Here is a 54,151-nt window from a genome sequence, read left to right on the forward strand (position 1 = left end):
AGCAGGTTGCGATTGCTGAGTTTGTTGTGTTTGCTGTTGAGCTGCTGGTTGTTGAACCTGTTGAGCTCTCTGTGAACAAGCTACTAAGAGACTAAGACTTGCTAGAGAAGCAAGAGAAAGTGTGAATGTTTTTAATTTCATGATGAACTTCCTTTCTTCTACCAATTTAGAGCAATTTTCTTCTAACTGGCAGTTCCCCTAGTATAACAAGTTCAAAAAAGGAGGTCAATTTATCTGCTCATGCTCCTGTAGGTGACTCCGTACTTCTGAGATAAAATAGAGAGACCCTGTAATGAACAACAAGTCCTTGGTATCGGCTCTTTCTTCAAAACTGCTAATAAATTCTCTGTAAGAAGGAATTACATGGTAGCCGGTCACATCTGTCTCGTCCAAGGACCCTTGATAGTCAAAACCAGTCACCTTGAGTTCCACCTGAGGTAAATTTTCAGTCAGATAAGCCAACATCCCTTGATAATCCTTACGTTTCAAGGCTCCAAATAGGATTTGAGGACGATAGCCTTCCTGCTCTTTTTCTTTGATAAACTCAACCAAGCGAGTCAAGGCAGGGAGGTTATGAGCACCATCCAAGTAAATCTGTGGGCGAATACGCTCCAAACGCCCAGCCCAATGAGTCTGTTTCAAGGCCTCTCTTACAGCCTGCTCATCAACAACTTCCTTTCCCTCTCTCATAAAGAGAAGAAATGCTTGCAATGCCAAGGCTGCATTCTCCTGCTGATAGGCTCCTTCTAAACCTATTTTCAATTGTGAAAGAGTACCCAAAGAACTTGAAAAATCACCCTTTAGCATTGAAAAATTTTGACCTGCCTGATAAAGGTCAACAGCTAAAGATTCAGCTTTTTTCTGACAAACAAGCCTAGCTTCTGAAGACAACTTAGCAATCACTGCCTTTTTACCAGCCTTGAAAATACCAGCTTTCTGCTCTGCGATTGCTTTTAGACTATCGCCCAAAGTCTCCTGATGGTCAAGTCCGATGGAGGTGATGACAGCAAGCTCTCCAGTTACCACATTGGTCGTGTCAAGTAAGCCGCCAATTCCCACTTCTAATAAAACCAAATCCACCTCTTGCTCCCTAAAATAAAGAAAAGCAATCAAGGTCAGCAATTCAAAAAAAGACAACTGGTCATGGGTTTGCAGAAGCGTCTTTTCCATCTCCTTGACCTGCTCAGCTAAACGGATAAAGTCTGCATCAGCTATTGATTCCCCATTAATGCAGATTCGGTCATTGATGGAGACAATATGAGGGGAGGTAAAAGTCGCAACTTTTTTGCCATGTCCCATGAATAACTCTCTCATAAAAGCAATGGTAGAGCCTTTCCCATTAGTCCCTGTTACATGGATAATAGGATAAGACTTCTCGGGATTTCCTAACAAATCCACCGCTTGCTGCATTCGGCCTAAACCTGATCGAAAATTCAAACCAATCCGACTATGGAGCCATTCTTCTACTTCAAACATACACATCTCCTTGACAAAAGTCCAATTAATTACCTAGTAAAATTCCGTAGATAACAAAAAATGAGGTCAGGATTTTCGTCCCAACCTCTTACCTGGTTAGCTAATAACTAGCTACTATAAATTTTAACATGGGGTAAAAACATCCACAGGACATTCCAACTCTTCTAATTTCTAGGAGTTGGGCTAATACAGTCTCCCAGACTGCCTGCTCTTTCTTTTTTCTAAAAGCAGGGCTAAAAACGTCCCCCGGACTTACCAGCTCTCTTTTGTTTCAAGGAGCTGGGGTAAAAATATCCCCCGGATATTTTTACTCCTCCATAAAACTATTGAAGACTTCTTCAATCATGTTCCATTCGTCTTCTGAGTCTTCTGGGATTGGTTGCAATTCGCCTTCTGTTCCATCTTCGTTTTCGATGAATGAGTAAGCTTGGATTTCAACTTGTCCGTCTTCGTCTTCTTCTGCGTTAACTGGTACTAGAAGAACATAGTTTTTACCAAATTCTTCTTTTCCGTCAATGGTCAAAAGGATTTCAAACAAGGTTTCGTTTCCTTGCTCATCTACTAGTGTGATTAGTTCACGTTCTTCGTGTTCGTGGTTATGATCGTGTGACATAGCCTCTCCTTATATTAAAATTTTCTATCTAAATAATTTTGTAAAATCAGCTGAGCTGCTAACTTATCAATGACTTTCTTGCGCTTATTTCGACTGATATCTGCTTGTTCAATCAACATGCGCTCTGCAGCAACTGTTGTCAAGCGTTCATCTTGATAGTCTACTGGTAAACCAAAAAGCTCTTCTAGCTTTGCTCCGTATGCTTGACTAGCTTCCACGCGCGGTCCGCTTGTATTATTCATGTTTTTAGGTAAGCCCACTACAAATCGTTCCACCTTGTAAGCATCAACCAACTCCTTAACGCGGTCAAAACCAAATTGGCCTTGCTCCTCATTGATTTGGATGATTTCAAGTCCTTGGGCTGTAAAACCGAGTGGATCGCTAATAGCCACCCCTACCGTTTTTGAACCGACGTCCAATCCCATAATTCTCATAGGTTATAGATCGACTCCTTGTCCTTTAAGGTAGTAGCGGACCAATTCCTCAACGATTTCATCACGCTCATATTTACGGATTTGATTTCGTGCATTATTATAACGAGGAACGTAGGCAGGGTCTCCACTCAATACGTAACCAACGATTTGGTTAATTGGGTTGTAGCCCTTATCGTTCAACGAAGCATAGACATCAGTCAAAGTTTCGCTAATTTCTTTTTTATTGGAATCGTCCAATTTAAAACGTACTGTCTCTTCAGTAAATCCCATTCTAACACCCTCTTTCCTTAGAATAGTACCATTATAGCATAATTCCTTACCTTCTACAATTCAGGCAGTCTATTTATTTGGATTTTCTACTGTTCTGTCGCGCCATTTGCCAATCTGTCTGAAATATATTTGCTTGGTTCATTCTTCAAGAGATTTTCCAAACCAATATTCTTCAGATACTCAGTCTGAGAAGCCTTCTTGACATCCAGAACTTGAAAATCATAACTGGTCGTTGTTTGAAGTTCTGTTGCACTTAATAATTTGGTTTCAAGCTTAAAGCCTGCCAATTTACGAGCTTCTATGATGGATTCATCTTTCTCTTCCGCCTCGAGAAGAGCTTTTTGAGTTTCTTCCACTCCATGTTGGTCAATATAAGTCTTCAATTCATCAGAGACTGGACGCTTTTGTTGAATCGTTAAGCTCAAAAAAGTCTTATCCTTGTATGTAATGGTTTGTGTTTGCTGGCTACCATCACCTGACTTGGGCAAGACCAAAGTCTTGGTTACAACTGTATTCTTCTCGGCATTTTCAATAACTGGCAATGCTGACTGAAGCGTATCCTTTTCTGTTTTTGTAGCTGTTGCAGTTTCTTTTTTCTGCCCACAACCAGCCAGGACAAAAAGGAAAGCTAGACTAACAAGAACAATTTTTTTCATTTCTCTCTTCTTTCTTTTTCAGATTAAAACAGAACAAGACTGAGAATTGCTCCCAGCCTTGATGTTTATAGAGCTGCACGCAAACGTGCTTCTGCATTTTCTACATTACGGACAGAGCGTGGTAGGAAGGCACGAATATCGTCTTCCTTATAGCCAACTTGTAGGCGTTTTTCATCCACAAGGATTGGGCTCTTTAAAATTCTCGGCGTTTCCATAATCAGATTGAGGACTTCGTTGACACTCAAATCTTCAATATCCACTCCAAGGGCTTTGGCATAGCGATTTTTAGATGAAACGATGCTGGCTATTCCATTATCTGTTTTGGTTAGAATATCCAGTAATTCTTCTCTCGTAATTCCTTCTTTACCAAGGTTTTGTTCTTTATAACTTAACTGGTGGGCATTGAGCCAGGTTTTTGCTTTTTTACAGCTAGTACAACTTGAGACTGTATAAATTTTAATCATGTACCTACCCCTTTCGCTACATGTTACTATCAGTTTAGTCTATTATACCATAAAAAACATCCGACTTGCGACCTATTTTTAAATTTTTTTGACTTTTTTCGTCATTTTCGTACTTTTTTCTTGACAAATAACTAAATGACTATCAACTCTTTTGGAGCAAGGGTCAATAATTCACAACCTGTCTCTGTAATCAAGATATCATCCTCGATACGAACGCCATATTTGCCTTCGATATAGATACCTGGTTCATCGGTCAAGGCCATACCTGCCTTAATAGTTTCTGTAGAAGTCTGGCTAAAATAGGGTTCCTCATGTATATCCAGTCCAATACCGTGTCCGATACCGTGGGTAAAGTAGTCTCCATAACCTGCCTCAATGATAATATCACGAGGGATTTTGTCAAAGTCACGGAAGCCTAAGCCTGCCTTGGCCTGATCAATCAAGGCTTGGTTAGCTTTGAGAACCGTATTGTAAATCTCTGCCTGCTCGTCGCTGACATGCCCCAGATAGATAGTTCGTGTCATATCGCTGACATAGTGGTCATAGAGGCAGCCGAAATCCATGGTAATAGCTTCTCCCAGCTCCACTGGTTTATGCATGGGATGAGCATGAGGTTTGGAAGAGTTGATGCCACTTGCTAAAATAGTATCAAATGATAGGCCTGAAGCTCCCAACTCACGCATACGGAAGTCAAGGAAGTTGGCAATCTCAATTTCAGTCTTTCCTGGCTTAATGAAGTCAAGCGCATCGCGGAAAGCTTGGTCTGAGATAGAACAAGCCTTGCGAATAGCTGCAATCTCCGCTTCATCCTTAATCATTCGGAGACCTTCGACAAACTGAGTTTGTGGAAGCAAGTCAATTCCTTCAAAGGCTGCCTGCATACGGTGATAATAAGAGACTGAAATCTCATCCTCAAAACCGATTTGAGACAAGCCCATGTCCTTAACAATGCCTGCAATGACAGCCAATTCATCACGGTCAGCCACAATCTCAAAGCCACTGGTTTCTTGCTTAGCTGCAATGATATAGCGAGAGTCTGTCACCAAGACCTGACGATCACGGCTGATAAAGACTGTTCCGTTTGAGCCCCAAAAACCAGTCAGGTAATAGACGTTTTTAAGGTTATTGATGACGATACCATCTAGTTCTTTTTCTTGCATTTTAGCTATAAATGCTTGTACACGTTTATTCATGATGTAACTTTCCTTTCAAATAGTGTCCTGTGTAGCTGGCTTCATTGGCCGCTACTTCTTCTGGAGTTCCTGTTGCGATGATGGTTCCACCACCGACACCGCCCTCAGGACCCAAGTCAATAATATGGTCTGCCGTCTTAATAACATCTAGATTGTGCTCGATAACAAGGACTGTATTGCCATCGTCTACAAAGCGAGCTAAGACTGTAAGCAAGCGAGCAATGTCCTCAGTATGAAGCCCTGTTGTCGGCTCATCCAGAATGTAGAAAGATTTTCCTGTCGAGCGTTTGTGGAGTTCACTAGCCAGCTTCATACGCTGAGCTTCTCCCCCAGAAAGGGTGGTAGCTGGTTGCCCTAACGTTACATATCCCAGTCCCACATCCTTGATGGTCTGAAGTTTACGTTGAATCTTAGGAATGTGTTGGAAGAATTCCACCGCATCATTGACAGTCATATCCAAGACCTGCGAGATATTTTTTTCCTTGTAGTGGACTTCTAGGGTTTCACTGTTGTAGCGGGTTCCGTGGCAGACTTCACAAGCCACATAAACATCTGGCAAGAAGTGCATCTCAATCTTGATAATCCCGTCACCTGAGCAGGCTTCACAGCGACCACCCTTGACGTTGAAACTGAAACGCCCCTTCTTGTAACCTCGAATCTTGGCTTCATTAGTCTGAGCAAAGAGGTCACGTATATCGTCAAAGACTCCCGTATAGGTAGCAGGGTTAGACCTTGGCGTTCGTCCGATAGGGCTCTGGTCAATATCAATCAAGCGGTCTACATGCTCAATCCCTGTAATCGTTTTAAATTTACCAGGTTTATCTGAATTACGGTTGAGCTTCTGGGCAATAGCTTTTTTGAGGATACTGTTGATCAAGGTCGACTTGCCTGAGCCCGACACCCCTGTCACCGCAATGAATTTTCCGAGAGGAAAGCGAGCAGTGATATTTTGTAGGTTGTTTTCACACGCTCCTGTCACTTCGATAAAACGACCATTTCCGACACGGCGCTCTGTTGGCACTGGAATAGCACGCTTACCTGACAAGTACTGACCTGTGATAGATTTACTGTTACGAGCTACCTGTTTAGGCGTACCTGCCGCAACAATTTCCCCACCAAAAACACCGGCACCGGGACCAACGTCAATCAGATAATCCGCCTCACGCATGGTATCTTCGTCATGTTCCACTACTATGAGAGTATTACCCAAATCACGCATCTTTTTCAGACTGGCAATTAGACGATCATTGTCCCTCTGATGAAGACCGATTGACGGCTCATCCAGGATATAAAGGACACCTGATAGGTTGGAACCAATCTGGGTTGCCAAGCGAATACGCTGACTTTCCCCACCTGAAAGGGTTCCTGCCGAACGTGACAGAGTCAGATAATTAAGGCCCACGTTATTAAGGAAGGTCAAACGATCCTTGATTTCCTTGAGAATAGGCCGAGCGATAATGGCTTCATTTTCAGATAAGGTCAGCTGGCTCACCAACTCCAAGTGATCTGCGATAGACAGGTCTGAAATTTCTCCGATATGTGGACCTTGCTGGCCACCCACACGGACAGACAAGGCCTGGTCATTGAGACGATAGCCGTGACAGGTTCCGCAAGTCAGCTCATTCATGTAGAGGCGCATCTGGGTGCGAGTGTAATCGCTGTTTGTCTCGTGATAGCGACGCTTGATATTATTGACAACTCCCTCAAACGGAATGTCAATATCACGCACGCCACCAAATTCATTCTCATAGTGGAAATGGAATTCCTTACCATCAGATCCATAGAGAATCAAGTTCTTATTCTCTTCTGACAAGTCCTCAAAAGGCGTGTCCATATCCACTCCAAAAGCTGTCATAGCCTGCTCTAGCATGTTTGGATAGTAGTTGGATGAGATAGGATTCCAAGGAGCCAAGGCTCCCTCACGTAAGGTTTTGCTGGCATCTGGTACTACCAAATCAGTATCCACCTCCAGCTTAATACCCAAGCCGTCACACTCACTACAAGAACCAAAAGGAGCATTGAAGGAGAAGAGACGAGGTTCTAGTTCTGGAACCGTAAAGCCACATACTGGACAAGCATAGTGTTCTGAGAAGAGCAACTCAGAGTCATCCATGGTATCGATAATAACATATCCTTCAGCAATACGAAGAGCTGCTTCAATCGAATCAAAGAGACGACTACGAATGCCCTCCTTGATAACAATACGGTCAACAACAACATCGATATTGTGTTGCTTGCTCTTAGACAACTCTGGCACTTCGGTCACATCATAGACTTCCCCATCCACACGGACACGGACATACCCATCTTTCTGAACCTTCTCGATAACACTCTTATGTTGGCCTTTTTTCTTGCGGATGACAGGAGCTAAGATTTGCAAGCGCTGGCGTTCAGGCAAATCTAAAACCTTATCCACGATTTGCTCTACAGAAGAAGCCTTGATAGCCCCGTGTCCGTTGATACAGTAAGGCGTACCCACACGTGCGTAGAGGAGACGCAGATAGTCATTGATTTCAGTCGTTGTTCCCACCGTCGAGCGAGGGTTTTTACTAGTCGTTTTCTGGTCGATGGAAATAGCTGGGCTGAGACCATCAATAGCATCTACATCTGGTTTTTCCATATTTCCCAAGAATTGACGAGCGTAGGCTGACAAACTCTCTACATAGCGACGTTGTCCCTCAGCATAGAGAGTATCAAAGGCCAGACTGGATTTCCCTGAACCTGACAAGCCTGTCACAACAACTAGCTTGTCTCGTGGAATCTCCACATCAATATTTTTTAAATTATGGGCACGCGCCCCATGAATGACAATTTTATCTTGCATCTTTGTTCTTTCTAGTCCATTATTGCTTACCATTATACCAAAAAAAGTGAGATTCTATTACCCAAAAGGCCGATTTTGTAGTATAATAAAAAACTTCTTATTTTATGTTTCCTTAGGGCTTCCTAACCCTTATATCACGCGCTTTTGAACAAAAAACACTAATATTACTTTTTACTACTTGCTCCCCCAAAGTACGCAAAAAGGGGAGCAAAAAAGCCCCACAAAAGGGCTAAGATTTGACGAGTTCAGCAGGCAAGAAACTAGCACGGTCAAACGTGCTTTTTTTATTGCTGGTTGCTGATAGGTATATTATACCATGAAGCGCGTGGGTTATGATGTTATACCTGCAATTCTTCCCTGATTGCTTTTTGTAGCAGCTGACTGAAATTGATTTTATTTTCTTTACCAACTTCAACCAACCAACTAGGGAGGGTTACAGTTTTATTGACAACCTTAGAACGTTCGCGCTCTCTAACCAGTTCCGTATCTACTGAGATAGCTTGCAGAATATCCTCATCACTGCCAAGTTCACTAGCCAAAGCCTTAAAACTTGAAGGTTCTGGAAACTCTTTGCCTTCATCTTCAAACATGATTGTATAAATTTCTAGTACCTCACGGGCGTTATAAATTGCCTCGTTTAAGGTGTCAGCCTCGCTAACTGCTCCTTGAAAATCAGGGAGCGTGATTGTATAACCGCCGTTTTCTTTATCCACTTCAAACAATGCCAAGTAAGTGTATTTCATAATCTGATAATAACCAATGACCGCCCCAATATAGGGGAGGGAGTTTTTTACTCCCCTTCCAGTACTTTCAAAATCTTGCCAAGTGTTCCAGGTCTATAGTCGTTTTCTTTTGGTTTAGGTATCGTTACCGTTCTTCCGTCTGGATGTTTCCAGACTTCATGCGAACCCTTACCAAAAGCTGTTTTGATAAAACCTTTTTTCTTAGCAAGTTTTTTTAGTTCTCTTTCGGTCATCGGCTTCTCCTTTCCGTATCTTTAATTATATTATACACTTGTTTGAAACACTTGTCAATGTATAACACGTATTTTTTACACTTGTTTTCACAATATCATAAAAGCCCCTAGTTTGCTCTCTAAGGGCTTGTAGTTTGTCCGTGGTGTTTTAGTCGTCTAGCACAAAACAAAGCAAAAGAGGGGGCGAATATGAAGCCTACGCCTACATTTGCCAACATTTACGCTTCTAATTCTTGTAGTAAGGTTAAATCTAAATCATCAAGGTCAACATCTATTTCAAAATCCATGTTTAAATCTATCTCCATATCCTCTAATTGGATACTCTCCAAATCAATCAAAAAATCTTCAATCATGTCATTCCCCCTCACTTAAATCTCAACATTTCTCAACAAAACACCACAAACGCCTACCTATATACTTCTAGTTCTCCGTTCTGGTGGATTCTCGCAAAGTTTAAGACGGCTATCTGTTTGTATCGGTGGTAGCTAGTGGAGCTAGTACCTGCCATCTCTACGCATTCACTCATTGTTTTCTTTCTCATATAGCAATAATGGATAATAAAGTATTTTCTGGCTCGTTTATTCTCTATGCTGTTGATGTCGTGGGCGAATATCTCCAACCCCTCACGGATTGCTTTTTCATGCTCACCGCTCAAATTCCACTGATCAGGTAAAACAAGTTTCCAAGCCTCTTCATCGATTGTAACTTGGTTTTCACTCCCTGCCATCCTCTGGAAACGTAGAAAGTAATTCATCCGCTCTCTGACGTTCATCATCGTTTTAAACTTATCCAGCTCCATTAGTTCGCTCCTTCCACCTTGCTCAAGTGTTCTATAGCTTCCTGCTTTACTCGATATACTGTAGTCTTTGATTTATCTATTTCCTCAGCAACCTGCCAAGCGTCTAGATTATTCAAATAAAAAAGTCTTAGAACAGAACGCTCAAGCGGATTGACCAACTTATCAATCAGCCTAGATATTTCCATTCTCTCTTCAGTAAGTCGCTCAATCCTCTGAAGCGTATCCTCTTTTAGTTTTAGAACACTTATAAGATTGTTCTCTGTCTTGTTCTCTCTGCTTGCCTGTACCCTGCTATGGCTTAGTGTTGGCTTTTTGATAATACTACCTTCCAGGGCCTCCAATTCCAAATATAAGCCTTTGATTTCCTTGCTTATCCACTTAACGCCCTCTAGTTTTTCTTTTACCTGCTCTGGTGTCATACCTCGGACTCCTTTATGATATAATATGTTTATCGGATATATCACAAAGGAGTCAGCCCTGTGCTGGCTTTTTTTTGCATTTTCTCGGCGTTCGATCGGAGTTCAAGTATCTGCACCTTTACCATTCCTCGGGTTCGCTAAACATACTTTTAGGCAAGCCACAAACTGAAATTAAATACTGACAAGCGTTGTAATCTACCCAAAGCGCCCCATCTTCAGAATGGTGGAAATACTTGTCTGGTAGCGTTCCAAGGTATGCACCATTTTTATATATAGACACCCCACCTTTTAGGCTTGGTAACAATCCGGTATATCCTCTGCGTAGTCCATGCTTCAAAGCGTTGCTATTGCCATATTTGGGCTTTCTATTGCCCTTGTTGCCTTTTGCTACTTGATTGCCCGGCAAAAATCTCCCTCGGCTATCGCGTTCCATATTTCCCCCTGCTACGGTGTTCGTTTGGTAAATTGCAACTACTTCACTATCTCCCCCTATATGGAAAAACCCAAAACTATTGACTTGTTAACAAAAAGGGGATTGCTCCCCTGTGTTTATTGACCAGAATAATCAGCAAGGCCTTTATATTCGCCCTCTACGTCCAACTTTTGGAGTAGGCTAATACTTTCATCGCCCAGCATTTCCAACGTACCAAAAGCAGTCATAGAGTCCATAGGGATAGGCTTATCAGAAAGCAAGCGATCAGCATAGTCTAATAGTTCCAGCTCGTAGTCTGTGACCTTATTCAGCAAATCCTCAAAATCCTCTGACTCTTTGAGTTGAAGCACGCGCTCCCGTTTATAACGTTCTTCAAATGCTTCATCGTCCACTGGTTGGTTGTAATAGTCTTTGAAACTGTCACAAATACGCTTGAAGGTCTTGTTTAGTTTCTTATCCTCCACATACTCAGCTACAAGCGTCCCTTTATCCTTGTGAGTTATTGAAATGGATGGTACTTCATAAGTCCCAGTCATATATCCCAGTAGCGCGTGACCTGCTACCAGAGCAGTATCTAGGTCTTTAAATTCGTAAGTGAAAGTAAATGTTTTGGCTTTATCCGAAAATGCTTTTAATGTCATGTTGTTTTTCCTCTTTCTGTTTTAAGGGTGTCACTAGTAGTTACACCATTGCAAGGGGGTCGGTACTATCTACCCCATTTTGTTACCTTCTTTAGTGATTTTGTTACCTTCTAGGTAACATAGTTCAGCCTTACTCCCCCAAGGGTTTAGACCATTTTGTTACCATGTTACCTTCTTTTGAAGTCATAGCCCTTATATATAAAAATACTATTTTTTCCCTATATAGAGAGTTAAAAACAAGGTAACAAGGTAACATTTTTCCAAAAAAGTCAGTAGTATCAAGTATTTAACAACGTTACCTTCTTTCTAAACAAGGTAACAAGAAGGTAACATTTTTGGGTAAAAACCTAGATATACCAAGGGTTTAGGGCATAAAAAGAAGGTAACATTTTAGTCTTTAACGACAGCGTGATTAGTTTTGGATAGTTTGGTTCTTTCAAACTCTAACGGATCTAGTTTGTCATAATCTTCAACTTTGACCCTCGCTCTTTTAAGTTTGTAATGATTGGGTGTTAACTGTTGTAAGTGTCTTATCGTTTCTTTTCCTGCCCCGTAAACATTGGGCTTGGGTATTCCCATATCTTCAGCATAATGTTTCAGCGACCTAGTTAGTATAAAAACAGGTACTACGTCCAGCTCATGCCAACCTTTTTCCATGTATTCATGCTTAACCCATGAAAGTAAGTAGTCATTATCCTCCTGGTATTCTTCTAGGAGTCCTTTAACTGCTTTAGGTTCGATAAAGTGAGTAAATGGCTCTTGATTGATAGCTTTGTAGAGGGCATATTCTAGGACTTCCTTGTTTGCTAAAAACTCATTTTTTATCCAAGGTTTTTCCTTCTCCCCGTTAAAGTCAGCATTAAAAGGGACGATCATAATTCTACGATACCAGCCTTTTGTCTTGTTGCCACCATTGGGGATATAATTCCCTGAAAAGATATTGAATAACTTGAAAGTAGCTTCAAAGGCTGGGCGTCCTTTTGGATTAACTAGCACGGTGTCCCCACTAGTGATACTCATTAAATCAGACGGATTTTTTAAGTATTCGTTAGGAGCTTCATCCCCAATATTGCAAACTTTGCCTACCAAGGTCTCCAAGTTATGCTTTTCTCCGAACTGTGCAGGCTTTAAGGCTGATATATTACTTTCCCCTATCAGGTTGATAAGGAAGCGCTGAAATGTCCCTTTACCATTGTTGCCGTCCCCGTAGAAAATGGCAAACTTATTTCGGGTATGGTTAGGGTTAATAGCTTCAAGGATAATCTGCCAAAACAGTGTTACCAGTTCACTATCATTACAAGCGATTGAGTTTAGCCAATCATCAAAAGTTTTGCCCTCTCTATCTATTGGGACTCGTTTAGGCGCGTGGTAGGCCGTGCTTATCTTACTTGTAATTACATACTTAGGACTAAAGGGGAGTAGTTCCTTAGTTTCTAAGTTGATAATGCCGTTCTGTACGGGAATGAGGTTGGAACTTTCTAAAGGTTTTCGTATCTTTGCCAATGTTCTAACCATTAACTTAATCTGTGGCCACTCTCTGGGTTTAATTCTCACATCAAAGGTCTTACACAAAAGATTGAATAGATCATTACTAGCAGTATAGATACCCTCGTCTAAATCGTAGATATAGAGTAGGCTATAATCAGGTATATTGCTCTTGCTGATAAAAGTAAATGTGACAATCTCGCTAAGTATTTTAGCTACTGTGAATGTCTGAGGCATGGCCACCTTTTCGGTAACGTCCCCTGTGGTCTCATTTACCTTAGTTTCGGTATGTTCTGCCCGCCATTCTTCACCAGCTTTAAAGATACGATTTTCAAGCTCCTTCATCGTTCTAGGAGGTTGTTCTTGCTCTCTGACCTCCAAGATTTCACTTTTTAGGTTTGCTAATTCTTCTAGTTCTATGGTTCTAACCTCTCTTTCTATATTCAGCCCGTGCTATACTGCTAAAAGTGCGGTCTAGCTCCTCAATAGGCAATGGTTCAACTGTCACGCTGTTGGCTATCTTTGTTAGTTCATAGGCTGTCTCTAGGTCACAATCAACCCACTTATTGAAGAGTAAGCCTACAAATCGTGTCAGTGCTACGTTGCGCCCTCCCTCATCTCCAAATCCGTTGAAAAGCGTGTCAATAATCCTCATGGTCATAGATTTCTGACCGCTTGGCCTCGGAGTGTATGGAAGGCTTGTAGCATTCCGTTTGACTGGTTCAGCCGTTGTCTGTGGTACTGGATAATCAAGTCCATGCTCCACAATCTTTTGATAACTTGCTGGGTCGCCTGTTGTTACTGGTAGCCCTTGAAGTTGTGACCATGTTAAACTGGCCATATCAAAGGGTAATCCAATCTTGTCAGCAATCTCTTTCACTACCTGCTTATAGGTTGCCTCATTCATCACGTTGTTAGGCTTCACTACAAGGCGAAAACGGGGCTTTTCTAAGCTATGTTTGATAGTCGGGTATAAGATGTAAGAGTAGCCAAATAAAGCGCTAGAAACGGCCTTTATAAAACCCTCAGCCGTCCCCTGTATATCATCATAATCAAGGAAAATCAAATCCCGATAGATTAGACTGGGGTTGTTTCGCTTGTAACTGCCATGCTTTTCTGGCGTCACTTTGCCACTTATACAGTAAGGCGCTTGTGTACGTTTAAATTCTTCAATGTTTGCCCCTTCAGGGACTACCAAAGGCTTAAAGCGTTCAATGTACTGGAACGGCTCAATTTTATCAAATGGATAGACAAGATTACCCTGAAAGCCTCTAGCCTCGTAAATCGTCATATCAGCTCCCTTTCCGACGTTTCTTCCTCAGTTTCTTCAGTTGTTTCCGTTCTTTGAGTTGCTTCAACTTTGGGCGTCTGACCTTGGTTTTATCTTCCTTGGCTAACTTCATACCAGCATAAGCTGGCTCTGTCATGTATCTACCCATTTTCCACCCCCAAAAACTTCCAGATGTCAGTTATTTTATAATAAACCTTTCTTGTATCTTCAAGCGGTGGATGGTATCGCCTTAGCCCTGCTTTTTCCCACTTTTGGAGTGTCAGATATTTTATATCTAACTCGCCCATGACTTCCTGGGCTGAGATTAAACCTGTCAGTCGTGGTTTGACTGTATCACGCGCTTCCAGGTATCTTTCCACTACCTCCAGAATGCCATGCGCTAGGTCTTGCTCGCTTTCTCGGCTTAGGCTAAACATATCCGCCCACCTCCTTCAAGGTTTCTTTGTAGCTTTCTAGGTCGCTATTCATCAACACCGATAGGCGCTTTTCTTCTTCTCGTATCTGATTGTAAAATGTTTTTGCTCCGTCCAGTAGCTCCTCTTTGTTAGCTGGGATAAAATATCCTCTAAATGTCCCATGGCGAACCCCAACAATAGGAACGCTATGGCGCGTGATTAGACGACTGATAATATCTTGCACGGTTCTTTCTGCTAGTTTGGTGAGTAGGCTGATTTCTGCCCCTGTTATGGAGTTCTCAGCCCCTACCTTGATTAGTCTTAATACTCGTTTGTCATTCTCTGATAGACTCATTCAATTCCTCCCCATACATTGACCCCTGCAAGCTGGATATATCGCCCATAATCAGGGTTTAAATCCTCGCTAGGTGTTTCTATCGTCTGTTGGTTTTCTCGCTCAAATTGGGCGCTTTTTTTGCGGTCTCGGTGGTTTAGATAAAGCAATATGCCAATCGATACCACGGTAACAAAAATCGCCTGTATGTTGGTTAAATCTAGTTCGTTCATGTTATGCCCTCGCCTTATAGTTCTTGATAAATTCCGCTTGTTTAGGTTGTTCCATATTCAGCAAGTTGTCTTCGGCTTGTGCCATTTCTTTAATATCTTTAGTCATGGTATGCCTCCAGCTCTTTAGCGTCGTCATTGTTCAAAAGCAAAAAGGCTATTTCATTTAGACGATCGTATAGCTTTTCATTCTGGGCGTATGCTGTATCAGTGTATTTTTTAGCAAGCCATAAGAACATGGTTGTATCTTTCTGTAGTGCAAACTCAAGCCCTTCAAGAGCTAGGTTATTCATTTCTAAAACATTCATGATGTCGGTTAATTCGTTCCCTAATTCTGCTAGTTTCTTAGCCGATAATAGAACTTGTTGGCTTGATGTTGCTTTTTTTGTTGTCATGTTTTTTACCTCTTTTTCTATCTTTTTATACTTGCCACGATGGCTTTTTAATACTTTTTTCTTGCCTACAGCCTCACGCTCTCGGTCGCCAAATTTCTGAGCGTGGGGCTTTTTTGAGTTGTTTCTTATACAGGATATCCTCACGCTCAGACTCGCCAAATTGAAAGCGTGAGAAAGTACCAGTTTTAAGAGTTGGCGCTCTCCGTATGGTCAAATTGCCCTAAATATGCTATAATCTATGTATAAATCTTTACTAAAACCTCTTTGATAATAGCTTGCCTGCTTTGTTAAATTCGTTTTAGTGTTAGTGTGAAAGGCTCTGCGGTGTGGTTATTGCTAAGCCTTTTTTGTTGCTCTCACGCGCTTCTTTGGCGTGTTTTTTTATTTCTGAATGCCATAGCTTTGATTTCCTGATAACTCATATTCAAGCCAATCATGGCTATTACCATATCCTCAAAGGCTTGATATTGCTCCAGCTCGTCACTTGTCAAGCTATCGATGCCATTATAGCCCCCACGTTCTTCCCTTAACTGCTTAGCGTTCCTGTCGGTTACTGCTTTCAGTAGCAGGTTGTTCATGGTGCTATGCGCGTGCTTTGGTGCTTGTTCCCAGTTCTCAATACTGTCATGCAGTGTTTTTCTTTTTGGCTTTTCTAGCGCCCTCTGCATACGAAACTTAGAAAGTTCCTCACGCATTTCAAAGAATGCTTTGACCAGGTTGGTTTTGAAGTTGGCCACTTGCTCGGTATTCTTTAAGAATGTAACTAACAAGGTCGCTTGTTGCTCATTCAAAATATAGTCCTTGGTATTCTGGCCACTCTCCCTAGCTTGGATTTTAAATCCAACCTTTCCGAACTGTTCAAACCTTGCTTGATGTTTGCGGATCGTCTTGGTTATTGTGTGATGTTGCAATCCCGTGCATTCTGCCACAATACTGCTCAGTGTATACGGCTCTTTCTTTCCGTCCATATAGACTAGTTCCATCGGTTTGCTCCTTTCTAAGCAAGTTCGTTTTTTTTCGTACTTTTTCCTAAAAAAATAAGATCAGGGGAAATATTATAAAGTGAAGTTAATTCTCTTAGTAAATCAACAGGAATTTTAGTACTATCTTTTTCGTACTTTGCGATAGTTTGAAAACTTCTATTGATTTTTGAACCAACTTCACGTAACGTATAACCAGCAGAAACTCGCGCTCCTTTTAAAGTAATCTGTTTCATTAAAAAAATCCTTTCTAAAATTCTAATTGAATTGTACTATTATTTTCGTACTTTGTCAATAATTAAATTAAAAAATATTATTATTTTCGTACTTTTTCTATTTTATTGTGTTACAATGAAGTTAGGAAATTTAGGAGGAGGTAAATATACATGGCAAAAAATAGCCCTCAAGATATTAAAAATAGACTCTATTTCTCTGCTAGATTAAATAGACTTATGAAAGAACAAGGTAAAAGACAAATTGACTTACATAATGATTTAGGTATTCCAAAAAGTACGCTAACAGGTTATGTCAAAGGTAGGTCAATGCCAAATACTGAAAACCTCCAAAAAATTGCTGACTATTTTAAAGTAGAGGTCTCAGATATTGACCCCCGTTTTTTTGTTCATGATTCAGAGGTTATTTTAAAGAGTGAGCAGCCTGTTATTGATTTTGTTACAATGTTTGAGTCTTTATCAGAAAGAAAACAAAAGAAATTATTTAAAGGTGTTATAAAAGATTTAGAGCATGATAATTTACCTCATGATTTTTTAAAAGAACCCTCTGACCTCGTTACTCATTTAGGTTCGCAGTTAGATGAACTACTGAGAGCGAAGAAAGAGCGAGAAATGCTTGAAAAAGAAAATAAAATGCTTGAGGAAGAAATTAGAATTTTAAAAATTTCTAATGAATACACCTTAATAGACCCTAAAGATACTGAAGCTATTAAGGATTTTAGAAATAGTCATTCAGAAGAAGATATTATTAAAGTTGAAGAATTACTTAATAAAAAAAAGCAACCATAGCAAAACAGGATGGCCGAAAAAGTCGATTATGCGATCTATAGCATACCACGCGCCACAATATAGAAAATATTTTAAGAGAGGAAACGTATGGAAGATTTAAGTAAAAGATTAGTTAATAAAAGTATTGAGGCTTTTATTATGGGGATTGAAATATATAACAAACCTACAATTAAGTATAGAATTGAGGGTTTTAGTTTTTTTATCTGTAACGCCTGGGAATTAATGCTAAAGGCTTATATCATTAATAATGATGGTGAAGAATCAATATATTTTAAGGATAGTAAGGATAGAACGATATCATTAGAAAATGCAGTTGAAACAGTATTCCCAGATAAACATGGATCATTACGAAAAAATCTAATTCGAATTATAGAACTTAGGAATACTAGTACCCACTTCATAACAGAAGATTATGAACATATCTATGCCCCATTATTTCAAGCATGTGTTTCTAATTATATTTTAAAAATGCAAGAGTTTCACAATGAGGATATCACAAAACAAATTGCACAAAATTTCTTGACTTTATCAGTCCGCATCGACCAACTTAATCAAGAAGAAATTCGAGCCAAGTACTCTCCTAAAATGGCTGAACGTATACTTGCCGAGCAAGATAAAATTGAAAGTGAAATATATACTAATAATTCTGCCTATGCTGTACCTGTTGAAACTCGATTTTATATCACTAAGCTAGAACAAGATGCTGATTTATTTGTTAAACTTGATAAGACTGCGGAAACGAGTATAGGTATAGTTAGAGAGATTAAAGATCCAAACGCTATCTATCCATTAACTACTAGGGAAGTTATTAAAATTGTTAATAGACATCTCAAATCGAAAGGGATTTTATTAACAAAAATAGTCGGTGGAGAAAAACAAAAAAAGACGTTTACAACAAACGACTTACAACTTTTTAATACATTTTATGATATCAAGACAAATCAACGTTATTGCTACCATTATAAAATTGGTAATCGATACGGCTACTCTCAAATCCTCTGCGATTTTATAATTGAGGAAATCGAACGAAATCCTGAAACGTTCGTAGAAAACTTGAAAAAAAGACAAAAAAAATAAGATAACCCCAGGCATATGTGAATTCTCGTCCATTGACTTACTCCCCTTTGGGAACACAACGTTAATCCTTCGCAAGTTATCTTGTTAATTCTATTATACCACGCGCGTGGGAAATGTAAAGTGTTTTGTTAGCTAACTGGTAAACTAACTTTAGAAAAAACTATCAAAAAACACTGTAAAATAAGTGTTTTTACCACTTAACAATTAAGCATAGAATTTACCTATCTAACTTGTTAAACTTGAATACAGGGCAAACTATGAAGCCCTAGCATGATATAAAACCTTTTTGATAATAGCTTGCCTGCTTTGTTAAATTCGTTTTAGTGTTAGTGTGAAAGGCTCTGCGGTGTGGTTATTGCTAAGCCTTTTTTGTTGCTCTCACGCGCTTCTTTGGCGTGTTTTTTTATTTCTGAATGCCATAGCTTTGATTTCCTGATAACTCATATTCAAGCCAATCATGGCTATTACCATATCCTCAAAGGCTTGATATTGCTCCAGCTCGTCACTTGTCAAGCTATCGATGCCATTATAGCCCCCACGTTCTTCCCTTAACTGCTTAGCGTTCCTGTCGGTTACTGCTTTCAGTAGCAGGTTGTTCATGGTGCTATGCGCGTGCTTTGGTGCTTGTTCCCAGTTCTCAATACTGTCATGCAGTGTTTTTCTTTTTGGCTTTTCTAGCGCCCTCTGCATACGAAACTTAGAAAGTTCCTCACGCATTTCAAAGAATGCTTTGACCAGGTTGGTTTTGAAGTTGGCCACTTGCTCGGTATTCTTTAAGAATGTAACTAACAAGGTCGCTTGTTGCTCATTCAAAATATAGTCCTTGGTATTCTGGCCACTCTCCCTAGCTTGGATTTTAAATCCAACCTTTCCGAACTGTTCAAACCTTGCTTGATGTTTGCGGATCGTCTTGGTTATTGTGTGATGTTGCAATCCCGTGCATTCTGCCACAATACTGCTCAGTGTATACGGCTCTTTCTTTCCGTCCATATAGACTAGTTCCATTGTGGTTCTACCTCCTGCATGAATCGGGTTAGCTTGCTTGTCAGACGGCTCTTCTCGTCCATATTCTGAGCCTCTGCAATAGCTTTGGCTAGTGTATCGATATAATACCGCTCTGCCTCTGCCAACGTGTCAGGGGCTTTTATAGTGGTCTGTGGTTCTTCCACCAGTTCCCCAGCCATGTAGTAGCCATTTAGTCGGATTTCTTTCAGAATGTGCTTGACCACTTTTTTAAACTCTTTTGCTAGTGGTTTGCGTGACTGCGATAATACTTCATAGACTCCGAACTCTGTCAGCATATTCATTTCTCTTTTTTGACCTGCCCTATATATTACATAGGTCAGCTTTTCATCATCATCTACCCGTTTTAGTAAATCTGTGGTGTTTTGGATTTCAATCATCTCAGCAACCTCTACCGCTACAAATAACGGATTTTGAATGTCTCCATAAACATCAAAGTGTTTAGATCCAAATCGTTGAGTTGTCACAACTTCCAAAACTTCCTTTTTGTTGTGTGGTTCTCCTTTGGGAAAGAAGTTCCCAAAAAAATCACATAAATCTTTTTGCTGTGTTGTCATGTCTTGCTTAACCTCTCTGTATAACTTGTTTAGTCTTTTTCTGCTTTCCTTGTTGGGCTTATGTTTGCCCTGTGCCCACTTGCCAACTGTTCGGGGGTCTATGCCTATCCGTTGGCCAATAGCTACCAAGTTCAGCCCGTGAGTGGTTCGCATTTCATCGATGACCCTTGTATAGTTCCTCTTCATTGCTTGCCTGCCTTTCTTAATCTTCTGGTGTTAGTAGTTCATCAATAGAAACACCTAGATAGTTAGCAATCTTTAGCAAGGTTTCAATATCTGGGCGCTTAGTACGCTCATAGTATAAAGCTGTGAGTGTGCTTTTTGATAGCCCTGTTTCTCTTGCAACATCTGCCACCTTCAAGCGTTTCTTTGCTAAAATAACACGCATATTATTTTTCAAATCTCTATCCTCCTTTTTTGAGTTTTGTTATATATTAGCGATATCGCTAACAAAAAACATATTACACTACTCTAAAACATTTGTCAATAGTCTGTTATATTTTTTTGTTGTTTGTTTTTTTTAACAATATCGGTTATAATTTAGCTACGGAGGAAACTTACAATGATTAAGACAAATTTCGCTGTACTAATGGCCGAAAGAGGTCTGAAGATAGCAGACGTTTATGAAGATACTGGTATTTCTAAAACCACTCTGATGGCTCTATCAGAAAATACTGGGAAAGGTGTTCAATTTGATACCGTTGATAAGTTATGTAATTACCTTGGAATAGAACTAAAAGATTTTTTTGTATATAGTCCTTATATCTGGAAGGTTTACAATAAAGATAACTATGAGTATAAAGAAGACGGGGATAATGTAATCGCGATTAACCTAAAATCTCCTCATAGTGAGAGGATTTATATCGCTAAATTATTCTTTTTCTCCCCTAAACATATTGATTCTCCAACTGATGACGATAGTATCAAACTGTGGGTACGCCTTTCACTAGATGAAGATAGCGGAAACTTTGGGTATAAGGAATTCTATAATTTTATTTCATCGTTACCCGTTGGATTTCAAACACATTTTTATAATGATGTAATTGAGGTGCTAAAAAATCACTATCTCAATTCTAAAACAGTGATTTCTGCATATAGGTATGATTTTCACCCCACAAAAGAGTATCTAACGGAAATTTCTCTAAATAAAAACGACAAGGTGATTATTTCATTTTTTGATGATTATGGAAGTTCACACGCACCTAAAGAAGTTCAAGTGGACAAAACTATCAAAATTGACTAACCCACGCGCCACAATGTTCAACAATCCTGAAGCGCATGGATTCTCGGGCTTCGCTCGAGCTTCAAGCCTATATAAGCTCTATATCTACCAATTTTGTTGATGTCGACAAATGTCAACCACTTACAATATTTTAGAAAGGACTACCTTATTATGGAACTCCAACAGTACGATGAATTAACTTTTGAAAATATCAAACACATAGACGAAAATGGAGTAGAATTTTGGTACGCTCGGGACTTACAAAAGACCCTTGAGTATACAGAATGGAGGAACTTTCTTCTAGTAATTGATAAGGCAAAGATAGCTTGTGATACCGCCAAAAACCCCATTGTAGAGCATTTTGTTGACGTCAACAAGTCAATTTCAGATGTCAACAAATGTCAACTACTCACAATATTTTAGAAAGGATCTCATGAACGAATTACAATTCTTAATCTATACTGCTGAAAACGATAGCGAGACAGCTAGTGTCATCATCAAAGGCGAAACAATTTGGGCTAGTCAGAAAGAAATGGCTCGCTTGTTTGATGTCGGTGTTCCTGCAATTAGTAAACACCTAAAAAATATCTTTGAAGAGGGCGAATTAGAAGAAAAAGCAACTATTTCCAAAATGGAAACAGTTCAAATAGAGGGTAGTCGTGAAGTTGTACGCCAAGTTGATTTCTATAACCTTGACGCCATCATTTCAGTTGGTTACCGTGTCAATTCCCAAAAAGCTACGAGATTTAGACAGTGGGCTACTTCGGTACTTCGTGAGTACATGATAAAAGGGTTCGCCATGGATGACAACCGTCTGAAACAAGGCGAAAACTTGCTGGAAAAAGACTATTTCCGTGAGCTCTTGGAGCGCGTGCGCTCTATCCGAGCTAGTGAGCGTCGTATATGGTTACAGATTACAGATATTTTTGCAGAAATCTCTATTGACTATGACCCACAAAGTACATTGACTAAGCAATTCTATGCTGATGTACAGAATAAGTTTCATTATGCAATCACTGGCCAAACTGCTGCGGAAATTATCTACACGAAAGCAGACCATACAAAAGACAACATGGGACTTACAACATGGAAAAACTCCCCTAATGGTCGCATACTGCAAGCAGATACCCAAATAGCAAAGAATTACCTAACAGAAAAACAGATCCGTTCCCTTGAAAGAGGAATATCTAGCTATTTTGATTACCTGGAAAGACAGATAGAACAGCGAAAAGCTCAGACAATGCAACAACTAGCCCAAAGCATTGACCGCTTTTTAACTTTCCAAGAATACGATATTTTAGAAGGTCATGGGAAAATCACTTCCAAGGTTGCGAAAGATAAAGCAAAAGCAGAATACCAGCTATTCAACAAAACCCAAAAGATAAACTCGGATTTTGAAAAAACTTTAAAACAGCTAACTGACGATAAAAAACTTTAAATACAGGCTTACTTACTATAAACAAGCTCATAATAGCACCATATCCGTCTTGTTCCCTACTCTGGTATTATTTACCGCCTGACTCTTTAAAATCGAATGTGGGGCAATCTATGAAGCCCTATCATGATTTAAACCACAATCTAAAACCTTTTTGATAATAGCTTGCCTGCTGATGTATTTTAGAAAGGTTTATCATCATGAAAATAACTGAAGTTATAAAAAAAGACGGTAGTAAAGTCTATCGTGCTAATGTATATCTAGGAATTGACCAAGTAACAGGAAAGAAAGTTAAAACTAAGGTAACAGGGCGGACACAAAAGGAAGTTAAGCAGAAAGCTACTCAAGAAAAAATTGCTTTTCAAAAAGCAGGATCCACTAGACAAAAGGCTAGCACCATAAAAAACTATCAAGAATTAGCCAATCTCTGGTTAGAAAGTTATAAGAATACGGTTAAGCCAAACACTCAAGGCAATGTTAGAAAGCTAATTGATAATCATATATTGCCTATTTTTGGGGCTTACAAGCTCGATAAGCTCACTACTCCACTTATCCAGTCCATTATCAACGAACTTGCTGACAAGACTAATAGAGGGGAAAAAGGGGCTTTTCTACACTATGACAAGATACATGCTTTAAACAAACGTATCTTACAGTATGGCGTAACCATGCAAGCTATACCGTCCAATCCTGCGCGTGATGTTGTTTTACCTCGTAACACTCAGAAAGCAAGGCGGAAAAAAGTAAAGCACTTTGAAAATCAAGAACTAAAAAAATTTCTTGGTTATCTCGATAATTTAGATACTCATAGATACCGTTATTACTATGAGACGACGCTCTATAAGTTCCTATTGGCTACTGGTTGCCGTATCAATGAGGCTCTAGCGCTTAGCTGGTCTGATATTGACTTAGATAATGCCGTTGTGCATATTACCAAAACACTAAATCGGGATTTAGAAATCAATAGCCCAAAATCTAAGGCTAGTTATCGGGATATAGATATAGATCAAGCGACTGTTAGCATGCTAAAGCAGTACAAACTGTGCCAAACTAAAGAGGCCTGGAAGATAGGGCAACGTGAAAGCGTGGTATTTTCTGATTTCATTCATGAGTATCCTAGCAGTTCAAGACTTAAAAGAAGATTGCAAACACATTTTAAGCGTGCTGATGTTCCTAACATTGGCTTTCACGGATTCCGTCACACTCACGCTAGTCTCTTGCTTAACTCTGGAATACCATACAAGGAACTCCAGTACCGCCTAGGTCATTCCACTTTATCAATGACCATGGATATATATAGCCACCTCTCAAAAGAGAACGCAAAAAAAGCAGTATCATTCTACGAAACTGCACTAAAAGCACTATAGGGGGAGCAAAAAGGGGAGCAAATTTAAAAATCAACATTTCAAGACAAAGTAAAAATCCAATAGCAACAGGATTTTTGTTAGATTTATTTTGAAAAAGGCCGATTTTGTAGTATAATAGTACGGTGTGAAAAAATCTGAAAAATGAGAAAGGATAAGGGATATGAAACAAGTTTTTCTCTCTACAACAACTGAATTTAAAGAGATCGATACACTTGAACCGGGTACTTGGATCAATCTCGTCAATCCAACTCAAAATGAATCACTCGAAATCGCTAACGCCTTCGATATCGATATTGCCGATCTTCGAGCACCGCTCGATGCGGAAGAAATGTCTCGTATTACCATTGAAGACGAGTATACCCTGATTATCGTAGACGTACCGGTCACAGAGGAAAGAAATAACCGCACCTACTACGTAACCATCCCGCTTGGTATTATCATCACCGAGGAAACCATTATCACTACGTGTTTGGAACCATTACCAGTCCTCGATGTCTTTATCAACCGTCGCTTGCGTAATTTCTACACCTTCATGCGTTCGCGTTTCATCTTCCAGATTCTCTATCGCAATGCAGAGCTTTACCTAACAGCTCTTCGTTCGATTGATCGCAAGAGTGAGCAAATCGAAAGTCAACTGCATCAATCAACTCGTAATGAAGAATTGATTGAGCTCATGGAATTGGAAAAAACCATCGTCTATTTCAAGGCTTCCCTCAAAACGAATGAGCGTGTGATTAAGAAATTGACCAGCTCAACCAGCAATATCAAGAAATACCTTGAGGACGAAGACTTGCTTGAAGATACCCTGATTGAAACTCAACAGGCTATCGAGATGGCAGACATTTATGGAAACGTCTTGCATTCTATGACAGAGACCTTCGCCTCTATCATTTCCAACAACCAGAACAACATCATGAAAACCTTGGCCCTTGTGACCATCGTCATGTCCATCCCAACTATGGTCTTTTCTGCCTACGGGATGAACTTTAAGGATAATGAAATCCCTCTAAACGGTGAGCCAAATGCCTTCTGGTTAATCGTCTTTATCGCCTTTGCTATGAGTGTCTCGCTCACTCTCTATCTCATCCATAAAAAATGGTTCTAAGAGGAGTTCCTATGTCTCAGATTGATCTACAAAAATTAACAAAGAAAAATCAAGAATTTATCCACATCGCTACCCAACAATTCATCAAAGATGGAAAAACAGACGCTGAAATCAAGACTATTTTTGAGGAAGTCATTCCTCAAATCCTTGAAGAGCAAGCCAAAGGTACGACTGCTCGCTCCCTCTATGGCGCACCAACTCACTGGGCTCACAGCTTCACTGTCAAGGAGCAATATGAAAAAGAGCATCCAAAAGAAAATGATGATCCAAAACTCATGATTATGGACTCAGCCCTTTTCATCACTAGCCTCTTCGCCCTCGTCAGCGCCCTCACAACCTTCTTCTCAGCAGATCAGGCTATCGGTTACGGTTTGATTACCCTCCTGCTAGTTGGACTGGTTGGTGGATTTGCCTTCTACTTGATGTACTACTTCGTTTACCAATACTATGGACCAGATATGGACCGCAGTCAACGTCCACCTTTCTGGAAATCTGTACTGGTTATCCTAGTTTCTATGTTCCTTTGGTTGCTTGTCTTCTTTGCAACAAGCTTCCTACCAGCTAACCTTAACCCCGTACTTGCTCCATTGCCACTAGCTATTATCGGAGCAATTCTCCTAGCCCTTCGCTTCTATCTCAAGAAACGCTTGAACATCCGCAGCGCAAGTGCAGGACCAACACGCTATTAAGAAGAATCATAAAAGCAACTGCAGGTGCGGTTGCTTTTTTACTACTTTCCTGATTTAAAAGCATTCTTCTGAAATCCCACATAGCTTTCTCTCATCTTTTGTGATAGAATAGGCTCATACTCAATGAAAATCAAAGAGCAAACTAGGAAGCTAGCCGCAGGCTGTACTTGAGTACGGCAAGGCAAAGCTGACGTGGTTTGAATTTGATTTTCGAAGAGTATCAATCTATTTCTAGGAGGATGAGATATGGTTTCTACTGTTGGTATTGTTAGTTTATCTAGTGGCATTATAGGAGAAGACTTTGTCAAACACGAAGTGGACTTGGGTGTCCAACGTCTCAAGGACTCAGGACTTAATCCTATCTTTTTACCCCATTCGTTAAAAGGCTTAGACTTTATCAAGGACCATCCTGAAGCGCGTGCAGAGGATTTGATGCAAGCCTTTTCCGATGATAGCATCGACATGATCCTATGTGCCATCGGTGGAGACGACACCTATCGTTTGTTGCCCTACCTTTTTGAAAATGACCAACTAGAAAAGGTTATTCAACAAAAGATTTTTCTTGGCTTCTCGGATACAACTATGAACCATCTCATGTTGCATAAACTAGGAATCAAGACTTTTTATGGTCAATCCTTCTTAGCAGACATTTGTGAATTAGACAAGGAGATGTTGCCCTATAGCCTTCACTACTTTAAAGAATTGATTGAGACGGGAAGAATCTCAGAAATCCGCCCTAGTGACGTTTGGTATGAGGAACGAACTGATTTTAGTCCCAAGGCTCTAGGAACACCTCGTATCAGTCATACAAATACTGGTTTTGACTTGTTACAAGGAAATGCCCAGTTCGAGGGGGAAATCCTCGGCGGTTGCCTCGAATCCCTCTACGATATCTTTGACAACTCTCGATACGCAGATAGCACGGAGCTCTGCCAAAAATACAGACTTTTCCCTGACTTGTCAGACTGGGAAGGAAAAATCCTCTTGCTAGAAACAAGCGAAGAAAAGCCTGAGCCGGAAGACTTCAAAAAGATGTTGCGGACTTTAAAGGACACTGGCATATTCGCGGTCATCAGTGGACTCCTGGTCGGAAAACCTATGGATGAAACTTTCTATGGCGACTATAAAGAGGCACTATTGGATATTATTGACAGCAATATCCCGATTCTCTATAATCTAAATGTTGGCCACGCAACTCCAAGAGCAATTGTCCCCTTTGGCGTCCATGCCCATGTAGATGCACAGGAGCAAGTCATTCGCTTTGACTATAACAAAAAATAAATAGTTTCTCTATTTTTGTGCTTTTGTATTCGTTTTCGTTACAATTTGTATCTGAATTTATTGCATTTCGCTAATTTCTATGTTATCCTTTTGAAGGAGGTGTATATGACAAAACAAAAAATTAATCGAATCGTAGGTTCTATTGGTGCCTTTATTGGAATTATAGTATTTATTGCCTACATACCTCAAATTATCGCTAATTTACAGGGAAATAAAGCTCAACCATTTCAACCTTTATCAGCTGCTATATCTTGCTTAATCTGGGTTATTTATGGATGGACAAAGGAACCTAAGAAGGATTGGATACTAATCATTCCAAATTCAGCTGGTGTTATTTTAGGTGGAATCACTTTTTTGACTTCACTCTAACAAATCTAATAGTATATATAAAAAGCTGGGAAAAGTTTCTCAGCTTTTTTCTATATTCTATTCTCAGATATGCGAGTTACCTGTACACACTAATGACCGCTTTTCCACTCACAATCGTTCTCATGGTCATCAACCAGGCCTGCAGCCTGTAGAAAAGACAAGACGGCGACTGGGCCTGTGAACTTGAAGCCTCGTTTTTTGAGATCTTTGGCTAATTTCTCAGATAAGGGGGTTTTAGCTGGGGCTTGGCGGTAATCGGGAACATCGTTAACGATCGTTTTCCCCTCAACAAAGGACCAAAGATAGGCATCAAAAGAGCCATAGTCTTCCTGTAGTCGTAAAAAGGCTTGGGCGTTAGTGCGTGTAGCAAAAATCTTGGCTCTATTTCGAATGATGGATGGATTATCCAGCAAGGCTTCCAATTCAGTGTCGGTCATCTCTGCGACCGCTTGAATTTGATAGCTATGAAAGGCTTCTCGGAAAGCTTGGCGTTTGTTGAGTACCGTTTCCCAAGACAGGCCTGCCTGATAGGTTTCCATACACAACAACTCAAACAATGCTTGGTCATCATGGAGGGGCTGGCCCCACTCCTCATCATGATAGGCAATGTAGAGCGGATTGGTCATCTTGACCCACGAACAACGTTTTGTCATGCTCTGCTCCTATTTGACCAACATTTTAAGGGCAGACTTGATATAGTTCTCAGCTGTATCTGTCGTTCCTTCAAAGAATTTCTTGATTTTCTTGAGCTCAGTTGCCTTGTAGCCTAGCGCCAACATGGCTTCCATAGCTTCTTCCAATTCTTGGTTTTCAGCGCTAGCTTGCACTGCCACCTTGGCAGGAAGATCATCTCCTGCAACTACTACCTTGCCTTCCAAGTCCAGCACCATCTGCTGGGCTGTTTTCTTGCCAATTTTAGGGAACTTGGTCAAGTAGGTGATGTTCTTTGTTTCGATGGCTTGAACCAAGCCAGCATTGTCATCAGCAGCAATAATAGCAAGAGCTGATACAGGACCAATCCCAGAGACCGAAATCAGACTAAGAAAGAGCTTTTTCTCATCCTCTGAGCGAAATCCATAAAGCAGATGGGCGTCCTCACGCACGACCTGATGAACATAAATTTGAGCTTCTTGGTTAACCTGACCTGAATAGGCATAAGGATTGGCCACATGCAAGATATAGCCGATACCGTTGACTTCAAGAACAATGTATTTGGCAGTGATTTTGGTGATGATTCCTTTTAGATATTCGTACATAGTTTTCCTTTTAGTTTAATATTTCCCCAACTCACGGAGACTGGTGTGATTTTCCTGAATGCGTCGGAACATCTTTTCCATATCCGACTTGGTAAAATGCACCAAAACAGGACGTCCGTGGGGACAGTTATAGGGATTGTCACATTGAGAAAGTTGATAAAGGAGCTGTCTGGCCGAATGATCGTCAATACGATGGTTGGCCTTGATAGACCGTTTGCAGGACATCATAATAGCCAGCTCTGCTCGGTATTTCTTGATAGAAACTTCCTTGGTCAAAAGGAGCATGTCGCACATCTCATAGATGCCTGACTCAATCTCCTCCTCTGCCATCCAAATAGGATGTTCACGTAAGATGAATTGATTTTCTCCGTACTCTGCTAGAAAGACGCCCACTTCCTCTAAAAGTGCCATTCTTTCCTTGAGACGAAGGGCATCATCCGCTGGAAATTCAAAGATATAGGGCACTAGGAGTTGCTGCTGGCTCTGGTCAACATTGCCAATGCTTTCACGATACTCCTCGTACTTGACCCGTTCCTGAGCCGCATGTTGGTCTATGATGTAGAGCCCATCTCGCCCTTGGGCAAAGAGATAGGTTCCATGCATTTGTCCGAAAAATTCCAACTCTGGGAAGCTGGATGATTCTTCTCGCTCCAGCTTGTCATAGGCCTTATCCAAACTGGCTAAATCTAGCTCTGGATGGTCTAGTTGGTCATAATTAACAGGCTTTCTCTCTGCAAAATGCAGTTTTGCTGGCTTGGTTAGCTGATCCAAGGTTTCCTTGGCAAATAAAGTCAAATCCTGTCCTTCATCAGTCAATTCTACCTGATAATCAGCCACCTCAGCTTGACTAGGTCTTGTCGGATCAGTATTCTCATAGTAGAGCGTATTTTCTTTGAGCGGGAGAATGGTCTGCTCCACCTTTTGACGATTACGCACAGTCGATTTGGCAAGATTTTCCAAAGCATCTGGGATCAAGGTTTGTTCCTTGAGACTATTAGAAATAGCTTCTGAGACCAGCGTCATCAGTTCTTTTTCCTTAGAAATCCGCACCTCTTGCTTGGTTGGATGCACATTGACATCCGCTAGATAAGGGTCGATATGGATGTGAATGACAGCCAGTGGAAAACGTCCCACCATGAGCTTACTTCCATAGCCGTCTAGAATTGCACGGTTAAGCAAAAAGTTCTTGATATAACGGCCATTGATGAAGAGACTGATATAGTTACGGTTGGCTCGAGTTAACTCAGGCAAGGACACAAAGCCAGAAATTTCGAAATCAAGGTCAGAATTCTCAATTTCAATCATCTTCTTTGCACTCGCCAAACCGTAAATCCCTGCGATTGCTTGGCGCAGTTGACCAGTCCCAGCTGTCCGCGTCATTTCCTTACCATCACTAATCAAGCTAAAAGAAATCTCATGATGGGCCAAGCCCAGACGGTTGACAATATCAATGATATGAGACAACTCTGCTTGCTGGCTCTTCATATACTTGAGGCGGGCAGGCGTATTGAAAAAGAGATCCTCCACACAAACCTTGGTTCCCACAGGACTAGTCGCTGGGATGACTTCTTCAACTTCTCCCCCACGCGCGACTAACTTGGTTCCGTGACTTGCGCCCTCAACTGCTGTCAAAAGAGTTAAAACGCTGACGGATGCGATAGAAGGCAGAGCTTCACCACGAAAACCAAGCGTGCGAATTCGAAAGAGGTCTGCTTGATTTTTTATCTTACTGGTCGCATGACGACGCAGAGCCAATCCCACCTCATCGTGGGCAATTCCATGACCATTATCTGTGATTTGAATTTTCTTGAGACCTGCTTCCTCAATCTCAATGATAATCTGACTAGAACCCGCGTCAATGGCGTTTTCTACCAGCTCCTTAACAACGCTAGCTGGACGCTCGATAACCTCTCCAGCGGCAATCTGGTTTGCCAGCACCTCTGGTAATTCAATAATATGAGACATCTTTCAGCCCCTTTCCGTATCTATTTTCCTAGAAATTGATTAGTGCTATTATACCATATTTCAGATGGGACAGAGAAACAAGCACCACATAGAAGCCAAATCCCTCCACATAGACAAAGTCCCTTGCCAGGTGTCGTAAAATAGTGTTTAATAAAGGTATACAAGAAGTGATCACAATTTTGTATGAAAAACAAGGAGAGAAATTTATGAAAGTAGAACTACAGATTAGTGAAACTTACGAAGAGGAAAAGCTGATTGTTCAAGCACCTCAGCCGACAGATAAAATCCAGAAAGTCATCGAGTTCGCAGAAAATCTGGATCTAACAGAAAAAATCAAAGGGAAAATCGATAATCAGGTCTATCTAGTTAAGGTTGGCAAGATTCAACGCTTCTATATCGAGAATCGGAAGGTTCTAGCAGAAACCGCGAGTCAGACCTACAGCATTGATTTGCGACTCTATCAGGTCCTTGAAATTCTGCCAACCAATTTTATCCAAATTTCCCAATCAGAAATCATCAATATCGATTCCATCTCTCATCTCAAGCTCACCCCCAACGGCCTAGTAGAAATTTTCTTGAAAAACGAAAGCTTCACCTACTCTTCACGCCGTTATCTAAAAACCATCAAGGAGAAATTAGAACTATGAAAAAACAAATCTTCCACGACGCAGCTACTGGTGTCCTCATCGGTCTCATCCTCTCTATCATCTTTTCACTCATTTATGCACCAAGTACCTACGCCCCGTTAAGTCCCGACTCTCTCATCGGACAAGTGATGACTCAACATCAAGTTCACGGTGCCTTGGTCTTGCTCTACTGCACACTGATCTGGGCAGCCATCGGTATTCTCTTCAACTTTGGCAAGCGATTATTCAGTCGTGACTGGAGCTTGCTCCGTGCAACTCTGACCCATTTCTTCCTTATGCTAGTAGGATTTATCCCATTAGCAACCCTAGCAGGTTGGTTCCCCTTCCACTGGATTTTCTATCTCCAACTCATTATCGAGTTTGCGATTGTCTACCTCATCATTTGGACTATTTCCTATAAAAGAGCATCAAAAAAAGTAGACCATATCAATCAACTCTTGGAGCATAGAAAGTAGGAACTACCTAGGATAAATAAAAAGTCAAGCCGAAGCTTAACTTTCCAACTCATACAAATCTGCAATAATAGCTGCGACACGTTTGATATCTTCCAGCATGCCTCGCATTTCAAAGTCAGCCAAGACAGGGAAACCAAAGCGTTGGCTGTATTGCTTGGCTGTCAGGCAGTATTGGTTATTAAAGTTACGATTTCCTGAACCAACCACACCAAAACACTTACTAGCATTGTCACCATAGGCGATAAAATCCCCCACTGGTGTCGTCAAGATCTCGACATCTCCGTTATCAAGGCCATTCCCACCTTCTAGGTAGGTCGGTAGAAAGGCGATGTAAGGGTGGTCCATTTCATAGAAATCGTGACCTTCCTTGATCAAATCCTTAATATGAATCTTTTGAACCTCAATTCCCTCGTACTGGGACAAGAGATAGTCTTTCAAGCGCGTCACAAAACTCTCAGTATTGCCACTCAGACTGATATAGACTAAAGAAATTGTCTTCATATTTTACCTCCATAATTTTATCTATAATCGAAAAATAACTACCAAGATTGTAACTTGATAGTTATTTTTTGTCAATACTTAGGCAAACTCTCCTGTTTCCTCTTCTTCAGCCAAGGCTTTTTGTTGACGCCACATCTTATAGAAGACAAGGGCTAGGAAAAGAACATTGATGACGATAGAGAAAATGCTAACGGCTTGTGAAATAACACTTATCCCTAAACGCATGGTCTCATCGTGAACTAACTGCACAGCGTCTTGTAAAGTCACATAGCTATAAATCGAACCAATAATGGCTAGCAAAACATAGCCGACATAAGTATAGTTTGCATATTGTAAATTCTTACGAATAAGGAATACAATCGCTACTACCACTAAAATAGCAGATAACACAATCAAGGCCATATTAAAAATAGAATGAGTTGATTCTGCTACTCTATAGCTGTAATTAAGCTGGTCTTCTAATTGCTGAGCACTAATCCCTTCAATAGTTTTCTGACTCGCACGAAAGGCTTCTTTGCTAGGCAAGGGACTCAACATTCCAAATAGAGACGCAGCTGAAATCAGAGCAGACAAGATTAGCAAGACCCATAGATAAATCGGTTTCTTTTTCATGATAGAACCTCCTGATATTATTATTGATATTATAGCACCTTTTGTAAGGGAATACAAATCTTATAGTATAGTTTCTACCTGTTTTCGGTAGGCTTTTGGCGATTTTCCGCACAATTTTCGGAACACTTTATAGAAATATCCCACGTTACTGTAACCAACAGCATAACAAATATCTTCGATACTGTCACTAGTCGAAAGCAAGAGTTGTTGGGCAGCCTTAATGCGTTGTTTGTTTAGTAACTCTGCGAAAGTCGAATTGGTTTCTCGCTTAATCAACTGACCTAGATAGACAGGATTGATAAAAAGATCCTTACTGATATCCTTGAGCGAAAGTTCTTTCTGATAATCACGCCCAATAACTTCCAGTACACTGACCACATTTTCATTCATGCGATATTGCCCAAAAAATCGGGTCAGAGTTTCCTTAATATAAGGAACCAATTCATCAAAGGATTGAATAGCATGAATGGTTTTGACGATATCCGTCATATCATCAGCTTTTAGATGTTCAAACAAGTGAAAAACATCCATGACAAACTGGATAAAAAGCTGTTTGGTAATCGGAACACGGGGTGTATTTTCAAGAACCACCTTCTCCAAGAGGTTTAACTCTTCTACGATTTGGTTGAGATCCCCCTGAATGATAACCCTATAAATCGGTTCGTAATAGGCAAAGAGACTCTGAGACTGTTTTAAATTTACAGAACCGTAAAAGAGGGCTTTCTCAGCATTCAGCTTCCAGCGTTCAAAGTGTTCTTGATAAGGAGCTTCAAAGGGAGTAACGACTAAACCATCTAGGGGTTGATCAGAAATAAAAATCTGCCAATCTTGTCCTAACACATAGTAGGGAATGGTGAAAGAGCCTTGTTTTTCCTTGGATAGGCCTATCCACCAATTCTCCTTACCACCTAAATAACTAACAAATCCAGCCTCATCTAAATCTTGACTGAGGGTCTGACTTTTCTTTCCTCTCTCGCCGAGCTGACCTGCAATCTTCTCCAGCAGATTTCCCAACTCTACCTTATCAACAGGCTTGACCAAATAGTCCACCACACTAAGGTTCATTGCTCTTTTTACATAATCAAACTCCTGATAACCTGAGAGCAGGATATAGGCAGCTTCAGGTAAAATTTCTTTCATCTCCCGAATCATATCAAGCCCTGTTTTGTCAGGCATATTGACATCGGAAATGACCACATCGACGGGATTGTTCTGAACATATTCTAATGCTTCATCGGCATGACTGGCTGTTGCGACGACCTCCATATCCCACTTATCAAAGGGAATCAAACGTTTCAGACCTTCTGTCACCATGTACTCATCATCTACTAATAATACTTTATACATTTTCTCCCTTTCTACTCATCTTGAATTGTAATACGATACTGAACACCTGCTTGCTCTGCAGAATCTATAGTAATAGCATAGCGATCCCCAAAATAGAGCACAAAACGCTCATGGACATTGACAATCCCGATAGACTGCCTTTGGGCACTGTAGCTAGCTTGGTGTTCAAAATGTCTCTGACTTAATTTTTTTCGAAGATTTGTCATCTTTTCAGACGACATACCACGACCATTATCGACCACCAAAATTTCCACAAAACCATCTCGTTTAAGAGCTTTAATGCTAATCACATTATCTGTCCGTCTATGGTCAACACCATGAGCGAAATAATTTTCTACCAGCGGTTGCAAAGTAAACTTAGGAATCTTCATATTCTCTAACTCTGGGTCTATCTTGAAACCATAGGCAATAGATTTAGGATAGCGAACCATGCAAAGATAACTATATTTACGGCAAAATTCTAATTCCTGTTTGAGGAGGGTTTCTCTTTCATCAGAAATATTGTTACGCAAGAGACTACTGAACTCATAAATGATATCTGCCAACTCATCTTGACTCTGCATGACTGCGTACATACGTAAAAATTCCAGCGTATTATACATAAAATGAGGATTGATTTGAGCTTGTAGGGCTCGCATATTGGCATCTTTTTGACTAAGCTCTAACTGGTAAATATCATGGATGTTCTTTTCCAAGCGATCCAACATATCATTGGTCGTCTCCGCGATCAGGAGCAATTCCTGATCCTTTTCAAGCGTATCAATGCGAAGACCTTCTTCCCCTTGAGCAATAGCTTGGATGGAATCCACCAAATCCACTACCTGCTTTTGATAATTAGCAAAGGTCTGCCTCAAAGTCAGATAAAGAATAACAATAAAAAGAAGGCTCAAGCCCACAATCAAAGAAGAGCTAGTCACTGTTCCTTGTAAAACAAAGTTTTTGGGAACTGCCACCTGAACCTGATAGCCATGAGAGGTCACACCAACAAACCAGTTCTCATGCTCCCTATTGACCCTCTCACCAATATGAAAAATCTCCGTATCAAAAGGCGATGTCACAGTCACAGCCATCGGGATATGACCTCGGGTATTGTCCACAGCATGGTATAAGATTTCTGGATCCAAGGAGATATAAACAACCCCTATCGATTGATCCGTCGCTGGGTCTAAAATAGGCACTCCAAAACTATTGGCCTCTGGTTTAAAGTCTTCCGCAAGTACCGTATGACCACCTCTCTCATTTCTGCTCGAAACATAAACTTCTTTAAAGTCCTGCAAGACGATTGCAACACCCGTTATATAGTCATTTTGGACATAAAGATCATCAATATTTTCATACAGAGAAATAGAAGTTGACGAAGCTGCTTGATGCTCCAACAACCAATAAAAATACTCAGAAGTTGACAGGCTAAAGTACTTATAAACCCCTTGTATCCGGTCTTGATTGGCTACTAAATCTTGAGCTAGCTGAGCTGACTCGCGATAATAATATTCCACCTCTTCGACTGTTCGAGTAGTTACACGCTGGGCTACTCTTTGAGCTTCCTTTTCCCGTGAATCCCAGTCAGCGTAAGAAAGTAAGATTGCAAAACTCGCAATAATAATGATCATAACTGAACTATAGGTTCGCAGAAGCGTATGTAGCCAAAACTGCTTCATTCTATTTTGTCGCCAATTTTTCATGGATGCTTTCATAGACCGGTTCCAACATATCACTGATAAAGAAATGCCACATCCCAATTCCTACAAAGAAGAGAAGAGCAGGCATATAATAACCAATTGCCACAAGTAGCACTGTCCCAAGAAGAACCTTGACCACAGCTGCTAGGCTCATAAAGATGCCAATCAAGGATAGTTTGAGACTATTTCGATAGGACAAGTCAAAATAAACTTGTAGTTTCAAAGATACTGTATAGGCCAAAAAGATCAGGGCAACTACTAGAACATTCAAAAAGGTCGCAATCAAATGAACAATAGTCTGATGAGGCAATTGCACCAAGAGATACAAGCCATAAACCAAAACTAGATCCACTCCTAGAAAGCTATAGAAAATCAGGTTGCTTGATACAAAATTTTGCTTATAAAGAGACCAAGCCTCCTTCAAACTGTATTCCCGAAAGCTATAACCATGTTCTGCATACAAGCTCATCAAGGTGGCACTAGCCGGCGCTAGACCAAGAATAATCCCTCCTGCCAATGTTAATATCCAAAAGAAGGCTGTCGCAATCATCCCTAAAAAGAAACGATTAAAGACAAAGTCTAAAAATCTCCCCATGATATCCCCCTAAAAATAACTATGAAACTATTATAGCATATTTCAAGCGTTTTCAAACACATAGACTATCCATTTACAATCCCACCAAACCGTGGTACAATGAGAATTGTGAGAAAATTATCAGGAGACAATTCATGAAAAAATCTATCTTAACTACACTGCTTTTTGCAGTTCTTTACTTCCTCTGCATGGGGATTGGTGTCCTTTTGGGCAATCTCTTTGACCAAACTGGAAACATGTTTTATGCGCCTGCCTTTACTGGCCTTGTAGGCGGCAGCATCTATATGATCCTAGTCGCAAAAGTTCCGCGATTTGGAGCCATTACCACTATCGGCCTTGTCATGGCCCTCTTTTTCTTGGGAACTAAACACGGTGCTGGTGCCTTCCTTCCTGGAATTATCTGTGGCCTCCTAGCAGATGGAGTAGCTAACCTCGGAAAATACAAGGACCAAACAAAGAACCTCCTTTCTTTCGTTATTTTTGCCTTTAGCACATCAGGACCGATCTTGCTTATGTGGATTACTCCCAAAGCCTATATGGCTACCCTTCTGGCAAGAGGAAAATCGCAAGAATATATCGACCGTATCATGGTCGCACCAAATCCTGGAACCGTCCTTCTATTTATCGCAAGTATTGTCATCGGAGCCCTAGTGGGTGCTTTGATTGGACAAGCCTTGAGTAAAAAATTGGCACAAAAAATCTGATTACTAAAAAAGAGCCACACGGCTCTTTTTTATTTATGACTCAATTTCTTGGTCAGGAAATCTCCCAAGAATTGGATTGCAAAGATAATCAAAATGATAATGATAGTTGCCAAGATGGTCACATCGTGATTGTAACGGTTAAATCCATAGGCGATAGCTACGTTACCAATACCACCTGCTCCGACCGCTCCCGCCATGGCTGTTTCACCGACTAGTGAAATCAAGGTTACAGTCGTCACACGGATCAAATCTGGAAGGCCTTCTGATAGGTAAACACCTACGATATCCCAGAATGTCGCTCCGCTAGCTTGAGCCGCCTCAATGACACCACCATCTAGCTCAGCCAATACCACCTGTACTTGACGGGCAAAGAAGGCAAAGACTGCAAAAGATAACGGTACGATAGCCGCATTTGGACCAATGCTTGTTCCTACGATTAGATGAGAGAAGGGTGACAAGACTGCCAAGAGAATGATAAATGGTACCGCACGGAAAATAGAGGTAATCTTATCCAAAATCCAAAAAACAACTTTATTTTCCAAAACACCACCCGGCGCTGTCAAGACAAGGAAAAGACCTGCCACCAGCCCCAAGAAACCTCCAATAATAAAGGAAAGAACTGTCATATAAAGGGTTAGGTAGATGGCTGTTCCCCAGCCTGCTTGACCAGCCCAGCCCATTTTATAAACATTTGGTAAATAGGTTTGAATCAATGATTCCATCTTACTGTCCTCCCTTCAATACTTTTAGCTGCACACCTGCTTGACGAATGGCTTCTTGGGCACCTGCCAACGCTGCTTTTTCACCTGACAAGACCACCACCAATTCTCCAACAGGAGTACCATCCAAAATTTCGATATTTCCATAGAGGATATTAGCTGTTACTTGGTAATGCTTGTACAATTCATTCAAAAGTGGCTCGTCTGTTGAAGCACCCGCATACTTGAGTTGTACCAAAAGGCTGTTTTCAGACAAGTGTTCCACGATTTCTTGCTTCTCGATTTTGACCATGGCTTCGTCAATACCTGTGGCTGTTGAGATAAAGTCTTGAGTCAAAGGTTGTTTAGGGTCTGAGAAGATTTCAAGGACACTACCCTCTTCAATCAAATGTCCGTCCTGCATAACCGCCACACGGTTGGCAATGTCTTTGACAATCTGCATTTCATGCGTAATCAAGACAACAGTTAAGCCTAATTTTTGGTTCAAATCTTGCAACAAGGCCAAAATCTGCTTGGTAGTCTTAGGATCAAGGGCAGAAGTCGACTCGTCTGAAATCAAGATTTTTGGATCATTTGCTAAGGCACGCGCAATGGCCACACGCTGTTTTTGTCCACCAGATAGTTGTGAAGGGTAATTTTCAGCACGATCTGCCAAGCCAACCAAGTCCAACAATTTAGCTACTTTAGCCTTCTTTTCTTCCTTGCTGAGGCCAGAGTGTTTAAGGGCAAAGGCTACATTCTCCTCTGCTGTCTTTTGGCTCATCAGGTTGAAATGCTGGAAAATCATTCCAATATCTTGACGTTTACGACGCAACTGCTCTGCCGTCAAGGTGACCTCACCATCAAAAATCACATCGTCGTCAATGGTAATTTTCCCTGCAGATGGTTTTTGCAAGAGGTTAATCACCCGTACAAGGGTTGATTTCCCTGCTCCAGAATATCCAACGATTCCGTAGATATCCCCTTCTTTGATGTGAATGGTCACATCCTTGACCGCTGTGATGGTTCTCTTCTTTTGGTGAAAAGTCACATCAATCTGATCTAACTTGATAATATCTCTACTCATAGCTTCTAATCAGCTCCTCTACTAATTCAATATGGGTATAGTAATCGGCGATTCGCACGTTCTCATCTCCACCGTGGTCTCGACTATTGGCATTTCCTAGACCGAAGGCCACCATTGGCACCTCTAGAGCATCAAAGACCGTATGCATAGGCCCTGTCCCCGCTGTCGTCGGCAAGACTGAAACGCCCTGTGGATAGAATTTCTTGGCCAACTCGATCACATTGAGAATGGCTGGTGCGCTCATATCGCTTCGATAGCTCATCTCTCCCAAGGTATAGTATAATTCTACCTTATCAAAGCCATTTTTGTCTAGCTGTTTCCGAATTTTTTCCAGAACATCATGCGGTTCTAGGCCAGGAACCAAACGAACCTCTAGCTTAGCACTGGCTTCTGCTGGCAAAATCGTTTTAACCCCTTGTCCTTGGTAACCTGACTGAATCCCTTCGATATTAAGGGCTGGCTCGAAAAAGAAACGTTTTAGAAAGGCTGCGCGATCCTCTTGTAAGAGAGGTAATTCCAAACCATAAATCTGGCTGATTTCCCCTGGATTTCGTTGAGCGTAAGTGTCCACCAAGGCCAATTCTCGTTCATTTGGCTCTTGTACTTCTTCGTACAAGCCTTCAACCAAGATACGGCCATCTGCAGCACGAAGAGACTGTAGGGCTTGAAGAAGATACCATGGAGCTGATTCCACAACCCCACCATAACTGGAATGGATGTCAACATCAGCGCTTTTTACCTTGGCATCAAAGGTCACAATTCCCTTATTTCCGCCAGAAATTTCTAGCTGTTCCAAGGCATTTTTGGTTCCTTGTTCCCATACCAACAAATCCGCACCACGGAGTTTATCCGCATGTTTTTCCAGATACTTGTCTAGGTCTGTCGAGGCAGATTCCTCTGCTCCCTCCATGATAAAACTGATATTGACAGGCAGGTCATCGTGGTGCTGCATGTATTTTCTCAAAGCACTCAAACGAGCTGTGATATGACCCTTGTCGTCATCAACCCCACGCCCATACATGAAGCCATTGCGCACTGAAAGAGTAAAAGGATCCTCTGTCCAGACCTGATCCCCATCCGCTGGCACAGTGTCATAGTGGTTATAGAAGATTAGGGTCTTGGCATCTGGACGCGAACTCTTGAAATGCGCCATGACAAAGGGCGCTGTATAAGTCTCATCAATCTCCACTTCAGCCCCAACACGCTTGAAAATCTCACCCAGATAGTTGGCAACTTCTTTGAGCCCCACCTGTTGGGCAAAGACTGATTTCTTAGAAATCAAGATACGCAAAACCTCAAAATAATGCTGGGCCACATGATCCTTTTCAAATTTTTCAATCTGTTCTTGTTCGCTAGGAAAAACCATATTCTCTCTACCTTTCTATGAACTACTCTTCCTGACAATCCCTGCTCTATACAAAAGCAAGAGGTGGAATTCTCTCTCCCACCTCCCTGTTTCTTATTACCAAACTGGTTGATCCAAACCGTCTGATGTTTCTTCGATAACTTTTTTCACTTCATCTGTATGGTAAGCTGCAACGACTTTCTTGATAGCATCAGCCTTAGGTGATGATTCCCAATCTTTTTTCGCAACAATGATGTTGTACCATTGTTTTGAATTTTCATCAGCTTGTTCTTTGAAGAGTGCTTTCTTGTAGTCCAATTTTGCTTCTGTAACGAAGGTATTGTTTACAACGGCAGCGTCAACTGATGACAATGAACGAGCTGTTTGGCTAGCGTCCAATTCAGTGATTTTCAAGTTCTTTGGATTTTCTTTGATGTTAGCAACTGTTGCAAGAGCAGTTCCTGAAACGTCCAATTTAATCAAGCCAGCTGATTGAAGCAAGTAAAGCGCACGGCTTTCGTTTGTAGCATCGTTTGGTACAGCAATTTCTCCGTTTGCTGGGATATCTTCTACTTTAGTGTACTTGTTGTCACTTCCATTCAAACCTGAGTAAAGGCGGATTGGAGAGATGTAAGTATCTGCAATCGCTACAAGGTCTTTTCCGTTTTCTTTGTTCCAGTTGTTCAAGAAGTTATAGTGTTGGAAAGCGTTCAAGTCTACTTCACCATCAGCAGTTGCCTTGTTTGGTTGTGAGTAGTCTGTGAACTCTGTAAATTCCAAAGTGATACCGTCTTTTTTAACCAATTCTTGGATTTTGTCCCAACGTTTTTCTTCAGAACCGCTACGGTTAACAGTTGCGATTTTGATAGTTGTTGCATTGTCTGCTTTCTTTTCTGAGTTTCCGCAAGCTGCAAGAGCCAAACCTGCGACTGTAGCAAGGGCTGCTACACCAAGCCATTTTTTAATTTTCATGATTCTTTCTCCTTAAAAATAATACCGTACTAGTATCTCACAATTTGTTTGATTTCACAAATTGTTATTAGATAGCCAGATATATAGTTTAAAACTATATCCCTAAAAACTGAGAAATCACCCATCTTATTCCGAATGGATGACTTCAAGAAATTATTTAATATCAGCTTCTGCTGGTAGGTAAGTGTCGCCGAAGAATTGTTTAGACAACTTTTCAAGAGTTCCGTCTTTGTAGAGTTCTTGGATACGTTTGTCTACAAATGTTTTCAACTCATCTTGACCTTTGGCAAGAAGTGGGTAAACGTAAGGTTGTTGGTCGCTTGGAAGTTCAATAACTTTCAAGTTGTCCAAACCTTGGTTCTTGATAACTGTTTCAACACCGATTTTATCAAAAATTTTGTAGTCAAATTGGCCATCGCTCAAGCGTCCCATGATTTGTTGGAAGTCTGCTCTAGTGTAGTTAAGGACAGTTGGATTATCTGAGTGTTGTTTGTTGTAGTCTTCCAACTGTTTAGCTGATGTTGTTCCTTGAACAACTTCTGTTGATTTTCCACCGATATCATCAAGCGATTTGATGCTAGAGTCGTCTTTTTTCACTACAAGAACGTTAGGGTTTTTAGCAGTTGGAGCTGCATAAAGGTATTTTTCAGCACGTTCTTTAGTGTAGCTGATGTTGTTCACGGCCATTTGGTAACGGTCAGCGTCAAGACCCGCAAAGACACCTGACCACTCAGTCTTCTCAAACTTGACATCATACTTGTCAGAATCTTTAAAGATAGCGCGAACCACTTCAATTTCGTAACCAGTCAATTCACCATTTTCTTCATAGTTGAATGGTTTTGGTGAAGCATTTGTTGCAACAATAATTTCTTTCTTGCTAACTGCTTCTCCTTCTTTTTTCGCACCACCTGAGCAAGCTGCTAGCACACCTGCAGCAACAAGCCCTAGGGTAGCAAGAGATGAGTATTTAACGATTTTTTTCATGTCATTTCCTCCAAAATAGAATACCTTATAATCTTAACAGAAAAAGAGCATTTACGCCATTATATGATATCTATCTCTGTGATAAATTTTTTTTATGGCTAATTTAAAAGACCAAGCGCAAGACGGCAATCAAGACTACTCCGAAGAGAACCGTTCCGACTAGATTACGGTAGCGAAAGGCTACCCAAGCCGTTGGAAAGACTGCTAAGAAGTCCAGCCATTTGATTTGAGGAAGGCTACCAACCTTGCCTGTCACTACGCTTGAAAGAATCAAGGCAAAGATAATAGAAACGGGCAAGAACTTCAAAAAACGCTCAACGATTGCAGGCAAACCCTTATACTTGACCAAGATGAAGGGAATCATACGGGGAATCCAGGTCACCAAGCCAGAGAAAAGAACTGCTAATAAAAGATACTTACTGACCATCTAAAACCACCCCCATTGTACAACCAAGTAGCGTCGCAAACAGAACAGCTAGTGACTGAGACACCACTGTCAAGAGCAAAAAGAAGGACACCGCAACAACTGCTAGGATAATGAGCAGATTGCGGACAGGAATCCGTCTTTGCATAATCTGGAATTGCAAAGCAAAAATTCCGATAAACATCCCAACCAAGGCAAAATCCAAGCCAAAGATTTCTGGATTTGGCAACAGGCCACCCAGAGCCGTTCCGACTACTGTCCCCACAAACCAAGCTACATAGCTGTTGAGATTGTTTCCGTGCATCCACATAGGATTGACCTTGTCTGTATGGGCCAATTCGCCCATCAATACACCATAAGTCTCATCCGTCAAGATACTAGACATACCGATATTGTGCCAAAGACTGGTATGACGGAAATAGGTTGACGCATGCAAACTCAACAAAAAGAGACGCAAATTAATCAAAAAGACCGTCATAGCAATGGCAGCCACAGGAGCTTGAACCGCAATCAGTGCCAACATGGCAAACTGGGCACTCCCAGCATAAACAAAGAGACTCATCAAGCCCATCTCTACAGGTGTCACATAGGGCGCACCGATAATCCCACAGGCAAGGCCAATACTGATATAACCAAGGGCTGTTGGCATGGCTGCCTGCGCCCCCTCCCAAAATCCTTTTTCTTTCATCTTTCTCCTCATATTGTCTTAATAGGTGGGCTGAATCAGTTCCAGCCACAGCATGGACTATTATAACACATTCAGGAAAGAGAAAAAAGTCTGCTGATTGACAAGAACAGAAAAAGACTGGAAACCAGTCTCAAACATATATTATAGAAATTCTCCGCTAAATGTTTTCACGGATATTCAAGAGCATGACAAAGGAAACTAGAAGAAATAGCAATAAAACAAAGCTGACTGCCTGAGTTCCAAAGCTAGTAGCAATGGTTACCAAAGCTATTGTAAATAAGCTAGGTAAAACAACCGTAATGGCGCCGATAGAGGATTGAACTGCTCCCATTGACTCCTCAGGTATTTGTTTAAAAATGAGTTCCTGTAATCGAGGAGAGAGAATACCTGCAAAAAAGGCATCCAAGGCACTAAAGATAAGAATCCAGTCAAAACGAACTGCCACAAAACCAACTAAAAGGAGTAATTGGATAATAAGCGAGGCATATAGAGCTATTTTTATAGAAATCGTATTTTTCAGATAGCCACTTACAAGGCTTCCGACAATAAGGGCTGACAATTCCAGTGTTGATAACAAAGCGAGAGATTGACCAGTTTGTAAATTCAAAAAGGGCTGATTCCTCAAAAACAGAGTAGAAATAGGAACTGTAACATTTATCACTGCTTGACTAATAGAGATAATAAACAAAACCAAGAGCACCTTATTCATATTCCATATCAATTTCGATGATTGGACCAAATGCTGGCAAAAGGATTTTACAGAGAGCCCTTCTTGATAGCTAATAGTTTTTTCTACTTTCAAGAGGTCATTTTTTATGAAAAGAATACCTAAAAATGCGATTAAAAAGGTAAGAGCATTCAGTAAGGAAATAAACTGGATAGATAGAATAGCTAGTAAGACTCCTCCTAGAATATTACTGATTGTTTTCACTAAACTAACGGTTGACTGTTTAAATCCAATAGCTTCTGCCAGATGATCTTGCCCAATAATTCTAATGAAAATCGGAGTGAGCATGGCGCCTGAAAAATAACTCAATGTGTCAGACACGAGGTTAATCAGACAAATAAAGGCTACTAATAACAAGGAAAAGGGCTGCCCTGAAAACGATAAGGATACTATAGAGTAAAGCAAAAATTTTGCAAAACTAATGACTGTGTATTTCAAGACACGATGATGTTGAAAATCCGCCAAAACTCCCAGAAAGATTTGTAGAACTTGGGGCAGGGTTTCTGAAATCGTGATGAGTAAAATCGCCAAAGGGGCAAAAGATGCATCTGCCACATAATTCAAAAAGGCCAGATAAAAAATCGTATCCCCAAGCGTTGAAATCCACTGGTTGATAGTTAATTGCCTAAAATCTCTATTTTGAAGAAATACTTTCATCACAACTCCTTTTTAAATTCAAATGGGAATCTTTCCCCAAGAATATACCGCGATACTACTAACAACCAAAATTACAGTAACATCAAAATCTGACCAATACCATTGTAGACTATATGCAGTCCAATAGGCCAATAAATTGACTTTGTCATTCTAAATAAGACTGCAAATATAAGACCTCCACCCATATAGAAGACAAAGTCTGTCAAGACCCAACCGTGATTACTAATGTGCGAGACCCCAAATAAAACAGCGGAACCAAGTACATCTAGCCCCCATTTCTTTCCTTTTTCCAGAGCAGTCATCACTAATCCACGATAAATCATGTCTTCAAAAATGGGACCTGCAATCACAGGATAAAAGAAATACATCAAAAATGCCGTAGCTCCTGTAAAAGTAGGAGCAGCATGTTGATAAGAAATTTCATTTCGAGTAGGTGGGAAAAGAAAAAAGGTGACAAAATTCCAAGCAACAAAAGAAAGCAGAGCTAGGAAGGAATAGAAAAGATAGGATCTTTTAAACTTTCTATTGTTGATTTGTTGCCATTTCTCCGACCAAATCATAACAATCAGAGCAAATAAAACCACAAGAAAATTCAACATCATATCCGACAGATAATAAGTAAAGTCAGATAGACCAAGAGCAAAGTCGCTAGATAAAACCAGACCACTGAACTTCTGGTCAGCAATAACTAGTAGAAAAGCTATAATAAAGTAGTAGCGTGAGATTATCTTTTTCATCCTATTTTCTCCTATATTACGAAATAAAAAAAGCCCTAACCCAAACAAAGGCAAGGGCTTTAAATATCAATGACGACGATTAACAGTGGAAGAATCATGGTTAAAATATTTCTTCCAGAAATTAGTGATTGACCAAGGTGCTCCTAAGCTTACTCCAATTCCACCGCCTGGGTTAACCACAGTGTAGCCTCCTCTAACATCTTGCAACTCATCTTCTGTCAATTCCATTGTTTCTGCAAATTGTAAATTTAACATCTTTTATACTCCTTCAATTGTTTTCTTCTTGTAAACCACTTCTGCGACCTAGGATTTGCTTCAAATGTTTTACAAGGTCAGTATAACACAGAAATTGCCTTATTTTAGAAAATCGCATATTTGATATTTTTTCTTATAGAAATTTCAGATTTGCGATTTTGGTGGATTTGATTATTTCCCTGCTATAATAAAGTTATTACTAATGAGGAGGGAAGTCATATGAAGAAACAAGTTTTAAGATTATTGGCAATCATTGCTGAGATTATTATCATTTTCCCATTTCTAACTAATCGATAAGTTCTTTGTATTGTTGCAAACGCAATTCGAAGAGGGTTATCAATTGTGGATTTTCTAATACTTGCAGAGATTGGATAAAGTTTTCAATCTCTTTTTGATTGCTTCCTTTGGTTTGAAGAAAGACACTCATCTTCTTTAAAAATTGCCATAATAATTTCTCAAAAACATCATACGGACGCAGCATGCTCTCCAACTCGGCTTCAAAGATTGGAATATAGGAGAAAAGTTTGCGCTCCATGAGTTCTGATAAGATATTTAAGAGTCCTTGCTTCATATACAATCGATTATGTACCAACTCTTTAAATTCTTTGGACTTTTCAAGCAAAGAGGTTGATAAAAAAATCAGATCTTGATTGCTCAGGAAGGGCATAGTATTGCAAAAAAGATAGAGTTCAAACCAGGTCCAAGACTCAATAGCGTAGAGGTAGGTAGTTAAAAACTCGCTATCCTCCTCTGCTAGCGGATAGTTTTTATCTAAGGAATGGATAGCATCTTTAATCACAATAGCATTCAAACGACGATAGGTCTGCGCCATCTGTTCTTGCTCGACTTCTTCCAACAGTTGCTCTAAACCAGCAATATCTTGATGGGCAAAGCGATCCACAACCCTTCTACCAATTCGCATATGTGGGGATTCTTGATAGTTGTTGAGCTTGTGCCCAAACTCATCAAAGGTCACATTTATACCTTGGATAGCTAGAATCAACTTATCTGCAGACAGCATAGACTGCCCTAGTTCAAACTTGGACAACTGAGAGGCTGTTAGTCCAGCACAAGCCACATCTGACTGTTTTAGCTTTCTAGCCAAGCGCAATTCCTTGTAAAATTCTCCCAATTCCATTCTCTCAATCATCTGGCCACCTCCTATTTTTTATATAGTATATCATTATTTACAATTATTTGTCAAAATATTCTGACACTTTATCGAGTGAAAAAGCCAGCTTTAAGCTGACTCTTTATTCTATGGTATCAAAAGCGAGGCTTGGTTTGGCATTGAGGTCTAAGCTTGCAAAGTTTTCTTTGTTCCACTCGCTGACGCTGGCATAGGCAATCATACCTGCATTGTCTCCGCAGAGGCGCAGAGGTGGGATGATAATCTTGACATCTGTGATTTCAGTTGCTAGACGTTCTCTAAGACCTTTATTGGCTGCCACACCACCTGCCACGACTAGAGTTTTAACAGGATATTTCTCCAAAGCTTTTTTGGTTTTAGCCATGAGAATGTCCATAACTGCCGCTTGGAAGGAAGCACACAAATCTTCTGTAGACAGACTTTCTCCCTTTTGCTCGGCATTGTGATGAAGATTGATAAAGGCAGATTTCAAACCTGAGAATGAAAATTCTAGATTATCTTCCTTAATCATGGCACGGGGGAAATCATAAATATCCTGTCCCTGATGAGCTAGCTCGTCAATCTCACGACCGGCAGGATAGGTCAAGCCCATGACACGGCCAACCTTATCATAAGCCTCACCAACCGCGTCATCTCGCGTTTCCCCAACAATCTTGTGGTCACCAGCCTCCGAAACATAAACCAACTCTGTGTGTCCACCACTGACTAAAAGGGCTAGCAAGGGAAACTCCAAAGGCTCCACACTCTGAGCGGCCATGAGGTGGCCAGCCATGTGGTTAACGGGAATCAGTGGAAGTCTATGTGCCCAAGCAAAGGCCTTAGCAGCTGATAAACCAACTAGTAAAGCTCCAACCAAGCCCGGTCCATAGGTAACCGCAACAGCTGTCACATCATCTTCGGTAATCCCTGCTTCTGCCAGAGCCTCCTCAATACAGGCTGTAATGACCTCAACATGGTGACGACTGGCTACTTCGGGCACTACGCCCCCAAAACGTTTGTGACTCTCAATTTGACTAGCAATGACATTGGACAAGAGCTCATCGTCGTTTTTCAAGACGGCGACACTGGTCTCGTCACAGGATGTCTCAAATGCTAAAATATATCTATCCTTCATCTATTTCTCTCTTCATGATAATGGCGTCCTCGACTGGATCATGGTAGTAGGCCTTTCGCTCAGCGATGACCGCCATCTTTTCTTTCTTGTAAAATGCTTGCGCTCGTTGGTTTGACTTTCTGACTTCGAGGAAAATCTCCTTTTCTGCCGGCAATTGAGCAAACAAGGCCGAGGCAATTCCCTGCCCCTGATAGATTTGTTTGACAGCGATTTGCAGGACCTCTGCTTCAAATAGATTCTCCTGCACAGCTAGAAAGCCAATCACTTCTGTCCCATCATAAGCTAGAGCATACCAAGTCTGGTCTTGGGACAGGTCTGCTTGGATTTGTTCCAGCGTCCAAGGACTGACTGGATAAACAGCTACCATAACAGCATAGATGGCTTGTGCCAAGTCAGGCTGTCCTTGGATTCGTTTGATTTCTATCATAGGCGTTTAATGTAAGACTCACCAGACTCAGTGTGGTTCTTGAGCCAGTTTTCCTCAGCCTCAACACGTTTGAGGTAATTCGGCACAAAATCATGCAAGGAGTCTGTTTCCTTGTCCCAGGCCAAAAGAGCAAGATTGGCTGCGTTAGGCAAGGTTTCTTTGTAATTAGTCCTTGGCAAATGTTCTTGAATCTGCTCCACAAAGGGGCCAACTTCTCCGACAAAGGTTACCTGACTAGCACCCTTGATTAGCTCAATCACTCGCTCAAAGGGCAGGTGCGCTTCTGGCATGACAGGTTTAGCATTTTCATAAAATCCTGCATAAACATTGTTGCGACGCGCATCCATCAAGGGGACGAACAAACCTTCTTGTTGGTAGGGCACCAGAGCCAAGAGGCTAGACATACCAACTAACTCGATATTCAGAGTATGAGCCAAAGTCTTAGCCGTTGCGACCGCAATTCGTAAGCCTGTGTAGCTACCTGGCCCTTCCGCTACCACGATTCGGTCCAAATCCTTGGGCGTCCAATCCAAACTTGCCATCAAAAAATCGATGGCAGGCATGAGGGTAATACTGTGATTTTTCTTGATATTAATCGTCGTCTCGGCAAGAATCTGCTTGTCCTCTAAAATAGCGAGAGAAAGAGCCTTGCTGGACGTATCAAAAGCTAATACTTTCATAACACATTCCTATCTTTTTGTCTGCTTACTATTATACTACAAAAGCTGGCACATGGGAATTTTCTTTATCCCCAAACAGGAATACCTAGACTTAAACAAAAAATAATTCGCAAATAAATTTCAAAAAAATGTTCACTTTTCCTTTTCTTTTCCGAATATAAAAGTGAACAAGAAAAAAGGAGGAAAGTTCAATGACAAATTTTGACGTTCTTGACAATCAATTTTTATCCCTATCTGAAAATGAATTATCAGATATTGATGGCGGTCTCGCTCCCTTGATTATCTTTGGAGTAGCAGTATCTTGGAAAGCTATTGCAGGCGGAACAGCACTTGTAGGTTCTGGTTTGGCAGCTGGTTATTTTTTAGGAGGAGATTAATATGATGAAAGATTTGAACAACTATCGTGAAATTTCTAATAAGGAATTGCAAGAAATCAAGGGTGGTTTTGGTGCAGGTGTTGGTATCGCTTTATTTATGGCAGCTTATACCATTGGGAAAGATCTCCGTAAAAAGTTTGGTAAGTCATGCTAGATAAAAGACACATTTTTAGAAGGATAAATTTTATTGTCTTCATCTCTTACAGTTTGCTCAGCATTCTCAATGATTTAAACATTACTACTATCCCTTTACCAATTGATCTATCTGTTTGTATTGTTTTATTTTTATGCTTCAACTCTATTTTTGAGCAGAAGAGTCATTAACATAATAAGAATAAATTCTTAAAGCAAACATTTATTCCATTGTCATGTCATTTTAGAAAAATGCAAAAACCACCTCATCTTGATAGATGGGGTGGAATTTTCTTTATCCCCAAACAAAATGCCCCAGCATGAGCAGGGCATCTAAGCATTTAATCCAAAGTAAAATACAAACCAAACTACATAGGTTACAAGGAGGAGAAAAAGCGAGTAGAGAGTCACAAAGATAATTTTCCACAAGAACTTGGTTTGTCGTCGTTCCATTTTGGCAAATAGAAGATTCCCTCCATAAACACAAGCAACAAAAATGATAAAAGCTACCAAGCGAACTCCGATAGCAAAAGAAAATAAGTTATACATAGGGCAACCTCCTTGACTTAAAAACTATAGGGAATTATGACAAACGATAAATTCCACTTCCATTATCAAGATAACATACTTTCTTTATTTTTGCAAACGCTTCCTAATGAGTGACTCTATGACTTTCTCGTTCCCGTCTTTTACTAATTTTTCATTTTGTGGTATAATTGAGATAATTGTAACGAATCAAGGTCAATCTAGACAAAAAATGGAATGAAATCAAGCAAATATCTACTAAAAGTTTGGAATAAGCTGACCTGTAAATAGAAAGGAACTATATGATTTACAAAGTTTTTTATCAAGAAACAAAAGAACGTAGCCCACGTCGCGAAACAACACGCGCACTTTACCTAGACATCGATGCCAGCTCAGAACTTGAGGGTCGCATCGCTGCTCGTCAACTTGTCGAAGAAAATCGCCCAGAATACAACATCGAGTATATCGAACGCTTGTCTGACAAATTGCTAGATTACGAAAAAGAAACTGGCGCCTTCGAAATCACGGAGTTCTAATATGACCTATACTCTTAAACCTGAAGAAGTCGGCGTTTTTGCCATCGGTGGTCTGGGAGAAATCGGGAAAAACACATACGGGATTGAATACCAAGATGAGATTATCATCGTCGATGCTGGGATTAAATTCCCAGAAGATGACTTGCTTGGTATCGACTATGTCATTCCTGACTACTCTTACATCGTGGACAATATCGACCGCGTCAAGGCTGTCTTAATCACACATGGACACGAGGACCACATTGGTGGGATTCCTTTCCTGCTCAAGCAAGCAAATGTCCCGATTTACGCTGGACCACTTGCCTTGGCTTTGATTCGTGGGAAACTCGAAGAACACGGCCTCTTGCGCAACGCCAAACTTTACGAAATCAACCACAATACTGAGTTGACCTTTAAAAACCTCAAGGCAACTTTCTTTAGAACGACTCACTCTATTCCAGAACCTTTAGGGATTGTCATCCATACTCCTCAAGGGAAAATCGTTTGTACGGGTGACTTCAAGTTCGACTTTACTCCAGTTGGAGAACCTGCGGACTTGCACCGTATGGCAGCCCTTGGTGAAGAAGGCGTGCTCTGTCTCCTGTCTGACTCGACAAATGCAGAAGTGCCAACCTTTACCAACTCTGAAAAAGTCGTTGGTCAGTCCATCATGAAGATTATCCAAGGCATTGAAGGACGTATCATCTTTGCATCCTTTGCCTCAAATATCTTCCGTCTCCAGCAAGCAACAGAAGCTGCTGTTAAGACTGGACGTAAGATTGCGGTATTTGGCCGTTCTATGGAAAAGGCCATTGTCAACGGAATCGAGCTTGGCTATATCAAAGCTCCTAAGGGAACCTTTATCGAGCCAAATGAAATCAAAGATTACCCTGCAGGAGAAGTTCTCATCCTCTGTACAGGTAGTCAGGGTGAACCTATGGCGGCCCTCTCTCGTATCGCCAACGGAACCCACCGTCAGGTACAACTCCAACCAGGCGATACGGTTATCTTCTCTTCTAGTCCAATCCCTGGAAACACTACTAGCGTCAACAAACTGATCAACATCATTTCTGAAGCTGGTGTCGAAGTTATCCACGGTAAGGTTAACAATATCCATACATCTGGACACGGTGGTCAGCAAGAGCAAAAACTCATGCTCCGCTTGATTAAGCCAAAATACTTCATGCCTGTCCACGGTGAATACCGCATGCAAAAAGTCCACGCTGGACTAGCAGTGGATACTGGTGTTGAGAAGGATAATATCTTTATCATGAGCAATGGAGATGTACTTGCCCTTACTACTGACTCAGCTCGTATCGCAGGTCATTTCAACGCCCAAGACATCTATGTCGATGGAAATCGTATCGGTGAAATTGGTGCTGCTGTCCTCAAAGATCGTCGTGATTTATCTGAAGATGGTGTCGTTCTGGCAGTCGCAACTGTTGACTTCAAATCGCAGATGATTCTGTCTGGACCAGACATCCTCAGCCGAGGCTTTGTCTACATGAGAGAGTCTGGCGACCTGATTCGCCAAAGCCAGCGTATCCTCTTCAATGCAATTCGTATCGCACTGAAAAATAAGGATGCTAGCGTGCAATCAGTCAATGGTGCCATTGTCAACGCTATTCGCCCCTTCCTCTATGAAAATACAGAACGTGAACCGATTATTATCCCGATGATCCTCACACCAGATGAAGAATAAGTCAACAAAACAGCCCCGATTTTTCGGAGCTGTTTTTCTCTATGCTTTCTTTTGAGATTGAAACTCAATAAAAATCGAAATCAGACTAGAAGGCTAGGCGAAAGCATAACTTGAGTTAGCTCCCATAGTTCGGGGAACTATGGGAGGCTGGCGATGAATCAAAGCCAAGCTTTGAACTCATTCGTAAGAAGCCGACAACGTATCATTTTGATTTTTGAAGAGTTTTTGAAATACTACGATTTTTACCTTCAAGATACACCATCAAAATAGAAATATCTGCTGGGTTTACTCCCGAAATACGGCTGGCTTGGCCGATAGTTTCTGGATTGATAAGTTTGAACTTCTGACGAGCTTCTGTCGCGATGGAATCAATATCATCCCAGTCAATATTAGCTGGAATGCGTTTTTCTTCCATGCGTTTCATCTTGGCAACCTGATCCATGGCTTTGGAAATATAGCCTTCGTACTTGATTTCTGTTTCAATCAATTCGATAATCTTGTCATCCAAGTCCTCTGCAGCTGGCCCGATGAAGGCCACCACATCTTGGTAAGAAACTTCTGGACGGCGAAGGAATTCCTTGGCGGTCACCGCATCTGTCAACGGCTTGAAGCCCATCTCCTCAACCTTGGCATTTGTTTCCTTGACTGGCTTGAGTTTGATGCTGTCTAGTCGCTTCATCTCATTGTCAAATTGATTTTTCTTAATTTCAAAACGAGCCCAACGTTCATCGTCCACAAGTCCAATCTCGCGTCCCATCTCTGTCAAACGCATATCGGCATTGTCATGGCGGAGAATGAGGCGGTATTCAGCACGACTGGTCAATAGACGGTAGGGTTCAATGGTTCCCTTGGTCACCAAATCGTCAATCATGACCCCGATATAACCGTCACTGCGCTTCAAAATCAATTCAGGCTTATCTTGAATTTTCAGAGCGGCATTGATACCAGCTATAATCCCTTGGCCAGCAGCTTCTTCATAACCTGAAGTTCCATTGGTCTGACCAGCAGTGAAAAGTCCGGAGATTTTCTTTGTTTCCAGAGTCGCACGCAACTGGTGAGGCAAGACCATATCATACTCAATGGCATAACCTGTTCGCATCATCTCTGCATTTTCCAAACCTTTGATAGAATGAACCAGCTCACGCTGGACATCCTCTGGCAGACTGGTTGAAAGTCCTTGAACATAGACTTCCTCTGTATTGCGCCCTTCTGGCTCAAGGAAGAGTTGGTGGCGTTCCTTGTCTGCAAAGCGCACAATCTTGTCCTCAATCGACGGACAATAACGAGGCCCCACTCCCTTGACCACACCTGTAAACATAGGCGCACGGTGGAGGTTGTTTTGGATAATCTCATGACTGGTTCCATTGGTATAGGTCAACCAGCATGGCACTTGGTCCTTGACATAATCCTCATCTCGTGAAGTGTATGAGAAATGATTAGGCGCTTCGTCTCCTGGCTGAATCTCGGTCACATCGTAATTGATAGAAGAAGCCTTGACACGTGGAGGCGTTCCTGTCTTGAAACGACCGATTTCGAGACCAAGTTCCTTGAGATTGTCAGCAAGGTTAATAGAAGCCAAGCTGTGGTTAGGACCTGACGAATACTTGAGGTCTCCGATGATAATTTCCCCACGGAGGGCAGTCCCTGTCGTCACGATAACAGCCTTAGCAGCATACTCTTGATGGGTCGCTGTACGAACACCGACAACTTTTCCGTCTTCCACCAAAATCTCATCAATC

Annotated in this window: 68 protein-coding genes and 1 pseudogene (2 of these 69 cut by a window edge); 17 read left to right on the forward strand and 52 right to left on the reverse strand. The window is 41.0% G+C overall.

From position 1 onward, the window contains the following. The 25 genes from FJR77_RS00580 to FJR77_RS00695 all read right to left on the reverse strand — a co-directional run. Positions 1 to 141: the beginning of an SP_0198 family lipoprotein gene (locus FJR77_RS00580; RefSeq protein WP_061758921.1), read on the reverse strand. 324 nt of this gene lie to the left of the window's left edge; the window shows 141 of its 465 coding nt (coding positions 1-141); it begins with the start codon at positions 139 to 141; the stop codon falls past the left edge of the window. Positions 142 to 225: 84 nt separating this feature from the next. Then, on the reverse strand, positions 226 to 1,476 hold the full coding sequence (locus FJR77_RS00585; protein ID WP_140832935.1) for a folylpolyglutamate synthase/dihydrofolate synthase family protein: 1,251 nt from the start codon (positions 1,474 to 1,476) through the stop codon (positions 226 to 228). 307 nt (positions 1,477 to 1,783) lie between these two features. Further along, positions 1,784 to 2,089, reverse strand: a complete 306-nt coding sequence (locus FJR77_RS00590) for a DUF1292 domain-containing protein (protein WP_000017626.1) — start codon at positions 2,087 to 2,089, stop codon at positions 1,784 to 1,786. Positions 2,090 to 2,103: 14 nt separating this feature from the next. After that, a complete protein-coding gene (gene ruvX, locus FJR77_RS00595; RefSeq protein ID WP_033609357.1) occupies positions 2,104 to 2,523 on the reverse strand; it encodes a Holliday junction resolvase RuvX in 420 nt (139 codons plus the stop codon). A 3-nt stretch (positions 2,524 to 2,526) separates the two neighbouring features. Further along, positions 2,527 to 2,793 (reverse strand): IreB family regulatory phosphoprotein, encoded by a 267-nt coding sequence (locus FJR77_RS00600; RefSeq protein ID WP_000507059.1) that lies wholly within the window; start codon positions 2,791 to 2,793, stop codon positions 2,527 to 2,529. 86 nt (positions 2,794 to 2,879) lie between these two features. Continuing rightward, positions 2,880 to 3,449 (reverse strand): SP0191 family lipoprotein, encoded by a 570-nt coding sequence (locus FJR77_RS00605; RefSeq protein WP_140832933.1) that lies wholly within the window; start codon positions 3,447 to 3,449, stop codon positions 2,880 to 2,882. 65 nt (positions 3,450 to 3,514) lie between these two features. Next, entirely contained in the window at positions 3,515 to 3,913 is a 399-nt protein-coding gene (gene spx / locus FJR77_RS00610) for a transcriptional regulator Spx (RefSeq protein ID WP_000591165.1), read from the reverse strand. 131 nt (positions 3,914 to 4,044) lie between these two features. Then, positions 4,045 to 5,106 (reverse strand): M24 family metallopeptidase, encoded by a 1,062-nt coding sequence (locus FJR77_RS00620; RefSeq protein WP_140832931.1) that lies wholly within the window; start codon positions 5,104 to 5,106, stop codon positions 4,045 to 4,047. Beyond that, positions 5,099 to 7,930 carry an excinuclease ABC subunit UvrA gene (uvrA, locus tag FJR77_RS00625; protein WP_140832929.1) on the reverse strand — a complete coding sequence of 944 codons (2,832 nt, stop codon included), beginning with the start codon at positions 7,928 to 7,930 and terminating at the stop codon, positions 5,099 to 5,101. The genes FJR77_RS00620 and uvrA overlap by 8 nt, the downstream gene beginning before the upstream one ends. Before the next feature lie 338 nt (positions 7,931 to 8,268). Continuing rightward, a complete protein-coding gene (locus tag FJR77_RS00630; RefSeq protein ID WP_140832927.1) occupies positions 8,269 to 8,673 on the reverse strand; it encodes a type II toxin-antitoxin system HicB family antitoxin in 405 nt (134 codons plus the stop codon). 47 nt (positions 8,674 to 8,720) lie between these two features. Further along, entirely contained in the window at positions 8,721 to 8,906 is a 186-nt protein-coding gene (locus FJR77_RS00635; protein WP_023935892.1) for a type II toxin-antitoxin system HicA family toxin, read from the reverse strand. Positions 8,907 to 9,124: 218 nt separating this feature from the next. Continuing rightward, positions 9,125 to 9,259 carry a hypothetical protein gene (locus tag FJR77_RS10395; RefSeq protein ID WP_258190660.1) on the reverse strand — a complete coding sequence of 45 codons (135 nt, stop codon included), beginning with the start codon at positions 9,257 to 9,259 and terminating at the stop codon, positions 9,125 to 9,127. 53 nt (positions 9,260 to 9,312) lie between these two features. Beyond that, on the reverse strand, positions 9,313 to 9,705 hold the full coding sequence (locus tag FJR77_RS00640; RefSeq protein ID WP_140832925.1) for a transcriptional regulator: 393 nt from the start codon (positions 9,703 to 9,705) through the stop codon (positions 9,313 to 9,315). Continuing rightward, positions 9,705 to 10,124, reverse strand: coding sequence for a DUF1492 domain-containing protein (locus FJR77_RS00645; protein ID WP_077804405.1), 420 nt, complete (start codon positions 10,122 to 10,124; stop codon positions 9,705 to 9,707). Before FJR77_RS00645 ends, FJR77_RS00640 begins: the two co-directional genes overlap by 1 nt. A 118-nt stretch (positions 10,125 to 10,242) precedes the next feature. Then, positions 10,243 to 10,557, reverse strand: a complete 315-nt coding sequence (locus FJR77_RS00650) for a hypothetical protein (RefSeq protein WP_049543972.1) — start codon at positions 10,555 to 10,557, stop codon at positions 10,243 to 10,245. Between the two features lie 116 nt (positions 10,558 to 10,673). Further along, positions 10,674 to 11,198, reverse strand: a complete 525-nt coding sequence (locus tag FJR77_RS00655) for a hypothetical protein (protein WP_140832923.1) — start codon at positions 11,196 to 11,198, stop codon at positions 10,674 to 10,676. Between the two features lie 390 nt (positions 11,199 to 11,588). After that, on the reverse strand, positions 11,589 to 13,028 hold the full coding sequence (locus FJR77_RS00660; protein WP_140832921.1) for a DNA primase family protein: 1,440 nt from the start codon (positions 13,026 to 13,028) through the stop codon (positions 11,589 to 11,591). Between the two features lie 79 nt (positions 13,029 to 13,107). Beyond that, a complete protein-coding gene (locus tag FJR77_RS00665; protein WP_140832919.1) occupies positions 13,108 to 13,974 on the reverse strand; it encodes a primase alpha helix C-terminal domain-containing protein in 867 nt (288 codons plus the stop codon). 1 nt (position 13,975) lies between these two features. Further along, complete coding sequence (locus FJR77_RS10115; RefSeq protein WP_000534152.1) at positions 13,976 to 14,122, reverse strand: hypothetical protein; 147 nt, start codon at positions 14,120 to 14,122, stop codon at positions 13,976 to 13,978. Next, complete coding sequence (locus FJR77_RS00670) at positions 14,115 to 14,390, reverse strand: hypothetical protein (RefSeq protein ID WP_000492141.1); 276 nt, start codon at positions 14,388 to 14,390, stop codon at positions 14,115 to 14,117. Before FJR77_RS00670 ends, FJR77_RS10115 begins: the two co-directional genes overlap by 8 nt. After that, positions 14,383 to 14,724 carry a DNA-binding protein gene (locus FJR77_RS00675; RefSeq protein WP_140832917.1) on the reverse strand — a complete coding sequence of 114 codons (342 nt, stop codon included), beginning with the start codon at positions 14,722 to 14,724 and terminating at the stop codon, positions 14,383 to 14,385. Before FJR77_RS00675 ends, FJR77_RS00670 begins: the two co-directional genes overlap by 8 nt. After that, positions 14,721 to 14,936 (reverse strand): hypothetical protein, encoded by a 216-nt coding sequence (locus FJR77_RS00680; protein WP_140832915.1) that lies wholly within the window; start codon positions 14,934 to 14,936, stop codon positions 14,721 to 14,723. Before FJR77_RS00680 ends, FJR77_RS00675 begins: the two co-directional genes overlap by 4 nt. A 98-nt stretch (positions 14,937 to 15,034) precedes the next feature. After that, positions 15,035 to 15,328, reverse strand: a complete 294-nt coding sequence (locus FJR77_RS00685) for a hypothetical protein (RefSeq protein WP_049531945.1) — start codon at positions 15,326 to 15,328, stop codon at positions 15,035 to 15,037. Between the two features lie 356 nt (positions 15,329 to 15,684). After that, positions 15,685 to 16,311, reverse strand: a complete 627-nt coding sequence (locus FJR77_RS00690; protein ID WP_140832913.1) for a Rha family transcriptional regulator — start codon at positions 16,309 to 16,311, stop codon at positions 15,685 to 15,687. A gap of 14 nt (positions 16,312 to 16,325) precedes the next feature. Further along, complete coding sequence (locus FJR77_RS00695; RefSeq protein ID WP_000809990.1) at positions 16,326 to 16,544, reverse strand: helix-turn-helix domain-containing protein; 219 nt, start codon at positions 16,542 to 16,544, stop codon at positions 16,326 to 16,328. 150 nt (positions 16,545 to 16,694) lie between these two features. Between FJR77_RS00695 and FJR77_RS00700 the strand changes: the two genes are divergently transcribed. Continuing rightward, on the forward strand, positions 16,695 to 17,330 hold the full coding sequence (locus tag FJR77_RS00700; protein ID WP_001107582.1) for a helix-turn-helix domain-containing protein: 636 nt from the start codon (positions 16,695 to 16,697) through the stop codon (positions 17,328 to 17,330). A gap of 87 nt (positions 17,331 to 17,417) precedes the next feature. Further along, positions 17,418 to 18,407: a DUF3644 domain-containing protein gene (locus FJR77_RS00705; RefSeq protein ID WP_000389890.1), complete on the forward strand. Its 990-nt coding sequence runs from the start codon at positions 17,418 to 17,420 to the stop codon at positions 18,405 to 18,407. A gap of 378 nt (positions 18,408 to 18,785) precedes the next feature. Here the strand turns inward: FJR77_RS00705 and FJR77_RS00710 are convergent, their stop codons facing one another. The 3 genes from FJR77_RS00710 to FJR77_RS00720 are packed head-to-tail and all read right to left on the reverse strand — an operon-like array spanning position 18,786 to position 20,387. Then, a complete protein-coding gene (locus tag FJR77_RS00710) occupies positions 18,786 to 19,412 on the reverse strand; it encodes a Rha family transcriptional regulator (protein ID WP_140832913.1) in 627 nt (208 codons plus the stop codon). Then, complete coding sequence (locus FJR77_RS00715; protein ID WP_000828329.1) at positions 19,403 to 20,173, reverse strand: BRO family protein; 771 nt, start codon at positions 20,171 to 20,173, stop codon at positions 19,403 to 19,405. Before FJR77_RS00715 ends, FJR77_RS00710 begins: the two co-directional genes overlap by 10 nt. Positions 20,174 to 20,189: 16 nt before the next feature. After that, positions 20,190 to 20,387, reverse strand: coding sequence for a helix-turn-helix domain-containing protein (locus FJR77_RS00720; RefSeq protein ID WP_140832911.1), 198 nt, complete (start codon positions 20,385 to 20,387; stop codon positions 20,190 to 20,192). Positions 20,388 to 20,549: 162 nt separating this feature from the next. Between FJR77_RS00720 and FJR77_RS00725 the strand changes: the two genes are divergently transcribed. The 8 genes and pseudogenes from FJR77_RS00725 to FJR77_RS00765 all read left to right on the forward strand — a co-directional run bounded on the left by FJR77_RS00725 (position 20,550) and on the right by FJR77_RS00765 (position 27,455). Beyond that, positions 20,550 to 21,230: a helix-turn-helix domain-containing protein gene (locus FJR77_RS00725; RefSeq protein ID WP_084954500.1), complete on the forward strand. Its 681-nt coding sequence runs from the start codon at positions 20,550 to 20,552 to the stop codon at positions 21,228 to 21,230. Positions 21,231 to 21,380: 150 nt separating this feature from the next. Then, positions 21,381 to 21,593: pseudogene (locus FJR77_RS10430) on the forward strand (BRO family protein); the annotation flags it as partial. 49 nt (positions 21,594 to 21,642) lie between these two features. Continuing rightward, entirely contained in the window at positions 21,643 to 22,647 is a 1,005-nt protein-coding gene (locus tag FJR77_RS00735) for a virulence RhuM family protein (RefSeq protein ID WP_088848292.1), read from the forward strand. A gap of 197 nt (positions 22,648 to 22,844) precedes the next feature. Continuing rightward, a complete protein-coding gene (locus FJR77_RS00740; protein WP_140832909.1) occupies positions 22,845 to 24,011 on the forward strand; it encodes a tyrosine-type recombinase/integrase in 1,167 nt (388 codons plus the stop codon). Between the two features lie 160 nt (positions 24,012 to 24,171). Next, complete coding sequence (locus FJR77_RS00745; protein WP_000815623.1) at positions 24,172 to 25,116, forward strand: magnesium transporter CorA family protein; 945 nt, start codon at positions 24,172 to 24,174, stop codon at positions 25,114 to 25,116. An 11-nt stretch (positions 25,117 to 25,127) separates the two neighbouring features. After that, complete coding sequence (locus FJR77_RS00750) at positions 25,128 to 25,805, forward strand: DUF1129 domain-containing protein (protein WP_140832907.1); 678 nt, start codon at positions 25,128 to 25,130, stop codon at positions 25,803 to 25,805. A 246-nt stretch (positions 25,806 to 26,051) separates the two neighbouring features. Beyond that, the gene (locus FJR77_RS00760; protein ID WP_140832905.1) at positions 26,052 to 27,086 is read left to right on the forward strand and encodes a S66 family peptidase; all 1,035 of its coding nucleotides are present in this window, start codon (positions 26,052 to 26,054) and stop codon (positions 27,084 to 27,086) included. A 105-nt stretch (positions 27,087 to 27,191) separates the two neighbouring features. Next, entirely contained in the window at positions 27,192 to 27,455 is a 264-nt protein-coding gene (locus FJR77_RS00765; RefSeq protein WP_000166114.1) for a SemiSWEET family transporter, read from the forward strand. 89 nt (positions 27,456 to 27,544) lie between these two features. Here FJR77_RS00765 and FJR77_RS00770 read toward each other — a convergent pair whose 3' ends face one another. Genes FJR77_RS00770 through mutL form a run of 3 tightly spaced genes read right to left on the reverse strand, consistent with a single transcriptional unit; the run spans position 27,545 to position 30,676 of the window. Beyond that, a complete protein-coding gene (locus FJR77_RS00770) occupies positions 27,545 to 28,108 on the reverse strand; it encodes a DNA-3-methyladenine glycosylase I (protein WP_000166599.1) in 564 nt (187 codons plus the stop codon). 9 nt (positions 28,109 to 28,117) lie between these two features. Then, positions 28,118 to 28,711: a Holliday junction branch migration protein RuvA gene (ruvA, locus tag FJR77_RS00775; protein WP_000273423.1), complete on the reverse strand. Its 594-nt coding sequence runs from the start codon at positions 28,709 to 28,711 to the stop codon at positions 28,118 to 28,120. 15 nt (positions 28,712 to 28,726) lie between these two features. Next, positions 28,727 to 30,676, reverse strand: a complete 1,950-nt coding sequence (gene mutL, locus FJR77_RS00780) for a DNA mismatch repair endonuclease MutL (protein WP_140832903.1) — start codon at positions 30,674 to 30,676, stop codon at positions 28,727 to 28,729. Between the two features lie 206 nt (positions 30,677 to 30,882). On the opposite strand from mutL, the gene FJR77_RS00790 reads away from it, so the two are divergent. Together FJR77_RS00790 and FJR77_RS00795 are read left to right on the forward strand one after the other, a co-directional pair. Next, positions 30,883 to 31,323 (forward strand): LytTR family DNA-binding domain-containing protein, encoded by a 441-nt coding sequence (locus FJR77_RS00790; RefSeq protein WP_000861963.1) that lies wholly within the window; start codon positions 30,883 to 30,885, stop codon positions 31,321 to 31,323. Further along, on the forward strand, positions 31,320 to 31,778 hold the full coding sequence (locus FJR77_RS00795; RefSeq protein ID WP_140832900.1) for a DUF3021 domain-containing protein: 459 nt from the start codon (positions 31,320 to 31,322) through the stop codon (positions 31,776 to 31,778). The genes FJR77_RS00790 and FJR77_RS00795 overlap by 4 nt, the downstream gene beginning before the upstream one ends. A gap of 36 nt (positions 31,779 to 31,814) precedes the next feature. On the opposite strand, the gene nrdI is transcribed toward FJR77_RS00795, so the two are convergent. The 5 genes from nrdI to FJR77_RS00820 form a co-directional block, all read right to left on the reverse strand. Then, positions 31,815 to 32,279, reverse strand: a complete 465-nt coding sequence (nrdI, locus tag FJR77_RS00800) for a class Ib ribonucleoside-diphosphate reductase assembly flavoprotein NrdI (protein ID WP_140832898.1) — start codon at positions 32,277 to 32,279, stop codon at positions 31,815 to 31,817. Positions 32,280 to 32,357: 78 nt separating this feature from the next. Further along, a complete protein-coding gene (locus FJR77_RS00805; protein ID WP_140832896.1) occupies positions 32,358 to 32,891 on the reverse strand; it encodes an ABC transporter permease in 534 nt (177 codons plus the stop codon). Positions 32,892 to 32,951: 60 nt separating this feature from the next. Then, positions 32,952 to 34,238, reverse strand: coding sequence for a response regulator transcription factor (locus FJR77_RS00810; protein WP_140832894.1), 1,287 nt, complete (start codon positions 34,236 to 34,238; stop codon positions 32,952 to 32,954). An 11-nt stretch (positions 34,239 to 34,249) separates the two neighbouring features. Beyond that, a complete protein-coding gene (locus FJR77_RS00815; RefSeq protein WP_308850670.1) occupies positions 34,250 to 35,920 on the reverse strand; it encodes a sensor histidine kinase in 1,671 nt (556 codons plus the stop codon). Further along, complete coding sequence (locus tag FJR77_RS00820) at positions 35,898 to 36,512, reverse strand: YesL family protein (RefSeq protein WP_140832890.1); 615 nt, start codon at positions 36,510 to 36,512, stop codon at positions 35,898 to 35,900. The genes FJR77_RS00815 and FJR77_RS00820 overlap by 23 nt, the downstream gene beginning before the upstream one ends. Before the next feature lie 134 nt (positions 36,513 to 36,646). Here FJR77_RS00820 and FJR77_RS00825 point away from each other — a divergent pair, with 134 nt between their 5' ends. After that, positions 36,647 to 37,216, forward strand: a complete 570-nt coding sequence (locus tag FJR77_RS00825; RefSeq protein WP_140832888.1) for an MptD family putative ECF transporter S component — start codon at positions 36,647 to 36,649, stop codon at positions 37,214 to 37,216. A 29-nt stretch (positions 37,217 to 37,245) separates the two neighbouring features. Here the strand turns inward: FJR77_RS00825 and FJR77_RS00830 are convergent, their stop codons facing one another. From FJR77_RS00830 to tsaB, 14 genes are all read right to left on the reverse strand, one after another. Further along, positions 37,246 to 37,938 (reverse strand): methionine ABC transporter permease, encoded by a 693-nt coding sequence (locus FJR77_RS00830; protein ID WP_000444647.1) that lies wholly within the window; start codon positions 37,936 to 37,938, stop codon positions 37,246 to 37,248. A 1-nt stretch (position 37,939) separates the two neighbouring features. Further along, on the reverse strand, positions 37,940 to 39,001 hold the full coding sequence (locus FJR77_RS00835; protein ID WP_140832886.1) for a methionine ABC transporter ATP-binding protein: 1,062 nt from the start codon (positions 38,999 to 39,001) through the stop codon (positions 37,940 to 37,942). After that, complete coding sequence (locus tag FJR77_RS00840; RefSeq protein WP_140832884.1) at positions 38,994 to 40,367, reverse strand: M20 family metallopeptidase; 1,374 nt, start codon at positions 40,365 to 40,367, stop codon at positions 38,994 to 38,996. Before FJR77_RS00840 ends, FJR77_RS00835 begins: the two co-directional genes overlap by 8 nt. A gap of 96 nt (positions 40,368 to 40,463) precedes the next feature. Continuing rightward, complete coding sequence (locus FJR77_RS00845) at positions 40,464 to 41,318, reverse strand: MetQ/NlpA family ABC transporter substrate-binding protein (protein WP_020902669.1); 855 nt, start codon at positions 41,316 to 41,318, stop codon at positions 40,464 to 40,466. Between the two features lie 153 nt (positions 41,319 to 41,471). Further along, positions 41,472 to 42,302 (reverse strand): amino acid ABC transporter substrate-binding protein, encoded by an 831-nt coding sequence (locus FJR77_RS00850; protein ID WP_140832882.1) that lies wholly within the window; start codon positions 42,300 to 42,302, stop codon positions 41,472 to 41,474. 103 nt (positions 42,303 to 42,405) lie between these two features. Continuing rightward, complete coding sequence (locus FJR77_RS00855) at positions 42,406 to 42,729, reverse strand: AzlD domain-containing protein (RefSeq protein ID WP_000253948.1); 324 nt, start codon at positions 42,727 to 42,729, stop codon at positions 42,406 to 42,408. Then, on the reverse strand, positions 42,719 to 43,414 hold the full coding sequence (locus FJR77_RS00860) for an AzlC family ABC transporter permease (RefSeq protein ID WP_140832880.1): 696 nt from the start codon (positions 43,412 to 43,414) through the stop codon (positions 42,719 to 42,721). The genes FJR77_RS00855 and FJR77_RS00860 overlap by 11 nt, the downstream gene beginning before the upstream one ends. Positions 43,415 to 43,571: 157 nt before the next feature. Then, positions 43,572 to 44,798 (reverse strand): MFS transporter, encoded by a 1,227-nt coding sequence (locus FJR77_RS00865; RefSeq protein WP_181146570.1) that lies wholly within the window; start codon positions 44,796 to 44,798, stop codon positions 43,572 to 43,574. A 71-nt stretch (positions 44,799 to 44,869) separates the two neighbouring features. Further along, positions 44,870 to 45,535, reverse strand: coding sequence for a CPBP family intramembrane glutamic endopeptidase (locus FJR77_RS00870; protein ID WP_000720893.1), 666 nt, complete (start codon positions 45,533 to 45,535; stop codon positions 44,870 to 44,872). Between the two features lie 66 nt (positions 45,536 to 45,601). Continuing rightward, positions 45,602 to 45,790, reverse strand: coding sequence for a peptide pheromone VP1 (locus FJR77_RS00875; protein WP_000933481.1), 189 nt, complete (start codon positions 45,788 to 45,790; stop codon positions 45,602 to 45,604). Positions 45,791 to 46,076: 286 nt separating this feature from the next. Continuing rightward, a complete protein-coding gene (locus tag FJR77_RS00880) occupies positions 46,077 to 46,940 on the reverse strand; it encodes an XRE/MutR family transcriptional regulator (protein ID WP_000572846.1) in 864 nt (287 codons plus the stop codon). Between the two features lie 103 nt (positions 46,941 to 47,043). Beyond that, the gene (gene tsaD / locus FJR77_RS00885; RefSeq protein ID WP_000655032.1) at positions 47,044 to 48,054 is read right to left on the reverse strand and encodes a tRNA (adenosine(37)-N6)-threonylcarbamoyltransferase complex transferase subunit TsaD; all 1,011 of its coding nucleotides are present in this window, start codon (positions 48,052 to 48,054) and stop codon (positions 47,044 to 47,046) included. Then, the gene (gene rimI, locus FJR77_RS00890) at positions 48,044 to 48,481 is read right to left on the reverse strand and encodes a ribosomal protein S18-alanine N-acetyltransferase (protein ID WP_140832876.1); all 438 of its coding nucleotides are present in this window, start codon (positions 48,479 to 48,481) and stop codon (positions 48,044 to 48,046) included. Before rimI ends, tsaD begins: the two co-directional genes overlap by 11 nt. Then, on the reverse strand, positions 48,478 to 49,161 hold the full coding sequence (gene tsaB, locus FJR77_RS00895) for a tRNA (adenosine(37)-N6)-threonylcarbamoyltransferase complex dimerization subunit type 1 TsaB (protein ID WP_140832873.1): 684 nt from the start codon (positions 49,159 to 49,161) through the stop codon (positions 48,478 to 48,480). The genes rimI and tsaB overlap by 4 nt, the downstream gene beginning before the upstream one ends. 191 nt (positions 49,162 to 49,352) lie before the next feature. Between tsaB and cibA the strand changes: the two genes are divergently transcribed. Together cibA and cibB are read left to right on the forward strand one after the other, a co-directional pair. Beyond that, the gene (gene cibA, locus FJR77_RS00900; protein ID WP_136936678.1) at positions 49,353 to 49,538 is read left to right on the forward strand and encodes a fratricide two-peptide bacteriocin subunit CibA; all 186 of its coding nucleotides are present in this window, start codon (positions 49,353 to 49,355) and stop codon (positions 49,536 to 49,538) included. A gap of 1 nt (position 49,539) precedes the next feature. Then, a complete protein-coding gene (gene cibB, locus FJR77_RS00905) occupies positions 49,540 to 49,692 on the forward strand; it encodes a fratricide two-peptide bacteriocin subunit CibB (protein ID WP_070528467.1) in 153 nt (50 codons plus the stop codon). A gap of 311 nt (positions 49,693 to 50,003) precedes the next feature. On the opposite strand, the gene FJR77_RS00920 is transcribed toward cibB, so the two are convergent. Beyond that, positions 50,004 to 50,219 (reverse strand): hypothetical protein, encoded by a 216-nt coding sequence (locus FJR77_RS00920; RefSeq protein WP_140832869.1) that lies wholly within the window; start codon positions 50,217 to 50,219, stop codon positions 50,004 to 50,006. Positions 50,220 to 50,497: 278 nt separating this feature from the next. On the opposite strand from FJR77_RS00920, the gene FJR77_RS00925 reads away from it, so the two are divergent. Continuing rightward, positions 50,498 to 50,731: a DNA-dependent RNA polymerase subunit epsilon gene (locus FJR77_RS00925; RefSeq protein WP_000639575.1), complete on the forward strand. Its 234-nt coding sequence runs from the start codon at positions 50,498 to 50,500 to the stop codon at positions 50,729 to 50,731. A gap of 1 nt (position 50,732) precedes the next feature. Continuing rightward, positions 50,733 to 52,412 (forward strand): ribonuclease J1, encoded by a 1,680-nt coding sequence (gene rnjA, locus FJR77_RS00930; protein ID WP_140832866.1) that lies wholly within the window; start codon positions 50,733 to 50,735, stop codon positions 52,410 to 52,412. Between the two features lie 202 nt (positions 52,413 to 52,614). Here rnjA and mnmG read toward each other — a convergent pair whose 3' ends face one another. Continuing rightward, on the reverse strand, positions 52,615 to 54,151 hold the 3' portion of the coding sequence (mnmG, locus tag FJR77_RS00935) for a tRNA uridine-5-carboxymethylaminomethyl(34) synthesis enzyme MnmG (RefSeq protein ID WP_140832864.1). The gene runs 377 nt beyond the window's last position; the window shows 1,537 of its 1,914 coding nt (coding positions 378-1,914); the start codon falls outside the window, past its right edge; the stop codon is at positions 52,615 to 52,617.

The organism is Streptococcus shenyangsis (assembly GCF_006385785.1).
Classification (GTDB): Bacteria; Bacillota; Bacilli; order Lactobacillales; family Streptococcaceae; genus Streptococcus; species Streptococcus shenyangsis.

Excerpts from the sequence above, each read along its gene's own strand:
- FJR77_RS00705 (WP_000389890.1), top strand. The coding sequence starts at position 17,418 with ATGGAAGATTTAAGTAAAAGATTAGTTAATAAAAGTATTGAGGCTTTT.
- spx (WP_000591165.1), bottom strand. The coding sequence starts at position 3,913 with ATGATTAAAATTTATACAGTCTCAAGTTGTACTAGCTGTAAAAAAGCA.
- FJR77_RS00925 (WP_000639575.1), top strand. The coding sequence starts at position 50,498 with ATGATTTACAAAGTTTTTTATCAAGAAACAAAAGAACGTAGCCCACGT.
- FJR77_RS00830 (WP_000444647.1), bottom strand. The coding sequence starts at position 37,938 with ATGGAATCATTGATTCAAACCTATTTACCAAATGTTTATAAAATGGGC.
- FJR77_RS00820 (WP_140832890.1), bottom strand. The coding sequence starts at position 36,512 with ATGGGGAGATTTTTAGACTTTGTCTTTAATCGTTTCTTTTTAGGGATG.
- FJR77_RS00850 (WP_140832882.1), bottom strand. The coding sequence starts at position 42,302 with ATGAAAAAAATCGTTAAATACTCATCTCTTGCTACCCTAGGGCTTGTT.
- FJR77_RS10115 (WP_000534152.1), bottom strand. The coding sequence starts at position 14,122 with ATGGGTAGATACATGACAGAGCCAGCTTATGCTGGTATGAAGTTAGCC.
- FJR77_RS00655 (WP_140832923.1), bottom strand. The coding sequence starts at position 11,198 with ATGACATTAAAAGCATTTTCGGATAAAGCCAAAACATTTACTTTCACT.
- FJR77_RS00770 (WP_000166599.1), bottom strand. The coding sequence starts at position 28,108 with ATGACAAAACGTTGTTCGTGGGTCAAGATGACCAATCCGCTCTACATT.
- uvrA (WP_140832929.1), bottom strand. The coding sequence starts at position 7,930 with ATGCAAGATAAAATTGTCATTCATGGGGCGCGTGCCCATAATTTAAAA.
- FJR77_RS00620 (WP_140832931.1), bottom strand. The coding sequence starts at position 5,106 with ATGAATAAACGTGTACAAGCATTTATAGCTAAAATGCAAGAAAAAGAA.
- FJR77_RS00725 (WP_084954500.1), top strand. The coding sequence starts at position 20,550 with ATGATTAAGACAAATTTCGCTGTACTAATGGCCGAAAGAGGTCTGAAG.
- FJR77_RS00750 (WP_140832907.1), top strand. The coding sequence starts at position 25,128 with ATGTCTCAGATTGATCTACAAAAATTAACAAAGAAAAATCAAGAATTT.
- cibB (WP_070528467.1), top strand. The coding sequence starts at position 49,540 with ATGATGAAAGATTTGAACAACTATCGTGAAATTTCTAATAAGGAATTG.
- rnjA (WP_140832866.1), top strand. The coding sequence starts at position 50,733 with ATGACCTATACTCTTAAACCTGAAGAAGTCGGCGTTTTTGCCATCGGT.
- ruvX (WP_033609357.1), bottom strand. The coding sequence starts at position 2,523 with ATGAGAATTATGGGATTGGACGTCGGTTCAAAAACGGTAGGGGTGGCT.
- rimI (WP_140832876.1), bottom strand. The coding sequence starts at position 48,481 with ATGATAGAAATCAAACGAATCCAAGGACAGCCTGACTTGGCACAAGCC.
- FJR77_RS00640 (WP_140832925.1), bottom strand. The coding sequence starts at position 9,705 with ATGGAGCTGGATAAGTTTAAAACGATGATGAACGTCAGAGAGCGGATG.
- FJR77_RS00585 (WP_140832935.1), bottom strand. The coding sequence starts at position 1,476 with ATGTTTGAAGTAGAAGAATGGCTCCATAGTCGGATTGGTTTGAATTTT.
- FJR77_RS00695 (WP_000809990.1), bottom strand. The coding sequence starts at position 16,544 with ATGAAACAGATTACTTTAAAAGGAGCGCGAGTTTCTGCTGGTTATACG.
- mutL (WP_140832903.1), bottom strand. The coding sequence starts at position 30,676 with ATGTCTCATATTATTGAATTACCAGAGGTGCTGGCAAACCAGATTGCC.
- FJR77_RS00635 (WP_023935892.1), bottom strand. The coding sequence starts at position 8,906 with ATGACCGAAAGAGAACTAAAAAAACTTGCTAAGAAAAAAGGTTTTATC.
- FJR77_RS00700 (WP_001107582.1), top strand. The coding sequence starts at position 16,695 with ATGGCAAAAAATAGCCCTCAAGATATTAAAAATAGACTCTATTTCTCT.
- FJR77_RS00815 (WP_308850670.1), bottom strand. The coding sequence starts at position 35,920 with ATGAAAAATTGGCGACAAAATAGAATGAAGCAGTTTTGGCTACATACG.
- FJR77_RS00660 (WP_140832921.1), bottom strand. The coding sequence starts at position 13,028 with ATGAAGGAGCTTGAAAATCGTATCTTTAAAGCTGGTGAAGAATGGCGG.
- FJR77_RS00685 (WP_049531945.1), bottom strand. The coding sequence starts at position 15,328 with ATGACAACAAAAAAAGCAACATCAAGCCAACAAGTTCTATTATCGGCT.
- FJR77_RS00765 (WP_000166114.1), top strand. The coding sequence starts at position 27,192 with ATGACAAAACAAAAAATTAATCGAATCGTAGGTTCTATTGGTGCCTTT.
- FJR77_RS00840 (WP_140832884.1), bottom strand. The coding sequence starts at position 40,367 with ATGGTTTTTCCTAGCGAACAAGAACAGATTGAAAAATTTGAAAAGGAT.
- FJR77_RS00825 (WP_140832888.1), top strand. The coding sequence starts at position 36,647 with ATGAAAAAATCTATCTTAACTACACTGCTTTTTGCAGTTCTTTACTTC.
- FJR77_RS00735 (WP_088848292.1), top strand. The coding sequence starts at position 21,643 with ATGAACGAATTACAATTCTTAATCTATACTGCTGAAAACGATAGCGAG.
- FJR77_RS00710 (WP_140832913.1), bottom strand. The coding sequence starts at position 19,412 with ATGGAACTAGTCTATATGGACGGAAAGAAAGAGCCGTATACACTGAGC.
- FJR77_RS00920 (WP_140832869.1), bottom strand. The coding sequence starts at position 50,219 with ATGTATAACTTATTTTCTTTTGCTATCGGAGTTCGCTTGGTAGCTTTT.
- FJR77_RS00870 (WP_000720893.1), bottom strand. The coding sequence starts at position 45,535 with ATGAAAAAGATAATCTCACGCTACTACTTTATTATAGCTTTTCTACTA.
- FJR77_RS00665 (WP_140832919.1), bottom strand. The coding sequence starts at position 13,974 with ATGACGATTTACGAGGCTAGAGGCTTTCAGGGTAATCTTGTCTATCCA.
- FJR77_RS00590 (WP_000017626.1), bottom strand. The coding sequence starts at position 2,089 with ATGTCACACGATCATAACCACGAACACGAAGAACGTGAACTAATCACA.
- FJR77_RS00865 (WP_181146570.1), bottom strand. The coding sequence starts at position 44,798 with ATGAAAGTATTTCTTCAAAATAGAGATTTTAGGCAATTAACTATCAAC.
- FJR77_RS00680 (WP_140832915.1), bottom strand. The coding sequence starts at position 14,936 with ATGAACGAACTAGATTTAACCAACATACAGGCGATTTTTGTTACCGTG.
- FJR77_RS00795 (WP_140832900.1), top strand. The coding sequence starts at position 31,320 with ATGAAAAAACAAATCTTCCACGACGCAGCTACTGGTGTCCTCATCGGT.
- FJR77_RS00675 (WP_140832917.1), bottom strand. The coding sequence starts at position 14,724 with ATGAGTCTATCAGAGAATGACAAACGAGTATTAAGACTAATCAAGGTA.
- FJR77_RS00805 (WP_140832896.1), bottom strand. The coding sequence starts at position 32,891 with ATGAAAAAGAAACCGATTTATCTATGGGTCTTGCTAATCTTGTCTGCT.
- FJR77_RS10395 (WP_258190660.1), bottom strand. The coding sequence starts at position 9,259 with ATGATTGAAGATTTTTTGATTGATTTGGAGAGTATCCAATTAGAGGAT.
- tsaB (WP_140832873.1), bottom strand. The coding sequence starts at position 49,161 with ATGAAAGTATTAGCTTTTGATACGTCCAGCAAGGCTCTTTCTCTCGCT.
- FJR77_RS00645 (WP_077804405.1), bottom strand. The coding sequence starts at position 10,124 with ATGACACCAGAGCAGGTAAAAGAAAAACTAGAGGGCGTTAAGTGGATA.
- FJR77_RS00605 (WP_140832933.1), bottom strand. The coding sequence starts at position 3,449 with ATGAAAAAAATTGTTCTTGTTAGTCTAGCTTTCCTTTTTGTCCTGGCT.
- ruvA (WP_000273423.1), bottom strand. The coding sequence starts at position 28,711 with ATGTACGAATATCTAAAAGGAATCATCACCAAAATCACTGCCAAATAC.
- FJR77_RS00650 (WP_049543972.1), bottom strand. The coding sequence starts at position 10,557 with ATGGAACGCGATAGCCGAGGGAGATTTTTGCCGGGCAATCAAGTAGCA.
- cibA (WP_136936678.1), top strand. The coding sequence starts at position 49,353 with ATGACAAATTTTGACGTTCTTGACAATCAATTTTTATCCCTATCTGAA.
- FJR77_RS00690 (WP_140832913.1), bottom strand. The coding sequence starts at position 16,311 with ATGGAACTAGTCTATATGGACGGAAAGAAAGAGCCGTATACACTGAGC.
- FJR77_RS00790 (WP_000861963.1), top strand. The coding sequence starts at position 30,883 with ATGAAAGTAGAACTACAGATTAGTGAAACTTACGAAGAGGAAAAGCTG.
- FJR77_RS00845 (WP_020902669.1), bottom strand. The coding sequence starts at position 41,318 with ATGAAAATTAAAAAATGGCTTGGTGTAGCAGCCCTTGCTACAGTCGCA.
- FJR77_RS00600 (WP_000507059.1), bottom strand. The coding sequence starts at position 2,793 with ATGGGATTTACTGAAGAGACAGTACGTTTTAAATTGGACGATTCCAAT.
- FJR77_RS00855 (WP_000253948.1), bottom strand. The coding sequence starts at position 42,729 with ATGGTCAGTAAGTATCTTTTATTAGCAGTTCTTTTCTCTGGCTTGGTG.
- FJR77_RS00760 (WP_140832905.1), top strand. The coding sequence starts at position 26,052 with ATGGTTTCTACTGTTGGTATTGTTAGTTTATCTAGTGGCATTATAGGA.
- FJR77_RS00810 (WP_140832894.1), bottom strand. The coding sequence starts at position 34,238 with ATGTATAAAGTATTATTAGTAGATGATGAGTACATGGTGACAGAAGGT.
- nrdI (WP_140832898.1), bottom strand. The coding sequence starts at position 32,279 with ATGAAGACAATTTCTTTAGTCTATATCAGTCTGAGTGGCAATACTGAG.
- tsaD (WP_000655032.1), bottom strand. The coding sequence starts at position 48,054 with ATGAAGGATAGATATATTTTAGCATTTGAGACATCCTGTGACGAGACC.
- FJR77_RS00745 (WP_000815623.1), top strand. The coding sequence starts at position 24,172 with ATGAAACAAGTTTTTCTCTCTACAACAACTGAATTTAAAGAGATCGAT.
- FJR77_RS00715 (WP_000828329.1), bottom strand. The coding sequence starts at position 20,173 with ATGAAGAGGAACTATACAAGGGTCATCGATGAAATGCGAACCACTCAC.
- FJR77_RS00860 (WP_140832880.1), bottom strand. The coding sequence starts at position 43,414 with ATGAAAGAAAAAGGATTTTGGGAGGGGGCGCAGGCAGCCATGCCAACA.
- FJR77_RS00875 (WP_000933481.1), bottom strand. The coding sequence starts at position 45,790 with ATGTTAAATTTACAATTTGCAGAAACAATGGAATTGACAGAAGATGAG.
- FJR77_RS00835 (WP_140832886.1), bottom strand. The coding sequence starts at position 39,001 with ATGAGTAGAGATATTATCAAGTTAGATCAGATTGATGTGACTTTTCAC.
- FJR77_RS00630 (WP_140832927.1), bottom strand. The coding sequence starts at position 8,673 with ATGAAATACACTTACTTGGCATTGTTTGAAGTGGATAAAGAAAACGGC.
- FJR77_RS00880 (WP_000572846.1), bottom strand. The coding sequence starts at position 46,940 with ATGATTGAGAGAATGGAATTGGGAGAATTTTACAAGGAATTGCGCTTG.
- FJR77_RS00670 (WP_000492141.1), bottom strand. The coding sequence starts at position 14,390 with ATGTTTAGCCTAAGCCGAGAAAGCGAGCAAGACCTAGCGCATGGCATT.
- FJR77_RS00740 (WP_140832909.1), top strand. The coding sequence starts at position 22,845 with ATGAAAATAACTGAAGTTATAAAAAAAGACGGTAGTAAAGTCTATCGT.